Origin of the sequence: Sphingomonas sp. PAMC 26621 (assembly GCF_000251145.1) — a bacterium.
Taxonomy (GTDB): domain Bacteria; phylum Pseudomonadota; class Alphaproteobacteria; order Sphingomonadales; family Sphingomonadaceae; genus Sphingomonas.
The window spans coordinates 1-57,038 of the sequence record NZ_AIDW01000015.1; the positions used below are offsets into that span (position 1 = coordinate 1).

Here is a 57,038-nt window from a genome sequence, read left to right on the forward strand (position 1 = left end):
CCCCCCCCCCCCCCCGTTCGTTTCGAGCGCAGTCGAGAAACCTGCGCTGTGCCCGGTTTCTCGACTTCGCTCGAAACGAACGGACGGAGGACACCGGGCAAAAGGAAGCGGCTAAAGAGCACCCCCGAAACGGGAAATGCCCGCCACACTTGCGTGTGGCGGGCATCCTTTCCTCCCCAGGAAACTTTCTTGACCCGTCTCTAGAAGGACAATTGCGGTTCCGTATCGCCGGATCGTTCGCCAGCACGGTCACCTTGTCACGATCGTTGGTAAAGCGTACGTACGGTTGTAAAGTATTGACCGACGGAGGCGTAAGTGGCTGATCGCAAACTGTTTGCCGGGCATGCGGTCCGCCGGCTTCGGCGTGGCGCGGGGCTGACTCAGGCGGCGATGGCCGAAGTGCTGACGATCTCGCCGAGCTATCTCAATCTGGTCGAGAAGAACCAGCGACCCTTGTCGGCGACGTTGCTCGTCAAGCTCGCCGAGACGTTCGACTTCGATCCGCGTGCGCTGGCGGCGGGGGAGCCTGGCGGTGGCGAGGCGGCGCTGGGCGCAGGCTGGCGGATCCGATGTTCGCTGACCTCGAGATCGATCGCAACGAGATCGAGGAATGGCTCGCGGGCGCACCCGGCGGCGCGGAGGCGTTCGCACGCGCGTTCGACCGCATGGGCGCGGGCGGCACTGCCGAGGATGCCGCAGCGATCGATCCGATCAGCGAAGTCCGTCGCGAGATCGAACGCTGGCGCGGGCATTTCGCGGATCTCGACGCCGCCGCCGAGGCGCTCGCGGACGAACTGCGGATGGGCGCGGGCGACCTGTATGGCGCGATCTCCGAGCGGCTTCGCGTCAAGCACCAGCTGACGATCCGCGTCCTGCCGGTGGACGTGATGCCCGACCTGCTCCGCCGCACCGACCTCCACGCACGACAGGTACAATTGTCCGAGACGCTCGATCCCGCCAGCCGCACCTTCGCGGTCGCGGTCCAGCTCGCGCAGATCGAGGCGCGCGACGAGATCGAGGCGCTTGCCAAGGGGGCGGGGTTCGCCGACCGCGCCGCCGAGCGATTGTACCGGCGGCACCTCGCCAATTATTATGCCGCCGCGCTGATGATGCCCTACGCCCGCTTCCTGCGCGCGTGCGAGGCGACGGGCTATGACCTCGAATTGCTTCAGCGGCGGTTCGGCGCGGGGTTCGAGCAGGTCGCGCATCGGGTGACCGCGTTGCAGCGGGTCGGCGCGCGCGGGTTGCCGTTCTTTCTCGTCCGGGTCGATCGTGCCGGGCAGGCGTCGAAGCGGTTCTCGGGCGCGAGCGCTTCGCCGCTGGCCGAGGCGGAGGCGCGTTGCCCATTGTGGCGGCTGCATGCCGCGTTCGATCGCCCGGGCACATTGGCGGTGCAGCTGGTTGCGCTCGAGGACGGATCGCGCTGGTTCACGATCGCGCGGACGGTGACGCCGCAGGGGCGACGCTACGGCACGGTGCCCGCGGAGTTCGTCGTGGGGATCGGGGTGGCGGCGGCGCATGCCGGGGCGCTCGCGGCGGCACGCGGGATCGACCTGACCGGCGAAGCGATGCCGATCGGGCTCGGGTGTCGTGCGTGCGGCCGCGGGCAATGCCCGCAACGGTCGCTTCCGCCGTCGGGCCGCGCGCTGACGGTCAACGAGCGCGAGCGCGGCGTGAGCGGTTTCTCGTTCGGCGGCGATTGAGCGTCTGTAAACAAACTCACAACATTACATCGTTGAACGCGGAACGTTTACGGCCCGACGCGCAACTTTCACCATTTTAGCCCAGAAATCGTGTAAAGAACGCTATTCCGTGGATATCTCTACACAGTGAGGCCACGATGACCTACCAGTCCCATATCGCAAACGCCGACTCCCTGATCCGCGGCTACAACGGCACGTGGGACGGGATTTCCGCCGAGTCCGTAGCGCGGATGAAGCTCCAGAACCGCTTCCAGACCGGACTGGACATCGCGCGCTACACCGCGGCGATCATCCGCAAGGACATGGCGGCCTATGATGCCGATCCGGCCAACTACACCCAGTCGCTCGGCTGCTGGCACGGGTTCATCGGGCAACAGAAGATGATCAGCGTCAAGAAGCACTTCGGCTCGACCGAGCGGCGCTATCTGTACCTGTCGGGCTGGATGGTCGCGGCGCTTCGAAGCGAATTCGGCCCGCTGCCCGACCAGTCGATGCACGAGAAGACCAGCGTTCCCGCGCTGATCGAGGAACTCTATACCTTCCTCCGCCAGGCCGACGCCCGCGAGCTCGGGATGATGTTCCGTGACATCGATGCGGCGCGCGCCTCGGGCAATGCGATCGAGGAACAGCGCCTGCTCAACGCGGTGGAAAATTACCAGACGCACGTCGTTCCGATCATCGCCGATATCGACGCTGGCTTCGGCAATGCCGAGGCGACCTATCTGCTCGCCAAGAAGATGATCGAGGCAGGGGCCTGCGCGCTCCAGATCGAGAATCAGGTCAGCGACGAAAAGCAGTGCGGCCATCAGGACGGCAAGGTCACGGTGCCGCACGAGGACTTCCTCGCGAAGGTCCGCGCGTGTCGCTACGCCTTCCTCGAGCTGGGCGTGGACGATGGCATCATCGTCACGCGCACCGACTCGCTCGGGGCTGGCCTCACCAAGCAGATCGCGGTGTCGAAGGAGCCGGGCGACCTCGGCGACCAGTATAACAGCTTCCTGGATTGCGAGGAGATCGACCCGACCACCGCGCGCAACGGCGACGTCATCCTCAACCGCGACGGCAAGCTGATGCGCCCCAAACGGCTGCCCTCGAACCTGTTCCAGTTCCGCGCCGGGTCGGGCGAGGATCGCTGCGTGCTCGACTGCATCACCTCGCTCCAGCACGGCGCTGACCTGTTGTGGATCGAGACCGAGAAGCCGCACATCGAACAGATCGCGGGCATGGTCGACCGGATCCGCGAGGTGATCCCGAACGCCAAGCTGGTCTACAACAACTCGCCGTCGTTCAACTGGACGCTCAACTTCCGCCAGCAGGTGTTCGACGCGTGGAGCAAGGAAGGGCGCGACCTCTCGGCGTTCGACCGGGCGAAGCTGATGTCGGTCGATTACGACGGCACCGATCTGGCGGACGAGGCCGACGAGCGGATCCGGACTTTCCAGCGTGATGCCGCCGCGCGGGCGGGGATCTTCCACCACCTCATCACGCTGCCGACCTATCATACGGCGGCGCTGTCGACCGACAATCTCGCCAAGGAGTATTTCGGCGACGCGGGGATGCTGGGTTATGTGAAGGGCGTCCAGCGCAAGGAGATCCGCGAGGGCATCGCCTGCGTGAAGCACCAGAACATGTCGGGCAGCGACATCGGCGACGACCACAAGGAATATTTCGCCGGCGAGGCCGCGCTCAAGGCGGGCGGCGCGCACAATACGATGAACCAGTTCGCCGCCTGATCGCGGGAGGAAACGACCAGCAACGCCCGGGACGGTTGTCCCGGGCGTGTGCTTGCAGGCTGGTCGCAACGTCAGACCATTTCGGCGCATCGCTCCCGGCATGTGCTTGCCGCCAATCGAAAAGGCGCGCTGGCGAAACGCTTCTGCGTGCCAGCTGCGTGGTGAACCGATGCGCGTCCTGACTCTGGCTCTGATCCTCGCTGGACTATCGATTGGCCGGGAGGCCGGGCATGCGCAGGACCGGCTCACCGGAGGAGCGCCGCTGGCTGGAACCGGCGTCGGTGCTGGCCGGCCACACGTCGGACGCGAGATGGGGCGGCTGTTCATCAGTCCGATGGGGGAACCGTTCCGCTCCCCCGAGGGTGACAGGAACCCGATCGACGTCTGGTTCGAACAGGCCGACACCAACCATGACGGTGCGCTGACGGATGCGGAATTCGATGCCGATGCCGAACGGTTCTTCGCCATCCTCGACCACGGTCATGACGGGGAGATCGATCCCGACGACATCGAAGTATATGAGGACAGCATCGTTCCCGAAGTCCGCGTCGGCGGCGGTGGAGGCGGCGGGCGTTCCGCCGGATCGCACGGTCGGGGCGGTGGCGGGAGACGGCGCAGCGGCGGGGGCGGCTTTGGCGGCCGCGGGCATCGTGGTGGGGGCGGCAGTCGTGGCGGCGAGGGCGGCGATAGTGCATCGCCGAGTCAGCCCGCCTATGATTCCGTTCGCCAGGGCGCGGCCCGCTACGGCTTTTTCGAGTATCCGGAGCCGATCACCGTCGCCGATACCGATTTCAATCGCGGCGTGTCGCTCAAGGAATTCGAGGCGGCGGCGGACAGCCGGTTCGCGGTGCTCGACCGGAATGGCGACGGGCGAGTCACGCGGGCCGAACTTCCGCGGTTCGATCCACCCGCCGCCGCACTCGCTCCCCCAAGCCGGCGACCGATGGAACGACCGCATCGCGACGAGGATCGCGACCCGGACGGTTGATCCGGGTCAGGCGCCCGCGTCGGTAAGGCGGTCCAGTTGCTCGACGCTCAGCGTCAGGGCCATCGCGCCCAGCAGATCCTCGACCTGCGCGACACTCGTGGCGCTGGCGATGGGTGCGGTGACTGCTGGTTGTTCCTTGAGCCACGCCAGCGCAATCTGAGCAAGGCTCGCCCCGGTCTCCTCCGCAACCGAATCCATCGCCGCCAGCACGGCAGGTCCGGTCCCGTCGAGAAAGGCCTGCATCCGCCCGCCACGCACGCTTTTGCCGAAATCGTCCGCACTGCGATATTTACCGGTCAGGAACCCCGAGGCGAGGCCGTAATAAGGCACGGCACCGATGTTGTTCTCGACGCAATAGGATTGCAGCTCGCCCTCGAACTTGCTGCGACTGACGAGATTATATTCGGGCTGAAGCACATGGAAATGCGGCAGGCCATGCGCGCGCGCGGCGTCGTTGGCGGACTTCAGGCGCTTGGCGTGGAAGTTGGATGCGCCAAGCGCGCGAACCTTGCCCGCGTCGATCAGCTTGCCGAACGCCGCCAGCACGTCTTCCTGCGGGACCGACTCGTCGTCCTGATGCGCGAAATAGAGATCGATCGTCTCGATTCCCAGCCGCTTCAGCGAGGCGTCACAGGCCGCTGCGATCCGGGCGGGCGCAAGCTTCTCGCCACCCTCACCGGGGAGCATCCCGACCTTGGTCGCGATCTGCACCTGATCACGCTTGCCGCTCTGCTTGAGCCACGCGCCGATCACACTTTCGGATTCGCCGCCGTGATGCCCGGGCACCCACGCGGAATAAGCGTCGGCGGTATCGATCATCGTCCCGCCGCCCGCGACGAAGGCGTCGAGCACCGCGAAGCTCGTGTCCCGGTCGGCGGTCCAGCCGAACACGTTGCCGCCCAGCACGAGCGGTGCGATGCGGAGGTCGGTGGCGCCGAGGCGACGTAGGTCGGTCATTGGGTTTGTGCTCCGGAATCGTTTTCGTCGCCGCCCTCGTCATCGGGGACGATCTCGGCGGCGTTCATGTCTTCGCTGTTCGCATCTCGCGAGACAGCGGCGGCGTTGACAGCCTTATCTTCGCCGGGGGGCGTGCCGGGGGCGGACGATCCGCCGCCCGAGCACGCCGTTACCAGCAGCGCGGCCAAGACGATGGCCGCGCGCATCAGTTTTCGAGCTCGTTGCCGATGTCCTTGGCCGCGACTCCGGCGCGATGCGACGCTCGATCCGCCTTGTCGCCGACCCGGTCGGCGGCATTGTCCGCCTTTTCGCCGAACCGGTCGGCGGCGCGATCGGCCTTGTCGCTCAGGTTCGCGGTCTTGTTGCTCAGCGTATCGCCAAACTTGTCCATCCGCTCGGCGGCCGCGCCAAGTGCCGCATCCGTATCGTCCCGCGCCTTGCGCGCGGTCTGGTTGACGTCGCCCGAGATTGAATTGGCGGCTTCGGCGGTGTCGTTCTGCGCCTTTTCACTGCAGGCGGACATGCCGATTGCAGCGATCGCAAGCATCGGGACGCGGGCGAGTTTGTAGGTCATGAAAGGCTCCCGTGAGGTTTGAGGGGAAGGTATCCACCCGTATAAACCCGCGCAACCGCGCAAAGGTCCGTATCGCGGCCGCGGTCTCGCCGGGGTTAAGAAGACAAATCTCCGCCGACCTGCGGACGTCGTTGACCCCATATAAAGATATCTTTATATCAGGGTCCAACATGACGATGGCTCTCGATATCTTTCGCGCCCTGGCGGATGCGACACGGCTTCGGATCGTGGCGTTGCTGCGCTCGATGGAGTTGTCGGTCGGCGAGCTCGCGCAGGTGCTCGGGCAGAGCCAGCCGCGCGTGTCGCGCCACGTCAAGATCCTGTGCGACGCCGGATTGGCGGAGCGGCGCAAGGAGGGCAGTTGGGTCTTCGTCGCGCTTGGTGCGGATGCGACGGTCGGGCCAGTGCTCGCGGCGCTCGACCAGTGGGCCGCGCTGTCGCCTGACCATTGGGCGGTCGCTGATGCGGCGCGGCTCGCGGCGGTGCGGGCGGATCGCGCGGCGTCGGCAGCGAGCTGGTTCGAGGCGAATGCGGGGCAATGGGATGCGATCCGCTCGCTCCACATTGCCGAAAGCGAGGTCGAGGCGGCGATCGCGGCGGTGCTCGGCGATACGCAGATCGGCCAGTTGATCGACATCGGGACGGGGACCGGGCGGATGCTCGAGCTGTTCGCCGGGCGCGCGGAACAGGCGCTCGGGATCGATCGGTCGTCGGAGATGCTGCGGCTTGCGCGCGCCAAATTGTCCGAGCGCGGGCTGACCAATACCGAGCTGCGCCAGGCCGATCTCTACGCCTTGCCCCTCGCCGACGGTGCTGCAGATGTCGCGATCGTCCATCACGTGCTTCACTTCGCGCAGCAGCCGGGCGCGGCGATCGCCGAAGCGGCGCGGGTGATGACGACGGGCGGGCGGCTGCTGATCGCCGATTTTGCCGCGCATGACCGCGAGGAACTGCGCACGCAAGACGGGCATACCCGCCTCGGTTTCGCGGACGAGCAGATGGCGACGTGGTTCGCGGCGGCGGGGCTGATCCCCGAGCGGACCGAGACGCTGATGGGGGGCGAACTGACGGTCAAATTGTGGCTCGCGCGAAAGCGCGATGCGAAGCGTTCCGGAATACGAGAGGCGATGGCGGCATGACGATTTCGGTAAACCAGCTCGAAGAGGCCCGGCGCGCGCTCGAGGCGCCGCTGTTCGCGGATCTCGCGGGCGATGCGGCGGTATCGTTCGAGTTCTTCCCGCCCAAGACCGAGAAGATGGAAGAGGCGCTGTGGGAGACGGTGCGTACGCTCGAACCCTTCGCGCCCGAGTTCGTCTCGGTGACGTATGGCGCTGGCGGAACGACGCGCGACCGGACGCATGCGACCGTCGCGCGGATCGAGCGCGAGACGAGCATGCCGGCGGCGGCGCATCTGACCTGCGTCGAGGCGTCACGTGGCGAGATCGACGAGATCGCCGAGCACTATTGGGCGGCGGGCGTGCGGCATATCGTCGCACTTCGCGGCGATGCACCGGGGGCGGGGGGCTTTGTCCCGCATGCCGACGGCTATACCAATGCAGCGGACCTGGTGGCGGGGCTTAAGCGGCTCCATCCGTTCGAGATTTCGGTCGCAGCCTATCCCGAATGCCATCCCGACTCGCACGACGATGCGCATGATCTCGACAATCTCAAGCGCAAACTCGATGCGGGCGCCACGCGCGGGATCACGCAGTTCTTCTTCGAACCCGAGACGTTCTTCCGCTTCCGCGATCGCGCGGCGGCGGCGGGGATCGATGCGCCGATGGTGCCGGGCATCATGCCCGTCACCAATTTCCAGAGCATCGTGAAGATGTCGGCGATGTGCGGGACGGAAGTGCCCGCGTGGATGGGGCGGTTGTTCGAGGGGCTCGAGGATCATGCGGGTGCGCGCGGGCTGATCGCGGCGACGCTGGCGGCCGAGCTGTGTCGGAAACTGTACGCGGGTGACGTGCGGAACTTCCATTTCTACACGCTCAACCGCGCCGAGCTGAGCTTCGCGATCTGCCATCTCCTCGGGTTGCGGGCGAAGACCGTGGCGAAAGCGGAAGCGGCATAATTTTCTTAGCCCCTCCCCCCCGGGGGAGGGGTTGGGGTGGGGCCGAACAGCAGGGGCGCGCTCTCTGCGAGGCACTTCCCCACCCCCAACCCCTCCCCTGAAGGGGAGGGGCTTAGATAGTGGACCAGTAGTATGACGATCCGTGACACATTCCTTGCCGAGGCTGCCAAGCGCATCCTCATCACCGACGGCGCGTTCGGGACTGAGATCCAGAACTGGAAGCTGTCGGAAGCGGACTATGCCGGCGACCTCGGCCTCGCGAAGGACCAGAAGGGCAACAACGACATCCTGGCGCTGACCAAGCGCGAAGTGCCCGAAGCGATCCACCGCGCCTATTTCGAGGCAGGCGCGGACATCGCCGAGACCAACACTTTCTCGGCCAACCGCATCAGCCAGGCCGATTATGCCGCCGAACATCTGGTGCGCGAGATCAACATCGAAAGCGCGAAGCTCGCGCGGTCGATCGCGGACGAGTTCCAGGCGAAGGACGGCCGCCCGCGTTTCGTTGCGGGCGCGATCGGGCCGACCAACAAGACGCTGTCGCTTAGCCCCGACGTCAACGATCCCGGCTTCCGCGAGATCGACTTCGATTATCTGAAGGGCGTGTACCGCGAGCAGACCGATGCGCTGATCGAGGGCGGCGCGGATTTTATTCTGGTCGAGACGGTGTTCGACACTCTGAATGCCAAGGCCGCGATCATGGCGGCGCTCGAGGCGGGCGAGGCGCTCGGGCGCGACGTGCCGATCATGCTGTCGATGACGCTGACCGATCTGTCCGGGCGCAACCTGTCCGGGCATACGGTCGAGGCGTTCTGGCATGCGGTGCGGCATGCCAGGCCGGTGACGATCGGGCTCAACTGCTCGTTCGGCGCAGAGCAGTTGCGGCCGCATGTGCGGACGCTCTCCGATATCTGCGACACGCTGATCATGGTCTATCCCAATGCCGGACTGCCTAATGAACTCGGCGAATATGACGAAATGCCCGCGACGACTGCCGGCCTCGTCGGCGAATGGGCGCAGGCGGGGCAGGTCAACGTGCTTGGCGGCTGCTGCGGATCGACGCCAGCGCACATCAAGGCGATTGCGGATGGCGTGCGTGGGCTGACGCCACGTGCGCTGCCGGTGCCGCCGGTGGTGACGCGGCTCGCCGGGCTCGAGCCGATGACGATGGCGGCGTGAATTCTCCCTCCCCCCGCTCGCGGGGAGAGGGCAAGCGAAGCGGGGGAGAGGGGCAGTAACGCGGACGGTAGCGTTCGGGACTGCCCCTCTCTCCGACCCTCTCCCCGCAAGCGCGGAGAGGGAGAAGGAAAAGTAATGACGACCACCAATTCCTCGACCAATTTCGTCAACATCGGTGAGCGCACCAACGTCACCGGTTCGGCGCGTTTCAAGAAGCTCATCATGGCGGGGGATTATCCCGCTGCGGTCGAGGTCGCGCGGCAGCAGGTCGAGAGCGGCGCGCAGGTGCTCGACGTCAACATGGACGAGGGCCTGCTCGACGCCGAATATGCGATGGTCACTTTCCTCAAGCTGATCGCCGCCGAGCCCGACATCGCGCGCATCCCGTTCATGGTCGACAGCTCGAAATGGTCGGTGATCGAGGCGGGGCTCAAGTGCGTCAGCGGCAAGCCGATCGTCAATTCGATCAGCATGAAGGAGGGGGAAGAGCAGTTCCTCGCCCAGGCCAAGAAGGTCATGCAATATGGTGCGGCGGTCGTGGTCATGGCGTTCGACACGGTCGGGCAGGCTGACACGCGCGCCCGCAAGCTCGAAATTTGCGGGCGTGCCTATGACTTGCTGATGGGCATCGGCTTCCCGCCCGAGGACATCATCTTCGATCCCAACATCTTCGCGGTCGCGACGGGGATCGAGGAGCATAACAATTATGCGGTGGATTTCATCGAGGCGTGCCGCGAGATCAAGGCACGCTGCCCGCACGCACATATCTCGGGCGGCCTGTCGAACCTGTCGTTCAGCTTCCGCGGCAACGAGCCGGTGCGCCGCGCGATGCACTCGGTGTTCCTCTATTATGCGATCCCCGCCGGGCTGGACATGGCGATCGTCAATGCCGGGCAGCTCGACATCTATGATGCGATAGACCCCAAGCTGCGGCAGGCATGCGAGGACGTCATCCTCAACAGCGACGACGGCGCGACCGAGCGGCTGATTGCAATGGCCGAGAGCTTCAAGGGCACCGATGCGGTGGCCGAGAAAGCTGCGGCGGAATGGCGCGGGCTGCCGGTCAACAAGCGGCTCGAATATGCGCTCGTCAAGGGCATCGACATGCATGTCGTCGAGGACACCGAGGAAGCGCGCCAGGCGATCTTCGACAAGGGCGGACGCCCGATCGAAGTGATCGAGGGGCCGCTGATGGACGGGATGAACGTCGTCGGCGACCTGTTCGGGTCAGGCAAGATGTTCCTGCCGCAGGTGGTGAAATCGGCGCGCGTGATGAAGAAGGCGGTGGCGCATCTGCTCCCCTTCATCGAAGCGGCGAAGGAGCCCGGCGCGCGCGGCAAGGGCAAGATCATCATGGCGACCGTGAAGGGCGACGTGCATGACATCGGCAAGAACATCGTCGGCGTGGTGCTCCAGTGCAACGGCTTCGACGTGGTCGACATGGGGGTGATGGTCCCGTGGTCGGATATCCTGAAGGCCGCGAATGAGAATGACGCGGACATGATCGGTCTGTCGGGGCTGATCACGCCATCGCTCGACGAGATGGTGACGGTCGCCGAGGAGATGCAGCGGGCGGGGATGACGATGCCGCTGCTGATCGGAGGCGCGACGACGTCCAAGGTCCACACCGCGCTGCGCATTGCGCCGGCGTATAAGGGGCCGGTGGTGCATGTGCTCGACGCGAGCCGTGCGGTCGGGGTAGCGTCGACGCTGGTCAGCGACACGATCCGTGACGAGTTCGTGCAGAAGACGTCGGATGAATATGAAGCGGTGCGGGTGGCGCGGGCGAACAAGGGGCAGAGCGAGCTCGTCCCGATCGAGGTCGCGCGCGCAAATGGGTTCGTGGCGGACATGGGGTTGAAGCCTGAGACGCCTTTGCAGCCGGGCGTGCATGTGTTCGATGATTGGGATCTGGCGGATCTGCGCGAGTTGATCGACTGGACGCCGTTCTTCCGGGCGTGGGAACTTGCGGGGAATTACCCGGCGATCCTGGATGACGAGATCGTTGGGGAAAGTGCGCGCAATCTGTTCGAGGATGCGCAGAAGATGCTCGACCAGATCATTGCGGAGAAGTGGTTGACGGCGAAGGGTGTGGCTGGGTTGTGGCCGTGCCGGCGGGAAGGGGATGACGTCGTCATTTCTTCTAAGCCCCTCCCCTTCAGGGGAGGGGTTGGGGGTGGGGCCGTGCCTGTTTCCGACGGCCAGATTGCTGAACTGCCCCACCCCAACCCCTCCCCTGAAGGGGAGGGGCTACAAGACGTGAGGATGCCCTTCCTCCGCCAGCAGATCGCGAAGCGCGAGGGGCGCGCGAACATGTGCCTCACCGACTTCATCGACCCAGCAGGCGACTGGATCGGCGGGTTCGCGGTCACCACCGGGCACGGGATTGACGCGCATCTCAAGCGCTTCAAGGCGGACAACGACGACTATTCGGACATCCTGCTAAAAGCGCTGGCCGATCGTCTCGCCGAGGCGTTCGCCGAGCGGCTCCACCAGCACGTCCGCACGACGCTGTGGGGCTATGCCGAGGGCGAGCAGCTCACCAACGAGGCGCTGATCCGCGAGCAATATCGCGGCATTCGCCCCGCGCCAGGCTATCCCGCGTGCCCGGACCATAGCGAGAAGCCGATGTTGTTCGAGCTGCTCGATGCGACCGCCGCTACAGGGATCACGCTGACCGACAGTTTCGCGATGCTGCCGACCGCGGCAGTGTCGGGTTTCTATTTCGGGCACCCGCAGGCAGAGTATTTCGGCGTGGCGCGGGTCGGGCCCGACCAGTTGCACGACTATGCGACGCGGCGCGGGGTCGATCTGGCGACCGCCACGCGCTGGTTGCGGCCGAACCTGGACTAAGGCACCCGCGCCACCTTTTCCGTCATTCCCGCGCAGGCGGGAATCCATACTGGCTGACGGACGTTACTGTTGCCGGACGTTGCGACAATGGATTCCCGCCTGCGCGGGAATGACGGGGAGGGGTCAGGCGTCCACCCGCCCCGATGCGCGCCTCAGAGCCCGCAACCGGGGCGTCACCATTGGGATCGTCAGCATCGTCGAGCCGATCGCCATCAGCAGCAGCGCGGTGAACGCGTCGTTGGTGATGATCTTCTTGTCCAACAGGATGTTGACGAAGATGATCATGATCAGCGCCTTGGTCTGCAACAGCCAGCCGATCACACCCGCTTCACCCTTGCCCCATTTCAACAGCCGACCCGCGATCTGAACCCCGAGGAGCTTGCCGCCGACCGACGCCACCAGCAGCAGCGCCGCCGCCGCGAACACCGCGCCGCCGCCGACCTGGAACTGCGTGCGAAGCCCGGTCGACAGGAAGAACACCGGCATGATCGCGATCAGCACGAAGTGGCGGAACTGGTCCATCCGCGCGCGGTCGAACAATTTTCCATCGAGCACCGCCCCCGACAGGAACGCGCCGACCATGAAGTGCAGCCCCGCCCAGTCCGCCGCGAACCCGCACAGCGCGAGCCAGATCAGGCTGACATACCACCGGTCGGTTTCCGCGATTGCCGCCATCAGTCGGCGCACGGCCCAGGTCGCAACGGCAAAACCGACGAGAAATGCCGCCTGCCGCCCGACCCGCTCCCAGTCGAGCAGGATCAGCGCAAGGACGCCCCAGATCGCGATGTCGTCGAGACTCGCGTAGCGCAGCGTCCGCTGCCCAAGGGGCGCGCGCAGAATGTCGAGCTTCTCGAGGAACAGCACGAGGATCGGCAACGCCGTCACCGCGCACGCCATGCCGATCCCGAGCACGACCTGCCACCGTGCTCCCGAAGGACCGGCCCAACCAGGATAGCGCAGCATCAGCAGCGCGGCCGCGCTTCCCGCGATCAGCGGCGTGAACAGGGCGAAGCCCGCAGTGACGCTGGTCTCGCCGCGGCGGCGCCAGGCCTCGCCGAGGTCGAGTTCGATTCCGGCGATCCAGACGAACAGCATGACCGCCCACCACGCGATGCCGTTGAGCGACCCGATCGTCGCGGGGGTGAAGACCAGCGCATAATAGCCCGGGAACAGCGCGCCGAGCACGCCTGGCCCAAGCAGGATGCCGCCGATGATCTGAACGACGACGAGGGGTGCCCAGTAATCGGTCCGTGCAAACCGCCACAACAGGTAGGGCGCACTGAAGATCAACAGCATCGCGAGGAGAAAGACCTCGGTCGGCGACATGGCGTGCATCAAATCCCCCCGTGCAGACCGCGTTTCCCCCCGGTCTTGCGGCTCGTCTACTTGGGCAGGCGCGGTTGGGCAACAAGGGGTTGGAGTGTCCTGACACGGGACAGTAAGACGTTAACCGTCTTTGCGGCTTCCGCACGGGACCTACGCAGGGCAGGCCTGTCGGGAGGAGTCGATCGATGCACCGCCTTTTACCGCTTGTCGTTCTCGCGCTTGTCGCGCCCGCCGCGGCCGCGCCACCGCGCGCGCCGTTTACGATTGCCGAGACGGGGCAGGGGTTCGATACGATCGATGCCGCGGTCCAGTCGGTGCGGATGGGGACCGCGACGATCCTGATCGCAGCGGGTATCTATCATCAATGCACGGTGCAGGCGGGCGGGGTGATCACCTTCAAGGCGGTGACGCCGGGCAGTGTGACCTTCGAAGGCACCACTTGCGAGGGCAAGGCGGCGTTCGTGCTACGCGGGCAGGGTTCGACCGTCGACGGGATCGTCTTTCGCGGGATGCGCGTGGCGGACGGCAATGGTGCGGGGATCCGCACCGAGATCGGAGACCTGACCGTCCGCGATGCGATGTTCCTCGACAGCCAGGAGGGGATTCTCGGCGGGCATCCATCCGCACAGAAGATCGTGATCGACCATTCGACCTTTGCCGGGCTCGGCCAGTGCGAGCAGTCGACCGATTGCGCGCATGCGATCTATCTGGCGAACCAGGGCAGCGTGACGATCACCGCGTCGCGGTTCGAACGCGGGACCGGCGGGCATTACGTCAAATTGCGCGTGCCCAATGTGACGATCACCGACAACAGCTTCGACGACACGCGGGGCAGCAAGACCAACTACATGATCGACCTGCCCGAAGGCGCGACCGGACTGATCGCGCGCAACACCTTCGTCCAGGGGCGCGCGAAGGAGAATTGGACCGGCTTCATCGTGGTCGGTGCCGAGGCGAAGACCTATTCGTCGGCGGGGCTTCGGATCGCGGCGAACGACGCGCGGCTCGCACCGGGCGAGACTCGAAGCCCCGCGTTCGTCGCGGATTACAGTCGGGCGCCACTCGCAATCGGGACGAACCGGCTGGGCGCGGGGGTGCGCGGGTTCGAGACGCGCTGACGGGGGAGGAGCAGAACACGGCGATTGCCGACCTGATCCTGCCCGGGATGACGTCATCCTACGCCAAGGATTCCGTCACCCCGGCACCCGGGCTGGGGTGACGACCACCGTTACTTGCAGGGCACCCCGCCCCGGGACAGATCGAGGCACTTGCCATCCATCTTCGGCGCAGCGATCGGGAGCCCGAACTGGTGCGCGAGCGTCGGGGCGATGTCGACCGTTTCGATGCTGCCGGTATGCTCGAACCCGGTCATCCCCTTGCGCCAGAACAGGATCGGCACGCGGCGGTCGTAATCATACGGGCTTCCGTGCGTCGCGACATAGCCCTTGGTCGGATCGGGGATCGGCGTCACGCGCGGCTTGAGGAAGACGATCAGCTCGCCCGAACGCCCGGTCTTGTACGAGGCGCACGCGCGCTGGAGCATCGTCCATGTCTCGGGCGGGCCCTTCGGCGTCGGCGTGGCGAGGATCTGCGCCTGGGTGAACACTTCGGCGACCTGCGCATTCGCCTTGTAATAAGCGACCGCCGCTGCCTGCACCGCCTTGCGCTGCGCAGTCGTCAGGTCGCGCGCGAGATAGACGTCGCCATTGGGGATGTCGCCGAACAGCACCGGCGTGGCGATGCCGAGCTTCGCCGCAATCTCCTTCCCCGCGACCGCTGGCGCGAGCGCGACCTTGGCGCGCTGCGCGTCGGGAAGGCCGGCATCGACCTCGCGCTCGGGAATATCGTTGCCGCCATGATCCGCGGTCAGCACCAGCTCATAATCGACCCCGGTCGAATCGAGCACGGCGAAGAACGACCCGAGCGTCGCGTCGAGCTGCTGGAGCTGGATGCACATCTCGGCGCCTTCGGTCCCATAGGTGTGGCCGATGTAATCCGTCGCCGACGCACCGACGTCGATGATGTCGGTGGTGCTGCCCATGCCGAGCTTCATGTCCTGCACCAGCCCGGCGGCCAGCGCGACGATCGCGCCGTCGAACGCGGGCGAGGCGCGGAAGGCAGCCGTGCTGCCCGCATCGCGCGCGAAATGCCCCGCGCCGACGGTCTTGCCCGCCCCGATCGGGATCGCGCGGTCGTGCGGCTGACAGATCGCGGGAACCTCGAGCGCGGCCTGCGGCGCGGCGATCCGCTGCGCGATCGCGGCGTTGGCGCGCGCGACGACCGGGGGCGTGGCGCGACCGGCATAGCTGACCATCGCCTTGCCGTTCCACCACCAGAGCTCGTCGACGGTGTGGCCGCCCATCATCACCGCGGCGCGATCCTTGCCCGCGACCGAGACGACGCGCACCTTCGGGTTCGCCGCCTTCATCCGCTCGCCGAGCGTCGGGACGAGCAGATGCTTGTCGCTGACGGTATAATTGGCGGAGGTGCTGCCGGGGACAGTCTCGTCCTCCGCGCAATAGACCTGCTTGTCGGCGCGCGCGACGCCGAGGTCGGTCCAGTTGTTGGCGATGATGCCGGTGTGTTCGGGGCGGAATCCGGTCAGGATCGTCGAATGGCCTGGGCAGGTCTCGGTCGCGGCGTGGCTCTGATAGCCGCTCGGGAACACCGCGCCCTTCTGCAGTCGCGCAAAGCCGCCGGTGAACGACGCGCGATATTCGGCGAACAGGTCGGCGGAGAACTGGTCGACCGAAATGACGACGATCAGCTTCGGCGGCGCCGTCGGGGTGGTCGCTGCGGAGGCCGGGGCCTGTTGCGCGGCGACCGGCGTGGTGACCATCGCGGCGGGCAGGGACAGGGCGATCGCCATGGCGGACGCGTAACGTTTCACACGAATTCTCCGAATTGGACGGCAGCCCGTCTTCACCGCTATGGCCCGTGGGTTGGGGCTCGACAAGGACGTGCGATGCGCTGGTTTCATGACGTAGTGGTTACGGTTCTCGCGCTACTGTTGTTGGGCGGTGTCGCGCAAGCGCAAGGCACCAATCCTGCTGCCACCAAGGCGCACCTCGCGATTTCATTGGTTGCGGAAACCAGTGCCCCCGCTGCCGGAAGCAGCGTCACGGTCGCGCTGGCGAGCGTTCCGGCTCCCGGCTGGCACGGGTATTGGCAGAACCCGGGGGACGCGGGCTTCCCAGCGAAGCTCGACTGGACCCTGCCCAAGGGTGTCACCGCGAGCGTGCCCGCTTACCCCGTACCCGGACGGCTGATCGTCGCGGACCTGATGAACTACGTGTTCGAAAAGCCGTACGCACCGCTGGTTACGCTGAAGATTACGGCGGGGCTGGCGGTCGGGACCGCGTTGCCGGTGCGGCTCAAGACCAATTATCTCGTCTGCTCCGCCGAAGTGTGTGTTCCTGAATCCGCCGAGCTCGCGATCGACCTCGTGGTCGGCGATGGCGCGATCACGCCCGAGGCGCGCGCGCGGTTCGATGCGTGGCGGCGCGCGGTGCCCAAGCCGCTGGATGCGCGCGGATCGTTTCAAATCGCAGGCGGCAAGGTCAGGATCGCGGTACCCTATCCGGCGGGCGCGCCGCTTGGGCAGGCCTATTTCTATCCCGTCACGACCGGGCTGATTGACTACGCCGCGCCGCAATCGGTCACGCAGGATCGAGACCGCATCGTGATCGAGACCAAAGCTTCCCCCAACGGGGCATCGACCGGAGCGCTCGAGGGCGTTCTCCAGATCGGCGCGCAGCAGGGTCTGGTCGTGACCGCAGCACCCGGCCGGGTCGCCGCGTCCGCCACCGTAGCGCATCCGGTCAGCGGCGGTGTCCTCAGCGCGACGCTGATCGCCTTTGCCGGCGCTATGCTGGGTGGGCTGATTCTCAACATCATGCCGTGCGTCTTCCCGATCCTCAGCCTCAAGGCGCTGAGCCTCGCACGCGGGCATCTCGACGAACGCGCGGCGCGGCAGGAGGCGCTGGCCTATGCCGCCGGGGTGATCGCAGTGTGCGTTGCGCTGGGCGGGATCATCCTCGGGTTGCGCGCGGGCGGGACGGCGGTCGGCTGGGCGTTCCAGTTGCAGGATCCGCGCGCGATCGTCGTGCTGTTGCTGCTCACGGTCGCGCTTGCGCTCAACCTAAGCGGGCTATTCGAACTTCCGACACCGTCGTTCGTCAACCGCAGCGGTGGCGCGAGCGGCGCGTTCGCGACCGGCGCGCTCGCGGCGTTCATCGCGACGCCGTGCACCGGGCCGTTCATGGGAGCGGCGCTGGGGGCGGCGCTGGTGCTGCCGTGGCCTGCTGCCCTGGCGGTGTTCGCGGGGCTCGGGTTGGGGCTGGCGTTGCCGTTTCTCGCGCTCGGGTTCGTGCCTGCGTTGCGGCGGCGGCTGCCCAAGCCGGGGCTGTGGATGGAGACGTTCCGCCGGATCCTCGCGATCCCGATGTGGCTGACCGCGATCGCGCTTGCCTGGGTGCTCGGGCATGAGGCGGGGGTCAACGGCATGGCGATCGGTCTACTCGTCGCGTTCGTGCTCGCGGTGTTGTTGTGGGTCGGCGGCGTCCGGCAGGCGAAGGGGCTTGCGATCGGTCCGGTCGTCACGGTGTTGCTGCTGGCCACCGTCATCGCGAGCGCGCTGCTGATCGCCGGGCGGCGTCCCGACAGCGTCGCTGCGGTCGCAACGGTGCCGGGCGGGGCGGAGCCGTTCAGCGAGGCACGGCTCGCGACATTGCAGAAGGCGGGGCGGCCGGTGTTCGTCTATTTCACCGCGGACTGGTGCCTGACGTGCAAGGTCAACGAGAAGGCCGCGATCGAGACCGACGCGACGCGCAAGGCGTTCGCCGACCACAAGGTCGCGGTGCTGATCGGGGACTGGACCAATGGCGACCCGGTAATGGGGCGGTTCATCGAGGCGCATAACCGCGCGGGCGTGCCTTTGTACCTCTATTACGCGCCCGGCTCTGCCGAACCGCGCGTCTTGCCGCAGGTGCTGACCTCTGCGATGCTCGCCGGGCTATGAAACGCTGGGTTTCCTGTGCGCTCGCTGCGCTTGTGTTTGCCGCGCCGGTGATGGCGGAGAACCCGCCGGAATGGTCGCAACCGATCCGGCCGTTCAAGGTGGCAGGGCCGATATGGTACGTCGGAACGCGCGGGCTTGCGGCGTACGCGGTCGTCACGCACGACGGCACGATCCTCGTCAGCGGGCCGATGGAGGATGCGGCGGGACAAGTGAAGCGCAACCTCCGCGCGATCGGGGTGCAGCCGCATCAGGTGAAGTGGATCCTCAACTCGCACGCGCATTTCGATCATGCCGCGGCCTTCGCCGATCTGCGGCAATGGAGCGGGGCGAAGCTGGTCGCGTCGGCGGGGGACGCGAATGCACTGCGTCGGGGGCGGCACGCAGCCGACAACGACAACGGTTTCACGCGCTTCCCCGCCGTTCCGGTCGACCGCATCGTCGGCAATGGGGAACGGGTGCGGGTGGGTGCCGTCGCGATCACCGCGGTGCTGACCCCGGGGCATACCGCGGGCTGCACGACGTGGACGCTGCCGATCGTCGACGCCGGTCGATCGCTGCAGGTGGTGTTTCCGTGCAGCATTACCGTCGCCGGGAATCATCTCCTCGCCAACCGCGGCTATCCCGGGATCGCCGCCGATTACCGGCGCAGTTTCGCGCGGCTCGGCGCGATGCGGGCGGATATCGTGCTGCCAATGCACCCGGAACTCGCCGACGTGCTTGGGCGCGCGGCACGCCGCGATGGTGGCGCGACGCAGGCGTTCGTCGACCCGACGCTGCTACCGCGGATCGTCGCGGAAGCGCGTGTCGACTATGCCACTGCATTGAATACGCAACGCAAGCATTGAGTTTCGCGCGAAAGCCCCTTGTGCAGCGCAACAATCCACCGCAGCATGGAACCGACCCGTAGTTGGAGGCTTTATCGTTCGATGGGGATGGGGCACGCGTTCGACGAGATCATGGGACAGGGCGGAAGCACGATTCCGCGCGCCGAGCTGGCTGCGCTCGGTGACTGGATCGAGGAGACGCCCTCGCACGAACTCCGGCGGCGGCAGCAATCCGCCGAGGCCACCTTCCGCCAGCTCGGCATTACCTTCGCCGTGTACGGCGAGAGCGACGCGAGCGAGCGGATCATCCCGTTCGATATCGTGCCGCGCATCTTCCTGGCGGACGAGTGGTCGCGGTTGTCCGAAGGGCTCGTCCAGCGGGTCGAGGCGATCAACGCCTTCCTCCATGACATCTACGGCGAGCGCCGTATTCTTGCGGAAGGGATCCTTCCTGCCGACCTGATCCTGGGCAATCCACAGTTCCGGCCCGAAATCGCCGGGATTCGTCCGCCGCATGACATCTGGGCGCATATCTGCGGGATCGATCTGGTGCGCACCGGGCCGGACGATTTCTTCGTGCTCGAGGACAATGCGCGCACGCCCTCTGGGGTGAGCTACATGCTCGAGAACCGCGAGGCGATGCTGCGGCTGTGCCCCGAGCTGTTCCGGTCGTTCCGGGTCGCGGCGGTCGATTCCTATCCGGACAAGCTGCTCGAAACGATGAAGTCGGTTGCGCCGATCGGCGTGGCGGCACCGGTATGCGTCGTGCTGACCCCCGGCCATTACAACTCGGCCTATTACGAGCATAGTTTTCTCGCGGATTCGATGGGGGTGGAACTGGTCGAGGCGGCCGACCTCGTGGTCGATGACGACATCGTGTGGATGCGGACGATTGCGGGGCTGGTGAAGGTCGACGTAATCTATCGCCGAATCGACGACGATTATCTCGACCCGCTCGTCTTCCGCCCGGATTCGATGCTCGGCGTTCCGGGGCTGATCGCGGCCTATGCGGCGGGCAATGTCGCGCTGCTCAATGCGCCGGGGAACGGCATCGCGGATGACAAGGCGATTTATTCGTACATGCCCGAGATCGTCCGTTTCTATTCGGGCGGTGAACCCAAGCTGCCGAACGTCGAGACGTGGCGCTGCCGCGAACCGCAGGCGCTCAAATACGTGCTCGACAACCTCGAGCATGTCGTCGTCAAGCTGGTCGACGGCTCCGGTGGGTATGGCATGCTGGTCGGGCCGACTGCGACCAAGGCGGAGATCGAGACTTTCCGGGCTGCCCTGATCGCCGAGCCGCATCGCTACATCGCGCAACCGACGCTTGCGCTGTCGACCGTCCCGACGCTCGCCGAGGCTGGCCTCGCGCCGCGCCACGTCGATTTCCGCCCGTTCGTGCTGACCGGGTCGAAGGGCGTGCAGGTCGTCCCCGGCGGACTGACGCGGGTTGCGCTCAAGGAAGGATCGCTGGTCGTCAATTCGTCACAGGGCGGCGGGACGAAGGACAGTTTCGTGCTGATGGACAATGGCGCGCAGCCGGATGGCGCGGCGCTGCAGAGCCAGTCCCAGTCCCAGTCCTCGTTTCCGTCGCAGACGCAAGCGCAAGAGCAGGTGCGCTGATGCTCAGCCGGACCGCTTCCTCGCTCTATTGGCTCGGCCGTTACGTCGAGCGCGCCGACTTCATCGCGCGCCTGGTCGAGGCGACCGTACGGCTCGACGTTCTGTCGCCGCGCCCGGCGGGCGAGGCGGCATGGGCTTCGGCGCTCGCCGTCACCGAGACCGACGCCGCCTTCGCCAAGACCGGGCAGCCGATCACGCAAGCGAATGTGGCGCGCTTCCTGACGATCGATTCGTCGCATCCCGGGTCGATCGTCCGCGCGCTCGACATGGCGCGCAACAACGCCCGCGCGGTGCGCACTGCGCTGACGCGCGAGGCGTGGACCGGGATCAACCGCGCGTGGCTGATCTTCGACAACCGCGCGAGCCCGGGCGGCGCGATGGCGACGCTTAACCTGGTCGAGGCGGTCAAGGCGGAGACGCGTGGGTTCGAGGGCGCGATCCACCGGATGCTGCGTAACCAGACGACGTGGTTCATCCGGCTGGGCCAGGCGATCGAACGCGCGGACAACACCGCGCGGCTGCTCGACGTGAAGTATCATATCCTGCTGCCCGAGGGCGAACGTGTCGGCGGCGTGGTCGATCGCGACCAGTGGACGACGATCCTCCAGACCGTGTCCGCGGTGACCGCGTATCGCTGGCTTTATTCGGAGGGCTTGCGTCCGGCGAACGTGATCGACCTGCTAATCGCGCGGACCGAATTGCCGCGCAGCCTTGCCGCCTCGGTCGAGGAAGCGGTCGACATCCTCAACCTGCTGGCGAAACGCACCGGACTTCACGGCGAGGCCGACCGTATGGCGCGCGCGCGGCAGACGCGGGTCGCGCGGACCAAGTCGGGCGTGGTGATCGCGGGCGGGCTCCACCAGTATCTGCAAGGCTTCATCAGCGAAAACGCGCAACTGCACACCGCAGTCGGCCGCCAGTTCAAGTTCGGTTGATGCGGCTTTCGGTCGATCATCGCACGACGTATCGCTTCACGGCGCCGCAGGCGCGCCTGACCCAAATGCTTCGGCTCATCCCGGAGGACACGCACGACCAGTCGGTTACGGGATGGAACCTCCACGTCGATTGCGACGCGCGGATGCGGCACGGTCGCGACGGGTTCGGCAACCGCATCACGATGCTGTACGTCGCGGGGCCGATTTCGGAACTGGAGATCGCGGTTTCGGGCGAAGTGCTGACCAACCCGTCGAACGGGATCGTCCACGGCGCACACGAACCGTTGCCGCCGCTGCTGTTCCTCCGCACCACCCCGCTGACGACGCCCGACGCCGCCATCACCGCCTTCGCCGGGGATATCCGCGAAACCGATGCGGTGGCTCGGCTGCATGCGCTCAACATCGCCGTCAAACGCCGCTTTGCGCTCGATCACGGACGGCCGATCGCGGGGCGGACCGCGATCGAGGCGTTTGCCGAGGGTTCGGTCAGTTCACGCGACATGGCGCAGGTGTTCATCGCAGCAGCGCGCTCGCTCGGGATCGCGGCGCGCTATGTTTCCGGGTACAGTCCGGTATGCCAGGGCAAGGAAGACGGGCGGCCCGCACCGCATGGCTGGGCCGAGGCGCATGTCGACCGGCTTGGCTGGGTTGCGTTCGATCCGTCGACCGGGCTGAGCGCGGACACCGCTTACGTCCGGGTCGCGGTCGCGCTCGATTCGGCGGGAGCAGCGCCGGTGGCTGGCTCGCGGATGGGGGAGGGCGAGGAAATCCTCGACGTCGATCTGCATGTGGGCGGGAACGGGCAGTAGCCCGGACATCCACGCAGTTTGGAATAGCCTCGTCTCTTACCGCGTCCCGACGAGCTGCTCCGCCACCACCGAATACTTTTCCGCCGGCGGCGCGAAGGTGGCGTTCTCGTCGACCAGCAGGCTCCATCCCGTCGGCCCGAGCGCCTCGATCGGGCGGTAGCGGATCTTATACTGCATCCGCGGCGACCCCTTCACCCAATAGCCGAGATAGACATAGGGCAATCCGACGGCGCGCGCGCGCAGGATGTGATCCAGGATGATCAGGTTGCCGAGACCGGGCCGGGTCGCATGTTCGGTGTCGAAGAAGGAATAGATCATCGACAGCCCGTCCGCCTGCTGGTCGGTCAGGCACGCGCCGACCAGGCGGCCACGCTCGCCATGCAGCGACGGTTCGCGATATTCGACGATGAAGCTGTTGACCGGCGAATGCTCGACCATGTCGGCATAATCGCCTTCGTCCATCTCGGCCATCCCGCCGCCGGGATGGCGCGATCCGAGATAGCGGCTGAGCAACTGGAACTGTTCATCGGTTGCCCATGGGCGACACGCGGTCACCTCGAGATCGCGATTGCGGCGCAATTGCTTGCGCTGCGTGGCATTCGCGACGAAGTCCGCGGTCACGACTCGGACCGACACGCAGGCGGTGCATCCCGCACAACTCGGCCGATACGCCACCGATTGACTGCGGCGGAACCCGATCCGACCGAGCGCATCGTTGAGGTCGCCCGCCTGATCGCCGCGCAATTCGGTGAAAACCTTCCGCTCCTGCCGATCCGGGAGATACGGGCAGGGGGCCGGGCTGGTGACGAAGAACCGCGGGAAACGAAAGGGCGCAGTCACCGCATATTGTCCTTTGCCGCAGGTAGGCGTCGTGCGTGCGTTCGACCTGGCATAGCGTTATGAAAGGTCGTCGGCATGATGAAAAGCCAGTTTACCCATTTTCCCGATCAAGCACGACCGGACGGTAGCATGATCGTATAACCGTGACCGTTACCCGGATTTGGTTAACGAAACCGTTCCGATCTCAGGCGAGTTCCACCGTCGTCACGACATAGCCCGCAACCTGCAGCGCTGCGGTCAGCCGGTCGAGATGCGCGCGGTCGCGCGTTTCGCACTCGACGTCCAGGAACAGGCCCTTGGCGGGGAGCTTGGTGAAGATCCGCTGATGCGAGAGTTCGAGGATGTTGACGCGCTGCGCATCGAAGATCCGCGCCACGTTGAACAAGGCGCCGGGCTGGTCCTGCAACCGGATCCGCAACCGCGCGAGCCGCCCCGAGCGCGCGAGATCGCGCAGCAGCACGTTGGCAAGGAGTCGCGTATCGATGTTGCCGCCGCACAGCACCACGCCCACGGTACGCCCGGCGAAGCGTTCGGGGTGCTGCAGCAACGCCGCCAGCCCCGCCGCGCCCGCGCCCTCGACCACGGTCTTCTCGATCTGGAGCAAAAGGCTGACCGCCTGCTCTAGGCTGCGTTCGTTGACCAGCACGATATCGTCGACCAGCGCATGGACCATCTGCGCGGTGATCACTCCGGGTTCCTTGACCGCGATCCCCTCGGCGAGCGTATCGCCTGCGCACGGCATGTTGGTGCCGTTGACGCGGTTGTACATCGACGGGAACAGTTCCGCTTCGACGCCGACCACCTCGATCCGATGCCCGCCCGGCGCACGGCTGGCGGCTTCGGCAACGACCGCCATGCCGGAGATCAACCCGCCGCCGCCGATCGGGGTGAGGAACGTGTCGATCTGGGGCACGTCCTGCAGCATCTCTAGCGCGACTGTGCCCTGACCTGCGATGACGCGCGGGTCGTCGAAGGGGTGGACGAAGGTCAGCCCGCATTCGGACTCGAGTTCGCGCGCATGCGCATAGGCCGCGTCGAACGTGTCGCCGTGGAGCACGACGGTCGCGCCATGACCTTCGGTCTGGGTGATTTTCACGATCGGGGTGTTGGTCGGCATCACGATCGTCGCGGGGATGCCGAGCCGGTTGGCGTGATAGGCAAGCCCCTGCGCATGATTGCCTGCCGACGCCGCGATCACGCCGCGCGTTTCCGGGGGCAGTTGCAACAGCGTGTTGAGCGCGCCGCGCTCCTTGTAGGCGGCGGTGAACTGCAGATTCTCGAACTTCAGATACACGGTCGCGCCGGTGAGCTCGGACAGCGTGCGGCTGATGAAGAAGGGCGTGCGGACGATCTTGTCCGAAATGCGGGCGTGCGCGGCCTCGACGTCGGCGAGGGTGACAGGGAGGGTTTCGGACTTCGCTTGCGTCGCCATCATTCACTTCCGTTCGCCCCGAGCCTGGGAGGGCAGCCAATTGCTTTCCCACGCCGCAGGATCGGACGGTGCTTCGACAGGCTCGGCACAGACGGGAGCATCCGTCGCCTAGACTATCTGGCGCGATGAAGAAACACGCCTTATCGCAAGGCCCATGCTCATCCCATCCTGCGCCCGTTTGATCGCGCCGCTGCTCGTCGGCGCCGCACTCTCCGCTCTTGCATTACCGTCGCTCGCCAGCGCCGATGCGCTGATCGACAACGTCAACGGGATCACGCTGGACAAGGACGGCAAGGTCGTCCGCTTCACCGGCCTGGTGATGACGCCCGATGGCAAGGTGGTGAAGCTGCTGTCCGCGAGCGACAAGCGCCCGGTCAAGCTCGATTGGCGCGCGGACGAAAAGGGCAAGGTGCTGTTGCCCGGCTTCATCGACGCGCACGGGCATGTCATGGAACTCGGGTTCCGCGCGCTCGAGCTTGACCTGTCGACGACGACCTCGCTCGAGGATGCAAAGGCCCGGATCGCCGCCTATGCCGCCGCCAACCCGGATCGCAAATGGATCGTCGGGGGCGGGTGGAACCAGGAGGCGTGGAAGCTCGGGCGGTTCCCGACGGCGGCCGATCTCGACTCCGTGGTGAGCGACCGCCCGGTCTGGCTCCAGCGCGCCGACGGCCATGCCGGCTGGGCGAACAGCGCCGCGATGAAGGCGGCGGGGATCACGGCCAAGACGGCAGCGCCGGCGGGCGGCCGGATCGAGAAGACCGGCACCATGCCGAACGGTGTTTTCGTCGATTCCGCGCGCGAGCTGATCGCGAAGGCCGCGCCGCAGCCGCTCCCCAAGGAGCGCGACTTCGCGTTCCTGAAGGCACAGGAGATCCTGCTCAGCCACGGCATCACCGCGACCAGCGACATGGGCAGCTCGATGGACGACTGGCTGAGCTATCGTCGCGCGGGCGACGTCGGCGCGTTGCGGGTGCGGATCATGAGCTATGCGTTCGGGGTCGATACCGCGGTCAAGATCGGCGGCTCGGGCCCAACGCCGTGGCTGTATGCCGACAAGTTGCGGATGGGGGGCGTCAAGCTCTATGCCGATGGCGCGCTGGGGTCGCGCGGGGCGTGGCTCAAGGCCCCCTATAGCGATGCGCCGGGCCAGTCGGGCGCGGGGTTCATGTCCGACGACGTGCTGCGCAACCTGATGAGCCGCGCCGCGGTCGACCATTATCAGGTCGCGGTCCATGCGATCGGCGACCGCGCCAATGCCGAAGTGCTCGGCGCGATCGACGATATGGTCGGGACCTATACCGGTGACCGGCGGTGGCGGATCGAGCACGCGCAAATCGTCGATCCAGTTGACCTCCCGCGCTTCGGCAAGAACGGGATCATCGCGTCGATGCAGCCGACGCACGAGACGAGCGACCGGACGATGGCGGAAGCGCGGCTCGGGACGGCGCGGCTTGCGGGGGCCTATGCCTGGGCCTCGATGCTCCGCAACGGCGCGACGCTCGCCTTCGGGTCGGACTATCCGGTCGAATCGCCTGATGCGTTTGCCGGTTGGGCGGCTGGGTTCACCCGGCAGGGGGCGGACGGGCAGCCCTATGGCGGCTGGCGTCCCGAGGAACGCGTGACGCGCGAGCAGGCGTGGTGGGCGTTCACGGGGGCTGCGGCCTATGCCGGGTTCGCCGAGGAGAAGTTCGGGCGGCTCGGCGTCGGGCAACGCGCGGACTTCATCATCGTCGACCGTGATCCGCTGCTGGCGAGCCCGAGCGACCTGCGCGCGACCAGGGTGGAGCAGACGTGGGTCGGGGGGGAGAAGGTGTTCGTGCGACCGTAAGTCGAGGCGCGGCTCACGCGACCGCGCGCGTTGCAACAGATCCAACCCATCCGGATCGGTTATGCAACCCATCCGGATTGGTCTCCGCTTGAGACGATGAACCCAGCAGGTATCTTGACCCCGCCCAGGCAAAGCCCGCGGCGCGTGATGCGTCGATACCCAAGTTCAACAGACCAGCAAGCGGGAGAGCAACATGGCAACCATCAACATCATGATTCCGGTCGACGTCGAGACCGCGCAGGCGACGGCGCGCAACGGCGTCATCACGTCCGGCCTGTATATGATCGATACGACGGGATATCTCAACACCGCCGAGGCCGGGAACGAGCTGAACACGCCGTGCTCGCCGGGCGATGTTCTCGTCTGGACAATCTATCCGATCAATCCCGACGACAATATCTCGATCACCGGGTTCACCGGGCAGTGCGTCGATCAGCAGATCTTCCAGAACTTGCATTCAACGACGACGGCGGCTGGCGTCCAGTACTGGACCTGTGTCATCAATAACGGAGCGACGTCGCAATCCTATCAATACACGCTGACAATCAGCATGTCGAAAAAGCCCTACAGCTACGACCCGTTCGTCAACGTCCAGAGGCCCTGACGCGCCGCCCGCGCCGCGCCGCGCCTCGCATCGCCGCGGAGCACGGTGCGGGCTGTTTGGCGGATGTGAAAGAAAGATGGGGTCGGACAGGCGAGTTTCGCCGGTCCGACCCCATCGATTTCAATCCGCCTCGATGTCGCGATTGGCATCGTTTTTGATGAACCCGCTATCATCCGCGACGAACGTCGCCGCCGGGATCGGCCGCTGGTCGATCGCCGTCACGCGCCAGATCGGCGGGCCGCTTGCAGGGGCCATCAGCAGCGGCAGTTTCGCCTGCTCGTCCCAGCAGACGTGCGTGGTGCGCGGACCCTCGATCAGGTCGTACCAGCGACACGGCCGGCCGATCCGCGGCATCCCCGCGGGAGCCTTGGCGGCGACCAGGCGGTACGCGCCCTTGGGGTGGCGAAGACCGTGGCCGAGATCGTACCAGTCGGTGAAGGATCCGATCCGGTAAAGATTGGTGCGTTCGATCACCGTGCTGATCCGGCGCTTCAGGTCGAGCACCTTGAGCGTATAGCCGGCGTCCTTGCCCTTGCGCGTGGCGTAGGTGACGAGCGCGGCGTCGGTGACGCGTTTGATCGAGCGATCATGGTCGCGCCACAGTTCCATCCGGTGGACCGCGCCGTTCGAGGCGAACAGCACGTGGTAGTGAAGGAACGCAGGCTCTTCCGCCGCGCTGAACGTGCGGTCGAACGACAACGTGCGGGGGGGCTCCACTGCCAGCCCCGGCGCAGTGGCCAGGGCGAGCAGCGGCAACAGGACACGCAATCCGGTGGTCGGCAGGTTCGACATTACTGGCGGACCGCCTTGGCGTAATCGAAGTAGCGATAGGTCTTGCCGTCGATCGTCAGGTCCTTGACCTGCAGCGTGATCGAATAGGTCCCCTGCGTCAGCGCGGTATTCTTGCGGGCCCCGGTCGGATCGAGCGCGGTCTCGAAGGACAGGCCGGTCGCTGGCGCGGTCGGGGAGACTGCCGAGGCAGCCACGACCGGGGTCGAGCCGCTTGCCGGAGTCGCCAGTGCCTCGTTGATGATCCGCCCGTCCGCCTGCGGCATCGCAAGGCGGAGGAGGTACGCGACGGTCGGAGCGACGTCGACGTTGCCGGTCGGGGTGATGACGGTCGCGCCCTTGCGGAACGACGGACCCGCCGCGATCAGCGTGTTGTGGACGTCGATTGGGCTGAAGCTGCCGTGCATCCCGCGCTGGCCGCCGGTGCTCTCGAACTCGATCCCGGCCTTGCCCTGCACGACGGCTTGGTCGTCCCAATTGAACGAGACGACGACATCGGGCTGGCCGTTGCCGCTACGAGTCGCATTCTCGAGGTTGACCTGGCTCATCTGCAGCGTGCCCGGGATCGACCCGTAGCGGCTGTCGACGAACACCGCGCCATATTCCTCGCGCTGCTGGAGGAAGGTGACGAGGTTGCGGATCGTCGTCAGGTCGTGGCTCGGCACGTAGAAGTAATCCGATCCGCCGTTTGCTGCGACGACGATGCCGTTGGTCGGCAAGCTGCCGGGGGCGGGGACGCGGAAGCTTCCGGTCGCGCTGATCGACTGGTATTTCGCGTTTGCCGTGCCGCAGACCGAGCCGCTGGTATCGAGCCGGACCGGGACGGTCGGCGTGCCGGTCGCCGAGATGCCGTACATCGCGCTGACCGAGCAACCGCTGCCGTCAAAGGCCTTGAAGCCGCGATAGGTCAGCAGATCGGCCGAGCGGACGTCGCCCGAGAAGGAATAGCCCGACGGGTTGATTCCGCCGAAGCTCGCCGCGCTGGTGCCGCTAGTCGAGCCGTTGACGGTCGGGCCATTGGGCGTGGTCGCGGACGGGGTGATCGCGCGGAGCGGGTAGAGGTTGAGCGGTCCCGATACGCTCGAATGCGCATGGTCGGAGACGACGACGACGTTGGTGGTCGTGTCGAGCCCCTGCGCCTTGAGCGCCGCCATCAGTTCGCCCAGCCGTGCATCCTGCGACTTCAGTCCGGCGCGCGCGTTGCTCGAGCCCGGGCCATAGCCATGCTCGACATTGTCCGGCGTGCGGAACCAGATGACCGACAGCATCGGCTTCTTCTGCGGCAGGATGTACGAGGTGAAGACATTGAGCATGTATTTGTTGGCCGCGTCCTCGGGCGCGCCCTGGGTCGTGTCGCTCGAATCGCGTGCGGGGATCGTGATCGCGCCATTGGGATCGTAAGCGTTGGTATCGAAGGTCACATAGCCGGCGCGCGCGGTCGGCGTGCCGTTCGTCCCGGCGAGCGTCACCGCGTCGGTGCCCGAGTAATTGTTCACGACATTGGTCGGCAGCGCGATGTTGGCTGCCTGCAATTCGGTGACGAGACTGCGCGGCTGCACGGTGTTCTCGTCGAGGAAGATGCCACCCTTGCCGAGATCCTGAATATAGGCGGCCCCCGACTTGCCGATCGCGGCGGTGGTAAGCCCGGCGGCCTGCGCGGTCGCGAACAGGCTCTTCACCAGCAGAAGCTGGCCGCCGTAATAGTCATTGAGCGTGTTGAGGACCTGGTAATCCTCGGTGAAGACCGGGTCGGTGTAGCTTTGCGTTGCCCCGGCTGCGGTCTTGCCGGCCGGGATCGTGTTGCCGGTGCCCTGCGGCGGGGTCCAGAAAGTGTTGCCGTAGAAGCCCGACGTCTTCGGGAACGACCCGGTCGCGAAGGACGAGCCGTTCATCATCGTGAAGGTCGGGTAGGTCGAATGGTTGTCCTGGAAGTTCACGCCGCTCTGCTGAAGCGCATACAGGTTGGGGGTGTCGGTTGCGTTGACGTCATCGGGGCGCAGGCCGTCCCATACCATCACGATCGTCCGGGTGGCGGTTGCGACCGGGGTCGGGGTAGGCGTTGGCGACGGGGTCGGGGTGGGCGTGGGGGCCGCTGCGGAGCCACCGCCGCCACCGCTGCAGGCCGACAGGATGAGACTGGTCGCGCACAGTGCAGCGACGGCCGAATGCATCTTCATAAAGGAGCCCCACGAGTGACGGGTCGTGCCCTGGCAGCGACCGTATGACAGTGCAGTTAGATGGCAAAAATGACCAAGACGTGACGTATGGTAAACGAAGTGTAACGTAAATACTTGTTTTGGTGTCACTTAAAGCGCGGCGTCAGGGCTGGCGTCGGACGCACGACAAGGCCAGGCCCGCAGCAATTGCTGCGGCCTCGGCGTTATCCTGATCGTGAAACGGCGTCGCGGGTGTCAGGCGACTTCGGCGGATTCCAGCATTTCGTCGGGTTCGCGCAGCACATAGCCACGGCCCCATACGGTCTCGATGTAATTCTCGCCCTCACAGGCCATGCTGAGCTTCTTGCGAAGCTTGCAGATGAACACGTCGATGATCTTGAGTTCGGGCTCGTCCATCCCGCCGTACAGATGGTTGAGGAACATTTCCTTGGTCAGTGTCGTGCCCTTGCGCAAGCTGAGCAGCTCGAGCATCGCATATTCCTTGCCGGTCAGGTGGACGCGCGACCCATCGACTTCGACCGTCTTCGCGTCGAGGTTGACCGCGAGCTTGCCGGTGCGGATGACCGACTGGCTGTGCCCCTTCGAACGGCGGACGACCGCGTGGATGCGTGCGGTGAGTTCCTCGCGGTGGAACGGCTTGGTGACATAATCGTCAGCGCCGAACCCGAACGAGCGGACCTTCGAGTCCATTTCGTTGATGCCGGAGAGGATCAGCACCGGCGTCTGCACGCGCGCGACGCGAAGCCGCTTGAGCACGTCGTAGCCGTGCATGTCAGGCAAATTGAGGTCGAGCAGGATGATGTCGTAATCGTACAACTTGCCGAGATCGAGGCCTTCCTCGCCCAGGTCGGTCGTGTAGACGTTGAAGCCTTCGGCCGTCAGCATGAGCTCGATCGCCTTTGCGGTCGTCGGCTCGTCTTCGATCAGCAGCACACGCATCTTGCTGTTCCCCGTTTCAAGGCGTCGGTACCTCCTGTGGCCCGACCGACCTTCGCAGTAACTATTAACCTCAACACAAATGAAGGCAAAAGGTTAATTTGCGATTAATCCGGGATTAAGATGAGTCAATTTGAGTCGTACGCGGTTACGCTTGCACGCAAATCGACTTGAGTCGGTCGGTCAGGAAGGCGATCAGCCCCTCGACGCGCGCGGGACGCAGGGTTCCCGGGGGCGTCATCAGGTGGAGTGCGCCGGTGTGCGGCGCCCAGTCCGCCAGGATGATCTCGATTCGTCCGGCGCGCAGGTCTTCGGCGACGATGAACTCGGGAAGCATTGCAATCCCGAGGCCGCGACGCAGCGCGGGCAGCATCGCCTCGCCGCTGTTGGTGGCGAGCGGTCCGTTGAGCCGGACCGAAACCTCGGTCCCGTCCGGCCCGACGAAGCGCCACGGTGACGTCACGTTGGTATAGGCAAAGCAGCGATGCTCCCCCAGCTGCCCGGGATGCGTGGGGCGACCGCGCAACGCGAGATAGGCAGGGGCGGCAACGACATGCATCCGCATGTCCGCAAGCTTGCGCGAGCGCAGCGAGCTGTCGGGAAGCGTCGCGATTCGCAAGGCGATGTCGAACCCTTCGGCGACGATGTCGACTCGCGCATCGGACAGATGCAGGTCGATCTCGATTCCCGGGTTCAGCACGAGGAAGTCCGCGATGACCGGCGCGATCGCGAGCAGCCCGAGCGACATCGGTGCGGCGACCCGGACCAGCCCGGTCGGCGCGCTGGCCGCATCGAGCGCGGCTTCCTCCGCCGCGTTCGCCTCGGCGAGGATCCGCCCGGCATGTTCCGCCAGCGCCTTGCCGTTCTCGGTCAGCGTCAGGCGGCGCGACGTGCGGTGGAACAGCGATTGTCCGAGATGGGCCTCCAGCCGCGTGACCGCCTTGGAAACCGTCGCCTTGGAGACGCCGATTGCTTCCGCCGCGCCGCTGAACGAGCGATATTCGACCACGCTGGCAAAGATCGCCCAGGCTTCGAGGTCGGGGAGGCGCATGGCGAAAGCTCCGGTCGGTACGGTCGCGTAATCCTTAGCTTCGGAAACGATCGGTTTCCAGTGTTTCCATTTACGATCTGATCTGATCGCCTATCTTGGTGGCAACGGAACAGGGCGTTCCTTCAGGAGATCCACGATGATCGAGAAACGATCCTTTGAAAGCCTCGGCCACGCCAACCACGGCTGGCTCAACGCACGCCACCATTTTTCCTTCGCCAATTACTACGAGCCCGCCCGCATGGGCTGGGGCGCGATCCGCGTATGGAACGACGATGAGATCGCCGCCAACAGCGGTTTCCCGCCGCATCCGCACCGTGACATGGAGATCATCACCTATGTCCGAAAAGGCGCGATCACGCACAAGGACTCGCTCGGTAACGAGGGACGGACCGGCGCCGGCGACGTGCAGGTGATGAGCGCGGGCACCGGGGTCCGGCATGCCGAATACAACCTCGAGTCCGAGCAGACGACGATCTTCCAGATCTGGATCGAGCCGAGCCGCACCGGCGGATCGCCATCGTGGGGCGCCAAGCCGTTTCCCAAGGACGACCGTTCGGGCCAGTTCGTGACGCTCGCCAGCGGCTTTGCCGAGGACAAGGATGCCTTGCCGATCCGCGCCGAAGCCCGTGTCCTCGCGGCGATGGTGCGCGCAGGCGAGACGATCACGCATGAAGTCCTGCCCGGGCGGCATGCCTATCTCGTCCCAGCAACCGGGATGATCGAAATCGCGGGCGAGACGTTCAAGGCGCGTGACGGTGCGGCGATCGATGGCGGGCAGACCGTGACGATCACCGCGCTCGAGGACGCCGAACTGGTTCTCGTCGACTCGCAATAAGCCTTTTTTCCTCCCCGTATTCATCAAGAAGGAAGTTCCCATGGCCAAGGTTCTGGTGCTCTATTATTCGTCCTACGGTCACATCGAGCAGATGGCGGACGCGGTCGCCGAAGGTGCGCGTTCGGGTGGTGCCGAGGTCGACATCCGTCGCGTCGCCGAAACTGCGCCGCAGGACGTCGTCGAGGCTGCGCACTTCAAGACCGATACCAAGCATCCGTTGATCGAAGGTCCCGACGCGCTCGCCAATTACGACGCGATCATCGTCGGTGCACCGACCCGCTATGGCCGGATGCCTGCGCAGATGGCGTCGTTCTGGGATACCACCGGCGGCCTGTGGTTCGGCGGCAAGCTGATCGGCAAGGTCGGCGGCGCGTTCACCTCGACCGCTAGCCAGCATGGCGGGCAGGAGACGACGCTGTTCTCGATCATCACCAACCTGCTCCACCACGGCATGACGATCGTCGGCCTGGATTACGGCTTCAAGGCGCAGATGGGCGTCGACAAGGTCCTCGGCGGCACGCCGTACGGCGCGACGACGATTGCGGACGGCGACGGCAGCCGCCAGCCCGCGCAGGAGGAGCTCGACGGCGCACGCTATCAGGGCAAGCGCATCGCCGAGACGGCGGCGAAGCTGTTCGGCTAAGCTTTCGGGGGGACGGTTCGCCGTCCCCCCGAACGTATCGTACCGATACTCTAGCGACGACGCGCCCGCACCCCGGTTATGTCGGGCAGCTTTGCGCGAACCGTCTCGATTCTCCCCGCCGGCATCGCAACCGCCGCCGCATTCGCGTCCAGCACATCGCGCGCCGCGGGAAGCGCAGGATACATGTTCCGCGCGCGCGCGAACAACAGCCGCGCGACTGCCGCGCCGGGCTCCTCGACCCGTGTTCCAACCCAGCGCCAGTGCCACGGCTCCCACGTCACGCCCTGTCGGTTTGCCGCCGGGAACGACAGTTCGAAGCCGAATTCGGGGCCATGCGCCATCAGCCATTGCCCGGCGGGGGTGGAAGCAAAGCAATAATCCACGTCCGGACAACCGCGCGTCGGGCGGACGCCGAAGTCGATCGCATAGCCGGTTGCATGCTCGCTATACCCCGGCGGCGCGACCGAGCGCGCCCTGTCCGACGGATCGACGCAGGTGGTGCGGTGGCGCTCGCGGCAGAACACCGACTGCTGATGCGCGACACCGCGATAGCACGACACCGCGCGCAGGCTGGTGCCGACGCCCGGTGTATCCGCGGCCGCGACCAGCAAGCGGGCAAGGTCGGCAGCGGCATCCCGGTTGATGCGGCAGGTCGCGCCGATCGAGAAGCCGGGCGGGGCAGGGACGAGATCGAGCGCGGCAATGTCGCCATAGGGCAGATGCCCGAATAGCCGGCCATCGGCGCTCGGCATCGGGAGCGGCTGGAGTGGCGCTGCCCCCGCGACGCCCGGAAGCAGGACTATGATGGTGAGAATCGTCGACTTCAAACCCTGCAAACCACGTCTTCTCGCTGTCGTCGACGCGGCGCCTCTGGCATGCGCGGGCTTGCGGTGGCAAGAGGCGCCCATGCTGGCAAACCATGTTCTCTTCCTCGATGGCGAGGCGCTCGTCATCGACAAGCCCGCCGGGCTTCCGGTTGACCGTCCGCGCGACGGCTCGCTGAGCCTTGAAAACCACCTCGACGGGCTGACCTTCGGGTTCAAGCGGTGGCCGGTCCCGGTCCACCGCCTCGACCGCGATACCTCCGGCTGCCTGTTGCTGTCGCGCAACCCGAAGGCGCATGCCCGGCTGCAGCAGGCGTTCGAGCAGGGGCTGGTGCGCAAACGCTATCTCGCGGTGCTTGAGGGCGTTGTCGAGGGGGAGAGCGGCCTGATTGATCTCGCGCTCGCCAAGGTGAGCACGGTCGAGGACGGCTGGCGGATGATCGGCAGCCCCGAGGGCAAGGCGTCGCGGACGCACTGGCGCGTGCTCGCGGTCAAGGATGGTCGCAGTTTCGTCGAATTCATCCCCGAAACCGGGCGGACCCATCAGATCCGCGTCCATGCGCTCGAAGGGCTCGGGGCGGCGGTGGTGGGCGATCCGGTCTATGGCGCGGGCGGGGGCGAGACGCTGCTCCACGCCGCCGAACTGACGATCCCGCGGCCGGGCAAGGAGCCGATCGTGGCGAAGGCACCGCTACCTGCGCGGTTCATCGCGGCGGGGTTCAGCGAGAGCGAGGCGGTGGCGGCAGTCGCGCCCGAAACGCCGTCCGATGGCTAGGACCGACCTGCCCGAGGATGCAATCGAGGAGCGGTTTCTCGCCGCCTCGGGGCCGGGCGGGCAGAACGTCAACAAGGTCGCGACCGCGGTCCAGCTGCGAGTCGACGTGTTCAAGCTCGGGCTCGAACCCTGGGCGTATCAGCAGCTCAAGACCGTCGCCGGGAGCCGGATGACCGCGGGCGGGACGCTCGTCGTCACCGCACGGCGGTTTCGCACGCAGGAAGCGAACCGGGTCGATGCGCGCGAACGGATCGTCGAGCTGCTCGAACGCGCGCACGAACGGCAGGCGCGGCGGGTGAAGACCAAGCCCAGCAAGGCGGCGAAGGCACGCCGGGTCGATTCGAAGAAGGGCCGCGCGGTGGTGAAGGCGGGGCGGGGGCGAGTCAGCATGGACTGACGACCTACTGTAACGAACGCCACTCAACCCGAACGGTTGGGGGAAGGGGGGGGAGCCCTTGCTAGCGCCCCCCCCCCACAACCCTTCAGCGCGCGACTCGCTTCGCCATCGCCGCATTGCCCTGATCCGCCGCGACCGACGCCGCCGAGCGACCCGACTGGTCGGTGATCGCCCGGTCCGCGCCCGCCGCGATCAGCATCTCGACCTGCTTGGTGCGGTTGAACAGTGATGCCATCATCAACGCGGTCTGCCCTGCGCCGTTGCGCGCGTTGACGTTGCACCCCGCCTTGAGCAACCGCGCCGCGACCGCGTCGTCGCCCTTGAACGCGACACCCATCTGCGCGGTGTTGCCCTGGTCGCGATCGGCGCGGCACGGGTCCGCGCCCTGCGCTATCAGCGTTTCGACCGTCGCGAGCTGGCCATTGTACGCCGCGAGGATCAGCGGGGTGAAGCCGCGGTCGTCATAGGCATTGGCGTTCGCGCCCGCCTTGATCAGCGGCGCGATCAGGTCGGTCCGGCCGAGCCGCGCCGCCTCGAACAGCAATTGCTGTCGCCGCTCGGGGGAGGGCAGGGACGAGGCCGGGGCAGGCGTAGCCGCCGTAGCCGCCGCCTGTGGCGCGGCAGCGGCGAGAAGCATCGCAATCAGGGTCATGTCGGTCTTTTCGATTAAGGCGGGTGCGTACCGGCGACAGCCCGGTCAGGGGCTGTCGCCGGTCGGTCGCTCAGCGTGCGGGCTTCGCTGGATTGGCGGCGCGATAGTCGCTGACCGCGCGGCTTACGTCCGCCATCGGGACGTGGACCGCGGTCGCAAGCTGCGTGCCGAAATCCTTGTCCGCCTGGTAAAAGTAACTGACCATCACCGTCTTGGTCCGGGCCGAGGTGACCACGTTGAGATCGCCCGCCAAGTTGGCGATCAGGTCCGCCTTGTCCTGCGGCTTCAGCGCCCGGTAGAAATCGCCGGTCTGCGCGAAGTTGCTGGTCTTTGAGATGGCCTTGGCATCGACCATTGCATTGACCTGATACGGTGCGGCGCGGAACCGTGCATCGGTTGTCTTGGGCTCGGTCGCGGACGGATAGTAATTGACGTCCGAGGTGCGCTGCGACGCATTCAGCGTCCCGTCCTGATTGTTGTTCGCGACCGGCGCGAGCGGTCGATTGACCGGCAATTGCAGCGCGTTGGCCCCAAGGCGATAGCGCTGCGTGTCGGCATAAGAGAACAGGCGGCCCTGCAGCATCCGGTCCGGCGACGCCTCGATTCCCGGCACCATGTTCGACGGCGCGAACGCCGACTGCTCGGTGTACTCGAAGAAATTGTCCGGCACCTTGTTGAGAGTCATCTCGCCGATCTTGCGGAACGGCACGCCGAGCCACTCCTTGGTGTCGTCGAACGGGTTATAGTCGAGCTTGGCGAAGTCGGCGGGCTTCATCGTCTGAACCATCAGGTCCCAGACGGGGAAGTTGCCCTTGGCAATCTCGCCGTACAGGTCGTCGGTCAGATAGTTGAACCCGGCGGCGGCGGCCTGCGCACCGTTCAGGTTGCGGACGCCCTGGCGGCTGATCCAGCGGAACTTGGCGAAGATCACCTCACCCTTGGCGTTGACCAGCTTGAACGCGTGAACGCCGTTGCCGTCCATCGTGCGGTACGAGGCGGGCGTGCCGAGGTTGGAATAGACATGCGCGAGCATGTTGGTCGCCTCGGGCGTCACCGAGAAGAAGTCGAACAGGCGGTTGGGATCCTGCTTGTTGGTGACCGGCGAGGGCTTCAGCGAGTGGATCATGTCCGGAAACTGGATCGCGTCGCGGATGAAGAAGATTGGCAGGTTGTTGCCGACCAGATCCCAATTGCCCTGGTCGGTGTAGAACTTGGTCGCGAAGCCACGCGGATCGCGCAGACCCTCGGGGCTGCCCGAGGGATGGATCACGGTCGAGAAACGGACGAACACCGGAGTCTGCTTGCCTGCGGTGAACAGCGAGGCACTGGTGATCCCCGCCATGTCCGCGGTCGCGGTGAAGACGCCCTGCGCGCCGGTGCCGCGCGCGTGGACCACACGCTCGGGGATCCGTTCGCGGTCGAACCGCGCGAGCTTCTCGATCAGCGTGGTATCCTCGATCAGCACCGGGCCGAGGTCGCCCGCCGCCTTGCTGTGGCGGTTCTCACCGATCGGTGCGCCGTTGTCGCGCGTCATCTGGACGTGCGCGGTGGTGTGCGCGCCGCCCTTGGCATCGACCGTCCCATTCACGCCGGCCTGTGCGGCAGCGGGCTTGTCAGCGCCGGTCGGGGCGGCGGCGGTGGTCATGCGGGTCTCGACCTGCGTGTCGGCGGGCGACAGCGTCTGTGCCGCGAGCGGCGCGGCGATCGCGCCCGTCGAGGCGGCGGCAGCGAGAAGCGCGCCAAGGCGATGGCGTGGAGTAGCGTTCATCAAAATTGGATTCCTTGTTGGCAACATCGGTGCGTCGCATCGAAACTGGCGACGAACCGCGCGGCGCCGTCCCCTGCGGGACGCGGGGGTGAATCCGAAACGGAACTTCTCGATCACAGCGAGTGTCCGGGCCGATCACGGTCGCTGCGGGTGGCGCGATCGCGCAAGCGATACCAATTGGAGGCGTGCCGCTCTACAGGCCCCTCCATTCCCTGCGATGATCCCGGAGACCCCCATGTACGCCTTTTCGATCGATCAGAGTTCCAAGGCCGAACTCTATCGCGATCTCCACGCGGCGCTCGATGCGCTGACCGATGGCGAGCCGGACGCGATCGCCAACATGGCGAATGCGGCGGCGCTGATCTCGCAATATCTGCCCGACCTCAACTGGACGGGCTTCTACCGGATGGTTGGCGAAGCACTCGTCGTCGGGCCGTTCCTCGGCAAGCCGGCGTGCATCCGCATCGCGCTCGGCGATGGGGTTTGCGGCACGGCGGCAAAGACCCGGAAGACGCAGCTGGTCGACGACGTTCACGCCTTCCCGGGCCATATCGCGTGCGACGCTGAAAGCCGCTCGGAACTGGTTGTGCCGATTGTCCATGACGACCGCCTGATCGGCGTGCTCGATCTCGACAGCCCGAGCGCCGCGCGGTTCGATGCGCAGGATGCCGCCGGGTGCGAGGCGCTGATGGCGTTGCTCGCCCCGCGCATCGCGGGCTGAACGCGTCGGAGTTTACCGAACCTTCATCCCGATCCGGCAGGCAAGGCTTTGCTGGGAGTGATCTGATGCGACGTCTGGGTGTTTTGACGGTGGCGATTGCGGCGGTGTTCGGCGCGACCACGGGTGAGGCGCAACGGTCACCCGCGCCCCCACGGCAACAAGATACGGGGCCGGCGGTCTATGTCGACGCAAGTCAGATCGTGCGGGACGCGACCGACCGGGCCGAACGCAATGGCGGGTACGGCTGGGTCGACGAGCCGCCCGTGGTCACCCTGCCGCCGGTCGTGTCGCGCGGCGGGGTAACCAGTTATGCGACCAACGGGGCGTATCTCGACGGGGCAGCGCGACGGTATGATGCCGGGGGCAGCAGCGTCGTTACGGTGCAGAGCGGAGGGTCTTATGGCGATCGGGACCGCCTCGTATCCTCCCGGGTGCAGCGCGGCAGCCGTCATCGCATCCGTTCGCGGCGGCAGTAGCCCTGGCGCGTCGACCGCGCGAGGACGCCCGACCTGCTCATCCTATGCCCTTCCCCGGCGAAGGCCGGGGAAGCGGACCCTAGATCAGGCCGAATAGGCAATCCTCCACCTCAGCGCTTGCGCGGTTCCGGCCCGGCGAACGTTACCAGGCTTTCCGCCCCATCCGCACCGACCGCGCCGACGCCGACGAACGTGTCGTCGACGATCACGTCCTTGAGTATCGTCGTGACTGCCGGCGCGGGCACCTCGACCACTTTCTGCCAGTCCTGTGCATCGTTGCGGCGCAGGTGGACGCGGTAGCGGACCGCGCCGACGACCGGCTGCCAGGTCACCGTCGTATCGGTCGCAAGCGCGCCCGCGATCGTCACGTCCTCGGCGCCGCAGGGGCAGCGGCGAGGCGGCGGATCGTCGCCACGTTGATTGCGGTCACCTTCGCCAGATACGGGAAGTCCATCTTGTCGACCGTGTCGCCGTACGGAATGCCGTTTTCGGTGCGCAGGTCCTGATGTTGCTGCGTGTAATTCTCCGCGCCGACCGAGAAGCGCACCGCAGGATAACCGAGCTTGAGGAACGGCTCATGGTCGCCGCCACGCCCGAAGCGATCGGGGCGGCGATCGAGCATCACGTCGAGCCCGCCGGGTATCCCCTGCGCGACGCCGTCGATCGCCTTGGCGAGGCTTCGCGAGGGGCCGTCGTCCTCGCCGCCATTGCCGCGCCGCGCGATCTGCGCCGGGAGATCGTCGGACGCGCGAATGCCTTCGGAAAAGACCCGGACCCGGTCGGCGACGCGGTCGCCGTTCTGCCCGAGCGTATTGCCGACGATATCGTTGTTGAGCATCGCCGAGACCGTCCAGCCGCGCTGTTTGGCGGTGTCGGCGAGCAGCGAGGCGCCCATCAGCCCCTGTTCCTCGCCCGAGAACACCGCATAGACGATCGTCGCGCGGAACTTTTCCTTCGACAGCAGCCGCGCGGCCTCGAGCACCAGCGCGACGCCCGAGGCGTTGTCGTTCGCGCCGGGTGCGTCCTTGGTGATGTCCATCACGTCGGTGACGCGGCTGTCGATATGCGCGCCGACGATGATCACGCGCTTGGGGTCGAGCCCTTGCTGGAAGCCGAGCACGTCGACGATGTTGACGCCATTCGGGGCCCGCGCGTTGGTCATCGTCTGCGCGATGTTGGCGACGGTGATGCAGCCGTTGCACCCGTCCGCGATCCGCGTGAGCTCGCCCCCCGCCCATTTGCGCGCCGCACCGATCCCGCGCGTGGGATCGTCAGGCGAGGACAGCGTGTGACGGGTGCCGAAGCTGACGAGCTTTTCGACCGTCGCCTTCAGCCGCGCGGGGTCGGGTGCGGAACTCGCCTTGGTCTGGGCGAGAGCGGGGGAGGCGAGCATCGCAAGGGCGACGAGGGGAAGGGTGCGCATCCCCACATCGTGGCGGGGAAGCGGTCTGGCATCAAGGGCTTGTGTGCACGGGCGAGGCTGGAGACGGTGTGCCGTCATTAATCCGGATTGCGTCGGCCCCATCCCAGCCGCCCGGCGTTGTGAAGGTCGCAAGAGCAATTTCAAGGACATCCGATGGCACACACCGAAGCAGCCGACCTGACGTGCGACGTCGCCGTGATTGGCGCTGGGACCGCGGGGTTGGCGGCGGAACGTGTCGCGCGTTCGGAGGGTGCGCGCACGCTGTTGATCGACGATTGTTTCGCCGGGACGACGTGCGCAACGGTCGGGTGCATGCCGTCCAAGCTGCTCGTTACCGCCGGCATGGCAGCAAAGTCGGTCCGGCACGCGTCGGTATTCGGGATCCATGCTATTCCGGAAATTGATGGGGCGCGCGTGATGGAGCGGGTGCGTCGCGAGCGGGATCACTTCGTCGCGGCGACCAGGAAGAGCTTCGATGATCTGCCCGAAGGCGTCGCCGTGCAGGGGCGGGCGCGGTTCACGGGCATGTCGACACTCGTGCTGGGGGACGGACGAACCGTTTCGGCGCGTGCTGTGGTGATCGCGACGGGATCCAAGCCGATCGTCCCGGAGCCGTTTCGCGCGCTGGGGGATCTGATCGATACGAACGAAACGATTTTCGATCGTGAAACGCTTCCCGAATCGCTCGGAGTTGTCGGCGGCGGCGCGCTCGGGCTGGAGCTTGCGCAGGCGTTCGCGAGCCTTGGCGTCGCAGTGGCGGTGTTCGAAAGCGGCGACCGGATCGGCGGAGTCAAGGACACGGTGGTGCATCATGAGCTGTTACGGATCCTGCGAACCAGCATGACGGTCCATCTTGGGGTCGAGGTGACGCCTTCTGCCGGGCAAAGCGGCGTCGTGCTCAGTTGGGACGGCGGTAATGCTCGGTTCGATCGCCTGCTGGTCTCGACCGGGCGCGCGCCGACGCTGGACGGGCTGGGGCTGGACCAGACGGGAATTGCGCTGGACGACCACGGCGTTCCGCACTTCGACAAGACCACACTGCAATGTGGCGAATCGCCGATCTTCGTCGCAGGCGACGCGGACGCGGACCGACCGGTGCTGCACGAGGCGTCGAACGAGGGAACCATCGCGGGCCGGAACGCGGTGCGCTTCCCGCACGTCAAGCCGGTCAAGCGCGACTTGCCGTTCACGATCACCTTCACCGATCCGCCCGTCGCCATGCTCGGCGCGCCTGCAGACGATGACAGCGTGATCGGATGTGCGCCGTATGACGATCAGGGTCGCGCGCGCGTGATGGCGCGCGCCGAGGGAATGGTGCGGATTTATGCCAGCAAACCCGACGGGCTGTTGACGGGGGCGGCGATGATCGGGCCGGGCATGGACCACATCGCGCACCTGCTCGCGCTCGCCATCCTACGCGGCGAGACCGCCACGAGCCTGCTGGAGCTCCCCTTCTATCATCCCACGCTCGAGGAAGGGCTCAAGCCGGGGCTTAGGGCGATCTGCCATGAAGTCCACGCGCCGCTGCCCGAGCGCGATCAGGGCGTGCCCCCTGGCGCCTGACAAAACCTGTTTCCCCCAAAGGAGTTCTACCGATGCTGACGCTTCACCATCTCGCCTTTTCGCGGTCGCAACGCATTCTCTGGCTGATCGAGGAGCTTGGTCTCCCGGTCGACCTCGTGCGCTACGCGCGGACCGCGGAATTCCGCGCGCCGCCTGAATTGAAGACGGTCCATCCGCTCGGCAAGTCGCCGGTCATCACCGACGACGGCCTGATGCTTGCGGAATCGGCAACCATCCTGCGGTATCTCGACGGTCGCTATGGCGAGAACCGCTTTTCGCCGGAAGCCGGAACGCCCGAGCATGCGATTCACGAAGAGTGGCTCGACTTCGTCGAAAGCACTGCCGCCGGTCCAGTCGTGACCGTGCTGCTGTCCGAGCGCGCCGGGGAGCAGGCCGCTGCCGATCGCGCCAAGCCGATGGTAAACACCGCGCTCGGCTACATTGCGGACGGTCTTGGCGACAAGCCGTTCCTGATGGGAGAGCGCCCGATGCTCGCGGATATCCAGATGAGCTACTTCCTCGCGATGGCGCGGATGGCCAAGTTGCTCGAGGCGCATCCGGCGCTGGTCGATTATCTCGCGCGGATCGAGGCGGAGCCCGGGTTCCAGCGGGCACAGGCGCGCGGTGGACCGATGATGCCGGAAAGCTTCTGACCGCTCTAAAAAAAGGCGGAAGAGCGATCGACCGGTCAGCTCAACCGGTCGATCGCCTCGCGGTCCAGCGAGCCCGGCACGATCATCAACGGGATCGGTAAGCCACCCGCATCCTGCCCGGCGAAATGCGCGACCAGCGGCCCCGGCGCGCCCGAAGCCGCGGTCGCGAGGACCAGCGCGGCAATGTCGGGATTGGCCGAAATCATCTCGCGGATGACCTTCGGGCCTTCGCCCTGCCGGACCGTGATCGAGGGGCGCAGCCCCGATTCCTGGATCAGCGTTCCTGCCGCGCCCGTCACCAGCGCCTCGGCATGGTCGCGCGCTTCGTCCTCGATCGTCGCCTGAACGCCCCCGAAGGGCGTAAATTCGGTGGGGGGCACCAACGCCAGGATCTCGACCCCGCCACCGGTCTTGACCGCGCGGCGCGCCGCGAATCGCAGCGCGATACTGCTCTCGGGCGTTTCGTCGATCACGACCAGATAGATGCGCATGTGGCTGACTCTCCCCTACGGATAAGTGGGGCTAACTGCCGCAGGACGCAAGCGCCGGTCTTGACCGGGCGGTGATGGGGCGCGAAGGACGGCGGCAATAGGATTCGGTCAAAACAAGGACGTGTCGATGCCGGTCGAGATCAAAATGCCTGCGCTTTCCCCGACGATGGAGGAAGGTACGCTGGCCAAGTGGCTGGTCAAGGAAGGCGATGTCGTCAAATCGGGTGACCTGATGGCGGAAATCGAGACCGACAAGGCGACGATGGAATTCGAAGCGGTCGACGAAGGCACGATCGGCAAGATCCTCGTTGCCGAAGGAACCGACAATGTGAAGGTCGGTACCGTCATCGCGACTCTTCTCGCGGACGGTGAGAGCGCCGGCGAGACGACGCCCGAGCCCGCCGCGAAGGAAGCCGAGCCAAACCCGTCGCCCGCCGACCCCAACAAGACCGGCAGCGAAGCCAAGCCCGCCGAGCGCACGCTCGAACAGGCCGAGGATCACGGCAACCCCGAGGGCGGTGCCGCCCCGACGGCTGCTCCCGCTGCGACGCCCGCTCCCGCTGCGACGCCCGCACCCGCCGCGCGCCAGGATGGCGACCGCGTCAAGGCAAGCCCGCTCGCGCGCCGCATCGCTGCCGAGAAGAGCATCGACCTCGCGTCGCTGCAGGGCTCCGGCCCGAACGGCCGGATCGTTCGTGCCGATCTGGAAGGTGCCAAGGCCGGTCATGCTCCTGCCGCGCAGGCGAGTACACCCGTTGCCGCGCCGGCACCGACCGCCGCCGCCGCTGCTCCAGTCGCAGCATCCAAGCCCGCCGCGATCCCGGACATCCCGCACACGGCGGAGAAGCTCACGAACGTGCGCAAGACGATCGCACGGCGCCTGACCGAATCGAAGCAGACCGTTCCGCATATCTACCTGACGGTCGACATCCGGCTCGACGCGCTGCTCAAGCTGCGCAGCGACATGAACAAGGGGCTCGAGAGCCGCGGCGTGAAGCTGTCGGTTAACGATCTGCTGATCAAGGCGCTCGCCGCCAGCCTGATGCAGGTGCCAAAGTGCAACGTGATGTTCACGCCCGACCAACTGATCAGCTTCGAGCGTGCGGACATCTCGGTCGCGGTGTCGACCCCGTCGGGTCTGATCACGCCGATCGTCTCGCATGCCGATACGAAGGGCGTCGCTGCGATCTCGACCCAGATGAAGGACCTGGCCGCGCGCGCCCGCGACAACAAGCTGAAGCCCGAGGAATATCAAGGCGGTACGGCGTCGCTCAGCAACATGGGCATGTACGGGATCAAGCAGTTCGAAGCGGTCATCAACCCGCCGCAGGGCATGATCATGGCGATCGGCGCGGGCGAGAAGCGTCCGTACATCGTCGACGATACGCTCGGCGTCGCCACGGTGATGTCGGCGACCGGCAGCTTCGATCACCGCGCGATCGACGGCGCGGACGGTGCACAACTGATGCAGGCGTTCAAGGCACTCGTCGAGTCGCCGCTGGGCATGCTGGCCTGACATGCCGATGTGGCGCACCCTGATCGAGGTGTCGTGGATCGTCGCTGGGCTGATCGGCGCGGCGGTATTCGCCTGGCTTGCCACCTGGTCGGTCCCGGCGGCGCGCAGCTCGATCTGGGGTGTCGCTTACGTTTCGATGCTCGTCCTGGTGCTGATGGGAATCGGCCCGATCCGCCAGGCGTGGGCGCGGGATCGGGCGGCGCGGGGCGCGAGCCGGCATGGCTGAAGCTCCGCCCAGCGCCGCCCCCGCGATCCGCGCGACTGCGATGGCATGCGACGCCAACCCCTACGGCAAGATTTTCGTCGGCTGGTTGATGGGGCAAATGGCGCTCGCCGCCGGATCGGTGGCATCGCGCCATTGCGGCGGGCGCGCGCCGGTTGTTGCGGCGGACGCCTTCAGCTTCACCGCGCCGGTTGCGGTCGGAGACGAGGTCAGTTTCCACGCCGAGATCGTCGCGACCGGCCGCACGTCGATGACGGTCGCGGTGGCGGTCTGGCGCCGCGACCGGCACGGCGAGCATACCGAACGCGCCGCGAACGGGCGGTTCACCCTGGTTTCGATGGGCGAGGACGATCGTCCCCAGCCCCTGCACGATATTCCGCTACATGAAGGATCCTCCCTTGGCTGATACGTTCGATCTCGTCATCCTCGGCTCCGGCCCCGGCGGCTATGTCGCCGCGATCCGCGCGGCGCAGCTCGGCCTCAAGACCGCGATCATCGAGCGCGAGCGTTTGGGCGGCATCTGCCTCAACTGGGGCTGCATCCCGACCAAGGCGCTGCTGCGCACGTCCGAAATCTACCATTACATGCAGAACGCCGAGAGCTACGGCCTCAGCGCGGACAACGTGAGCTTCGACCTGAACAAAGTGGTCGAGCGCAGCCGCAAGGTCGCGGGCCAGCTCAATGCAGGCGTCAAAGGCCTGATGAAGAAGAACAAGATCCAGGTGTTCGAGGGCGTCGGCGCGCTGACGGGCAAGGGCAAGCTGACCGTCCGCCAGGGCGACAAGACGACCGAACTCGAAGCCAAGCACATCATCGTCGCGACCGGCGCGCGGGCGCGCGACCTGCCGTTCGCCAAGGCGGACGGCGAGCGGATCTGGACCTACCGCCACGCGATGGTCCCGCCCGAAATGCCGACCAAGCTGCTGGTGATCGGATCCGGCGCGATCGGCGTCGAATTCGCGAGCTTCTACAACGACATGGGCGCAGACGTCACGATCGTGGAGATGCTTCCGCGGATCCTGCCGGTCGAAGACGAGGAAGTCTCGGCGTTCATGGACAAGGCACTGACGAAGCAGGGAATCAAACTGCTCGTCGGAACCGGGCTCGAGGGCATCGAGACGTCGGCGAAGGGCGTCACCGCCAAGATCAAGGGCAAGGACGGCACCGTCACTTCCGAAGAGTTTAGCCATGTCATCGTCGCGATCGGAATCGTCCCCAATACCGAGAACATCGGGATCGACACGCTCGGGATCGAGACCGAGCGCGGGCACATCAAGGTCGATGGCTATGCGCGTACCAACGTCGAGGGGATCTACGCCATCGGCGACGTGACCGGCGCACCGTGGCTCGCGCACAAGGCGAGCCATGAGGGCATCGTCTGCGTCGAGGCGATCGCGGGTCTGAAGCCGCATCCGTTCGAGAAATGGAATATTCCGGGCTGCACCTATTCGCGTCCACAGGTCGCGAGCGTCGGCTTCACCGAGGCGAAGGCCAAGGAAGCGGGCTATGAACTGAAAGTCGGCAAATTCCCGTTCATCGGCAACGGCAAGGCGATCGCGCTCGGCGAGGCGGAAGGCTTCGTCAAGACCGTGTTCGACGCCAAGACCGGCGAGTTGCTCGGCGCGCACATGGTGGGCGCGGAAGTGACCGAGCTGATCCAGGGCTATGTCGTCGCGCGTCAGCTCGAGACGACAGAAGCCGAGCTGATGGAAACGGTCTTCGCGCATCCGACGCTGAGCGAGATGATGCACGAAAGCGTCCTCGGTGCGTACGGCCGGGCGATCCACTTCTGACATGACCAGCGACCGGCTCCGCCCCGCAATCCTCGCCGGGGCGGCGCTGGTCCTGTGCGTCACCGCGCTCGCGTTGTTCTGGCCGGGTGTCGCCTTGTACGACACGGTCGCGCAATATGGGCAGGTGCTCGCCGATGAATATGAGGACTGGCACCCGCCGGTCATGGCGCGGGTCTGGGCGATGCTCCGTTCCGGGGTCGGCGGTGGCGCTGCGCCGATGCTGGTCCTGCAAATGGTGCTCTACTGGGCCGGGCTTGGGCTGATCGCCGCGGCACTCGCGCGGATCGACAAGCCGCGCGCGGCAATCGCCACGCTCGTCATCGGGCTGACACCACTGTTCCTCGGCTGGCAGGGCACCGTGCTCAAGGATGCGCAGATGCTCGGCGCGATGCTCGCGGCGGTCGGGCTTGTCGGGTGGTGGCGGTTGCGCGGGGTCGCGGTCCCGATCCTGGGGTGGCTGCTGATCGCGGTGTTGCTCGGCTATGCGACGCTGGTCCGCGCCAATGCGGTATTCGCGACGGTTGCGTTGGTCGTCATGCTGGTCGGTCCAAGGGCATGGTGGGCGCGCGGCGTCGTTGCGTTGCTTGGGGTCGGCGCAGTGCTGGCGGTTTCGCCGGTCATTAACCACTGGGTCCTCCAGGCCGGCAGCAGCGGGGTGGAGCGTACCGAAGCGATCTATGACCTGGCGGGGATCGCGGTGCGCGCGCCGGGTGCCCCTACCGGCCTGTCGGCGGACGCGGTGCGGGCAATCGTCGCGCGGCACTGCGTCAAACCCTATTTCTGGGATCCGCTCGGCGAACCCGAGCGATGCAACGCGCAGGTCGAGCCGTTGCGCGCCTATCCGGCGGGGACCCTGTATCGCATGCTCGCGGTCGCGGTCGTCCACGCGCCGATCGCTTATGCCGGACACCGACTGGCGCACTGGAATTCGACCGAACGCTGGCTGGTCGGGGCAGGCGGGCCGGGTGCGTTGCCGCCTGTGGTCAGCCAGCCGAACGACCTCGGCCTGACCAGCCCCGGGGCTGCGGCGGGGTGGTGGCAGGCGCTTGAACGCCTTACGGTCGATACGCCGCTCGGCTGGCCGATTGCCTTTCTGTGCGTCGCGCTCGTCGGGCTCGGTGTCGGACTGCGGCGCGGCGGAAGCGCGGTGCGCGATCTGGCGATGGCGCTGCTGGTCTCGGCAATTCTGCTCGAGGCGAGTTTCCTCCTGCTGAGCATCGCGTCGGACTTGCGCTATCACCTGTGGTCGATGGTGGCGACGACGGTGGCGATCGTGTTGCTGGTCGCGGATCGGGCACCGTCGCGGCGCGAAGTGATCGCCGGTGTTACCGCTCTAGCGCTCGTGGTCGCAAGTGGGACGATCGCGCGGCTGGCCTTGCCGCGCGCGCCCGCGACCTATGCCGCGCAACTGTTGTAAGGTTCGAATTTTCGTTTCGTGCGTTGAAGATAGGGAACACCGGCAGCGAAGCCGGGATCGGCCGTTCGGAAGGCGGCACCAGCAGAAGGACTGAAGGCATGACCGACAATATGCGAGACGCGTTCACCGACAAGGTCGTCGACCCCGCGCGCAAGGCTGGCGAAGCGTTGCGCGATGCGGGCAGCAAGATGTCCGAAACCGGATCGACCGTGAGCCTCAAGATGCTCGATCAGGCTGAAACCAACACGCGCGAGGCGTTCAACGCGATGCGCGCGGCCGCCGCCGCCAAGGACCTGTCCGAGGTGATGAAGATCCAGGGCGATTTTATTCGCGAGCAGAGCAGCCGCAACATGAACCAGGCGCGCGAGATCGGCGAACTGATCATGAAGTTCGGTCGCGATACCGTCGGCGTCATGCGCGGCGACAAGGGCTGAAGTTGCCATCTCCCTCCCCGGAGACGGGGAGGGACGTGCTCTGTTATCCCGCCGAACCCGGACCGTCCCGTCCGATGTCCGCGCTCAGGATCGCAAGATCGTGCGGGTTGCCCTCGCGATCGCGGACGTGATCGCGCAGCAGTGCCTCCGCCCGGAAACCGAGGCTTTCGAACAGCATGACGGACCCGATCTGGTCTGGCGTCATGTTCGCCACCAATTTGCTGAGTCCGCGCTCGCGGGCGATGACATAAATCCCTTCGAGCAGGTCACGCCCCACGCCCGCGCCGCGCCGCGCCGGCGTAACCAGCAGGCGAACCTCGCCGACATGCGCGCTCCAACCGAGTGGATCGCAGACCAAGGCTGCGGTGCCGACCAGCGTGTCGTTTTCTTCGGCCACCAGACCGTCGATATGGCCCGCCGCCATCGCATCGACCCATGCCGCGATTACGCGAGGATGCCTGAGGTCTCTCCCCAGGAATAGCAGGTCGTGCTCCGGCAATTCTTCTGCGAAGGCAATCATCGCAGTCTGGTCGGCGTCGGTGAAACGGCGGATCCGGTGGCTCATGGCGAACGTGTTCCCGGCCGATACACCGGGATGGCCACTACCCCCCGGTCCCCGCGGCCCCGCCGGCATCCTTACAGCGTGGCCGCGCAAAGTCACCTGATCGTTGGCGAAGCACCGCTCGTCGAAAGTCCGGTAACAGGACGCGGGCCGTCCGCGGCCACGTCGAGCAACGAGTCTCCACCCAGCACGCGATACAGCGTCACCAGGTTTGCCGCGCCCGTCAGCCGTGTCGACACCAGCGTGCGTTGTGCCGAATAGAGCGAGCGCTGGGCATCGAGGCTTTGCAGGAACGTGTCGATCCCGCCGCGATAGCGCGCGTCGGACAGACGATAATTGTCCGTTGCCGCCGCCGACAGCGCGACCTGCGCCGCAAGCTGCCGGTCGATCGTTCCACGGCGCGCAAGTCCATCGGCGACTTCGCTGAACGCAGTCTGGATCGTCTTCTCGTAGGTGGCGAGGGCTGCATCGCGTTGCGCGCGGGTTTGTGCGACCCCGGCACGGGCGGCACCGGCGGAGAAAATCGAGTAGCTCGCATTGGGCGAGACCGAATAGTTGAACGCGCCACCCGAAAACAGGCCGGTCAGCGACGTGCTCGCGAGACCCGCGAGCGCGGTCAGCGAAATACGCGGGAACAGCGCGGCACGGGCGGCGCCGATCTCGGCGTTGGTCGCGCGCAATTCATGTTCCGCCTGGACGACGTCGGGACGGCGGAACAGCACGGCCGAGTTGAGCCCGGCCGGCAGTTCCGCAACCGTCGGCGCGGCTTCTTCGATCGACCTGGGCAGCAGGGCAGGGTCGACCGGAGCCCCGACCAGCAATTGCAGCGCATTGGCATCCTGCGCGACGAGCGTGGTCTGTGCGGCCAGATCGGATTGCGCGGTTTGCAGCACGATCTGCGCCTGCGCCAGATCGGTGCGCGGGGCGATCCCACCGTCGAGGCGCGACCTGGTGAGATTGACGCTGGTCTGCGCGATCGCGGCAGTCTCGCGCGCAATGCGCAGGAGGCTCACGTCGGACGCATAGGTCAGCCAGGCCGTTGCGATATCGCCGACCAGCGTCAGGCGGGTTGCGCGGGCGGTCGCCTCGGTGCCGAAATAGCGCGCCTGCGCCGCGGTGGTGAGCGAACGAATCCGTCCGAACAGATCGATCTCGAACGACGTGATTCCGACGTTTGCCGAAAAACTGCTGCGCGCGCCGGAGCTTGTCGTCGTCGCCACGGCGCCGCCGGTGTTGGTCCCGGTGCCGGTACCCACCCCGGTTCCAGTGTCCGTTCCGCCCGTCCCGGTTCCGGTGCCGGATCCGACGCCGCTGTTGGTGTTCGTAACGACGCCGCCGGTCCCATTGTCCCGGCGCTGGAAGTTGGCGCTCGCCGCGATTTCGGGGAGCAGTTCGGCGCGCTGGATGCGATATTGCGCACGCGCTGACTCGATATTCGCCGCGGCAATCCGCAGGTCGCGGTTGTTGACCAGCGCCTGCGCGATGATCGCCTGCAACCGCGGATCGCGGAAGATGTCGCGATAGGTGACGCTCGGCAGCGTCGCCTCGCTCTGGCGGAGATACGCGTCGCCGGTCGGCCAGCCCTGCGGAACGGGCAGTTCGGGGCGGACGTATTTGGGTGCCATCGAACAGGCCGACAGTGCGGCGAGCGAAACGCCGACGAGGATCTTGCGCATCATGCCGTTGCCTCCGGGCTGTCTGAAGCATTGGGTGCGGGCGGCCCGTACGGTTCCTCGTCCTTGCGATTGCCGGCGCGATCCTCGGCCTTGTTTCCGCGGATCTTTTTCATCAGATCCCGTGTCCCGCGCCGCACCAGCACGAAGAACAACGGGATGTAGAAGATCGCGAGGATCGTCGCAGTGATCATCCCGCCGATCACCGCGGTGCCGATCGCGATGCGGCTGTTCGCGCCGGCACCGGTCGAAATCGCGAGCGGAAGAACGCCGAAGATGAACGCGAAGCTCGTCATCAGGATCGGACGCAGTCGGATCCGCGCGGCCTCCAGCGCCGCCTCCATTACGCCCTTGCCTTCGCTCTCCGCCTGTTCGGCGAACTCGATCATCAGGATCGCGTTCTTCGCCGCGAGCCCCATCGTCGTGAGCAGCCCGATCTGCAGATACACGTCGTTCTGCAACCCGCGCAGCGTCACCGCGAACACCGCACCGATCAGCCCGAGCGGGATGATCAGCAGCACCGCGACCGGGATCGTCCAGCTTTCATACAAGGCCGCAAGACATAGGAACACGACGAGCAGCGAGATCGCATAGAGATACGGCGCCTGACCCGAGGACAGTCGCTCCTGATACGACAGGCCCGCCCAGGCGACGCTGGTGCCGGGATATTTCGCGGCAAGCTCGGTCATCTTGTCCATCGCCTGGCCCGAACTCTGCCCGGGGGCCGCCTGACCCGAAATTTCGTAGGACGAAATTCCGGAGAAGCGCGCAAGCGACGGCGGGGCCTTGCTCCACGAGATCGTCGAGAAGGCGGAGAAGGGGGCCATCGTGCCCGTGGACCCGCGGACGAACCATTTCGACAGGTCGTCGGGCGACGAGCGATACGGCGCATCGCCCTGGACATAGACGCGCTTGACGCGCCCGCGGTCGTTGAAGTCGTTGACGTACGAGCCGCCCCAGGCGGTCGACAGCGTCGAATTGACGTTCGCCTGGGTAAGCCCGAGCGTGCTCAGCTTCTGCGAGTCGAGCTGAACCTGCAGCGTAGGCTGGTCCTCGAGATCGGTCGGACGGATCGCGGCGAGGGTCGAGTCCGCGCGTGCCGCCGCCAGCAATCCGTCGCGTGCCGCCTTGAACTGCTCGCGGCTCAGTCCGCCGCTGTTCTGCAGTTCCATCGTAAAGCCGTTCGACTGGCCGAGTCCGCGCACCGCGGAGGGAACGGTCGCGTAGAACTCGACGTCGCGCAGGCCACCGAGCGCCTTCGTCGCGCGCTGGGTGATCGCGTCCGCGCCGTTCTCGACGCCCGACCGATCGGCCCAGTCCTTCAACGCGACGAACCCGCGCCCCGCGTTCGATCCGCCGCTACCGCCACCGCCGCCGGCGACTGTCAGATATCCGTCGACGTTCTTAGCCTCGGGGCCGGCGAAATACTTCTCGATCTCCAACTGCGCGACCCGCGTCTGGTTGAGCGTAGCGCCAGGCGCGAGGTTATACTGGATCTGCGCGATCCCCTGATCCTCGGTCGGCAGGAAGCCGGTCGGCAACCGGACGAACAGCAGCGCCAGAACCGCCATCGTACCGGCGTAAATGAGCAGGAACAGCCACTTGCGGTCGATCACCTTTTCGACGGCATGCCCGTACCGGTCGATCGTGCGGTCGAACCCGTTGTTGAACCAGTCCTTCGCACCCTGCGTCTTGCGCGCGAACCAGCCGTCCTGCTTCTCGTCGCTTTTCCGCTTGAGGAGGGAGGCGGTCAGCGCCGGGGTCAGAACGAGGGCAACGACGACCGACAGCACCATCGCGGAGACGATCGTGATCGAGAACTGGCGATAGATGACGCCGGTCGAACCACCGAAGAACGCCATCGGCAGGAACACCGCGGACAGCACCAGCGCGATCGCGACCAGCGCGACGGTGATTTCCTCCATCGACTTGATCGTCGCGTCGCGCGGCGACATTTCCGGATTTTCGTCGAGCAGCCGCTCGACGTTCTCGACCACGACGATCGCGTCATCGACCAGCAGGCCGATCGCCAGCACCAGACCGAACAAGGTCAGCGTGTTGATCGAGAAGCCGGCGAGCGCGAACACGCCGAACGTGCCCAGCAGGACGACCGGAACCGCAATCGTCGGGATCAGCGTCGCACGCCAGTTCTGCAGGAAGACGAACATGACGATGACGACGAGGATGATCGCCTCGAACAGCGTCTTTTCGACTTCCTCGACCGACAGCTTGATGAAGGCGGTCGAATCCTGGGGGAAGCTGTACGCGTAGCCATTGGGAAACGCCTTGGCCGAACGTTCGATCTCGGCCTTGACGAGTTCCGCGGTGCCGAGCGCGTCGGCCCCCGGCGCAAGGCTGACGGCGATACCTGCGCCCGGGTGCCCGTTGACTCGGCTGGTGACCGCATAGCTTTCGGCACCAAGCTCGATCCGTCCGACGTCGGACAGATGGACCGTCGAGCCATCGGTCTGCGTCTTGAGGACGATGTTGCGGAACTGTTCGGGCGTCGACAGGCGCGACTGCGACGTGACGGTCGCGTCGAGCACCTGATCCGGCGTGTTGGGAACGCCGCCGATTTCACCCGCCGCGACTTCGGCGTTCTGCGCCTGAATTGCCGCCGTAACGTCGGACGGCATCAGACTGAAACTGGCGAGCCGGTTGGGGTCGAGCCAGATCCGCATCGCATATTGCGCGCCGAACACGTTGATATCGCCGACGCCCTTGATCCGGCCGATCGTGTCCTGGAGGTTCGAAACGAGGTAATCCGACACGTCCTGATTGGTCGTCTTGTCGGTCGTGTCGTAGATCGCCGCGATCAGCAGGAAGTCCGGGTTCGACTTGGTGACCGTAAGGCCCTGTTGCTGGACCTGTTGCGGCAGCCGCGACAGCGCCTGCTGCACTTTGTTCTGGACCTGGACCTGCGCGATATCCGGGTCGGTCCCCTTGTTGAAGGTGGCCGCGATCGTCACCTGGCCACGCGATGACGAACTGGTCGTGAAATACAGCAGCCCGTCGATCCCGGTCAGCTGCTGCTCGATCACCTGGGCAACCGAATTCTCTAGAGTCTGCGCATTTGCGCCGGGGTAGGTGGCGCGGATGTTGACCTGGGGTGGCGCGATGTCGGGAAACTGCTCGACCGGGAGCGAGTAGATTGCGCCGACGCCCCCTAGCATGATGATGATCGCGATGACCCAGGCGAAGATCGGCCGGTCGATGAAGATGCGCGAAATCACGGGCGGTCAGTTCTTTTTCTGGTCGGAAGCAGCGTCTTTGCCTGGCGCGCGGATCTGCTGCGGCGTGTTTGCGGCCACGGGCTTGATCTGCTGGTTCGGCTTCACCTTGCCCACGCCTTGCGTGATGATCTTGTCGCCGGGCTTGAGCCCGTCCGTCACGACCCAGTTGGTGCCGACGGTGCGGCTCGTCGTGATGTTCCGCTGTACCGCCTTGTTGCCCGGACCGACGAGGAACACGGTCGCATTGCCCTTGGCATCGCGCGACACTGCCTGTTGCGGCACGAGGAAGGCGTTATTGTCGATCGACTGTGCGAAGCTCGCGCGGACGAACATGCCGGGGAGCAGCAGTCCTTGCGGATTGGGGAAGCGGGCGCGCAGCGTCACGGTGCCGGTGGTGGCATCGACCATCGCTTCCAAAAACTCGACATCGCCGACCATGCCATAGTCGCTACCGTCCTCGAGCTTGAGCCGGACGTCGGCACGCCCCGCGGCGGAGGATCCTCCCCCGGCGAGCGCACGGCGAAGGCGGAGCAAGTCTGCACTTGCCTGCTGGATATCGACGAAGATCGGGTCGAGCCGCTGGATCACGGTCAGCGGGTCGGTCTGGCTCGCCGTAACCAGCGCGCCCTCGGTGTAGAGCGACCGGCCGATCTTGCCGGTGATCGGCGCGGGAACCGTGGTGAATTTGAGATTGATTCGCGCGGTTTCCAGCGCCGCGCGATTCTGCTGGACCGACGCGGACGCCTGGCGTGCGAGCGCAGCGGCGTCGGTGTAATCCTGCGCCGCGACTGCCTGCATGTCGGCAAGCGGCTTGTAACGGTCTGCCTTGACCTTGGTCGCGGACGCGTTTGCCGCAGCGCTCGCGAGATTGGCCTCGGCCTGATTTGCGGACGCCCGATAGAGTCGCGGATCGATCTGATAAAGCGGCTGGCCCTTGCGGACGATCGACCCTTCGGTGAAATATCGCTTGGTGATCAGGCCAGTGACCTGGGGACGGACCTCAGAAGTCTGGTAAGCCGAAGTCCGCGCGGCTAGTTCCGTTACCGTCGGGACGCTCGATTTCTGAATTTCGATATAGCCGACTTCCGGCGGCCCTTTCGGACCGCCGCGACCACCCTTTGAATCCGTCTTTTGCGCGCATCCGCTGATCGCCACCGTCGCAAGACCAAGCGCGCCCAGCGCGCACACGGGAAGAGTCCGCAATTTCATCCGAGCCGCTGCTCCGCAGGGGTATGCGCCACAGGAGGATACCCTGCGCAATCGTCGCCCAACGCAAGCTCATACGGGTTGTTCCAGCGGTGGATCAACTGTCTCGGTACGGCCCTATTGCGGCGCAGCAACGTCAGCGCAATTTCGCGATCGTAAGCCCGTCCGCCTTGGCGCGATCCTTGGTCGATTCCTCACTGCGCTTGAGCGCCTTGGAAATCGCCTTGAGCGCCATGCCCTTCTTGGCAAGCGTGTGCAGCTTCTGGATTTCGTCCGTCGTCCAGGGCTGGCGATGGCGCTCGAATCGTTCTTCACTCATGGCGACAGGCGGTATCGCATCGCGCCGCGACATACCATTGCCCGATACCGGCGCGAGGTTTAGGCGTTGCGCAAAAGGAGACGGATATGATCGCCGAAATGGACTTCGCGCTGGGCGAGACCGCGGACATGATTCGCGACACCACGCAACGCTTCGCCACCGACCGAATCGCGCCCTTGGCGTCAAAGGTCGATGCCGAGGACTGGTTCCCGCGGGCACTTTGGCCGGAAATGGGCGCGCTCGGGTTGCACGGGATCACCGTGGCCGAGGAAGATGGCGGGCTCGGGCTCGGCTATCTCGACCATGTCATCGCGTGCGAGGAGGTGTCGCGCGCGTCGGCGTCAGTCGGCCTGAGCTACGGCGCGCACTCCAATTTGTGCGTCAACCAGATCGCGCGCTGGGCGAACCCGGAGCAGAAGGCGAAATATCTGCCCAAGCTCATTTCGGGAGAGCATGTCGGCAGCCTCGCCATGTCGGAAAGCGGCGCGGGATCGGACGTCGTCGGCATGAAGCTCAAGGCGGACAAGGTGCAGGGGGGCTATGTCCTCAACGGCACGAAATTCTGGATCACCAACGCGGCTTACGCCGATACCCTCGTCGTCTATGCGAAGACCGGTGAGGGCTCGCGCGGGATCACGACGTTCCTGATCGAGAAGGACATGCCCGGCTTCGCGATCGGCCAGAAGATCGACAAGATGGGGATGCGCGGGTCGCCGACCGCCGAACTCGTCTTCACCGATTGCGAGGTTCCCGAAGCGAATATCATGGGCCCGGTCAACGGCGGCGTCGGCGTGCTGATGTCGGGGCTCGATTACGAGCGGACTGTGCTGGCGGGAATCCAGCTCGGGATCATGCAGGCGTGCCTCGACGTGGTCGTGCCCTATGTTCGCGAGCGGCAGCAGTTCGGCAAGCCGATCGGTGCGTTCCAGCTGATGCAGGGGAAGATCGCGGACATGTACGTCGCGCTCAATTCGGCGCGGGCCTATGTCTATGCGGTCGCGCGGTCGTGCGATGCCGGGAAGACGACGCGCTTCGATGCGGCGGGCGCGATTTTGCTCGCGAGCGAGAATGCGGTCCGCGTCGCGAACGAGGCGGTGCAGGCGCTTGGCGGCGCTGGCTATACCAAGGACTGGCCGGTCGAGCGGTTCTACCGCGATGCCAAGTTGCTCGACATCGGGGCGGG

General features: G+C 66.0%; 49 protein-coding genes and 2 pseudogenes (1 of these 51 running past the window's edge). 30 read left to right on the top strand and 21 right to left on the bottom strand.

The annotated features are described in order from the left end of the window. Positions 1-315: 315 nt before the first annotated feature. The 3 genes and pseudogenes from RI03_RS07080 (at position 316) to RI03_RS07090 (ending at position 4,424) form a co-directional block, all read left to right on the top strand. Positions 316-1,703, top strand: a pseudogene (locus RI03_RS07080) (helix-turn-helix domain-containing protein). Between the two features lie 137 nt (positions 1,704-1,840). Beyond that, a complete protein-coding gene (locus RI03_RS07085; protein ID WP_010216191.1) occupies positions 1,841-3,436 on the top strand; it encodes an isocitrate lyase in 1,596 nt (531 codons plus the stop codon). 169 nt (positions 3,437-3,605) lie between these two features. Further along, a complete protein-coding gene (locus RI03_RS07090; protein WP_037514979.1) occupies positions 3,606-4,424 on the top strand; it encodes an EF-hand domain-containing protein in 819 nt (272 codons plus the stop codon). A gap of 6 nt (positions 4,425-4,430) precedes the next feature. Here RI03_RS07090 and RI03_RS07095 read toward each other — a convergent pair whose 3' ends face one another. Genes RI03_RS07095 through RI03_RS07105 form a run of 3 tightly spaced genes read right to left on the bottom strand, consistent with a single transcriptional unit; the run spans position 4,431 to position 5,955 of the window. Further along, on the bottom strand, positions 4,431-5,381 hold the full coding sequence (locus tag RI03_RS07095; protein ID WP_010163123.1) for an aldo/keto reductase: 951 nt from the start codon (positions 5,379-5,381) through the stop codon (positions 4,431-4,433). Next, positions 5,378-5,587 (bottom strand): hypothetical protein, encoded by a 210-nt coding sequence (locus tag RI03_RS07100; protein WP_010216193.1) that lies wholly within the window; start codon positions 5,585-5,587, stop codon positions 5,378-5,380. Before RI03_RS07100 ends, RI03_RS07095 begins: the two co-directional genes overlap by 4 nt. Beyond that, positions 5,587-5,955, bottom strand: coding sequence for a hypothetical protein (locus tag RI03_RS07105; RefSeq protein ID WP_010216195.1), 369 nt, complete (start codon positions 5,953-5,955; stop codon positions 5,587-5,589). The genes RI03_RS07100 and RI03_RS07105 overlap by 1 nt, the downstream gene beginning before the upstream one ends. Positions 5,956-6,125: 170 nt before the next feature. On the opposite strand from RI03_RS07105, the gene RI03_RS07110 reads away from it, so the two are divergent. From RI03_RS07110 to metH, 4 genes are all read left to right on the top strand, one after another. Beyond that, the gene (locus RI03_RS07110; protein WP_010163126.1) at positions 6,126-7,094 is read left to right on the top strand and encodes an ArsR/SmtB family transcription factor; all 969 of its coding nucleotides are present in this window, start codon (positions 6,126-6,128) and stop codon (positions 7,092-7,094) included. Further along, positions 7,091-8,029, top strand: coding sequence for a methylenetetrahydrofolate reductase [NAD(P)H] (gene metF / locus RI03_RS07115; protein ID WP_010216198.1), 939 nt, complete (start codon positions 7,091-7,093; stop codon positions 8,027-8,029). Before RI03_RS07110 ends, metF begins: the two co-directional genes overlap by 4 nt. 132 nt (positions 8,030-8,161) lie before the next feature. After that, the gene (locus RI03_RS07120) at positions 8,162-9,208 is read left to right on the top strand and encodes a homocysteine S-methyltransferase family protein (protein WP_010216201.1); all 1,047 of its coding nucleotides are present in this window, start codon (positions 8,162-8,164) and stop codon (positions 9,206-9,208) included. A gap of 135 nt (positions 9,209-9,343) precedes the next feature. Beyond that, positions 9,344-12,061 carry a methionine synthase gene (gene metH, locus RI03_RS07125; protein WP_010216202.1) on the top strand — a complete coding sequence of 906 codons (2,718 nt, stop codon included), beginning with the start codon at positions 9,344-9,346 and terminating at the stop codon, positions 12,059-12,061. A 123-nt stretch (positions 12,062-12,184) separates the two neighbouring features. On the opposite strand, the gene RI03_RS07130 is transcribed toward metH, so the two are convergent. Beyond that, positions 12,185-13,396: a cation:proton antiporter domain-containing protein gene (locus tag RI03_RS07130; protein ID WP_010216204.1), complete on the bottom strand. Its 1,212-nt coding sequence runs from the start codon at positions 13,394-13,396 to the stop codon at positions 12,185-12,187. A 176-nt stretch (positions 13,397-13,572) separates the two neighbouring features. On the opposite strand from RI03_RS07130, the gene RI03_RS07135 reads away from it, so the two are divergent. Beyond that, positions 13,573-14,505: a right-handed parallel beta-helix repeat-containing protein gene (locus tag RI03_RS07135; protein ID WP_010216205.1), complete on the top strand. Its 933-nt coding sequence runs from the start codon at positions 13,573-13,575 to the stop codon at positions 14,503-14,505. Between the two features lie 110 nt (positions 14,506-14,615). Here RI03_RS07135 and RI03_RS07140 read toward each other — a convergent pair whose 3' ends face one another. Continuing rightward, the gene (locus RI03_RS07140) at positions 14,616-16,256 is read right to left on the bottom strand and encodes an alkaline phosphatase family protein (protein ID WP_010216207.1); all 1,641 of its coding nucleotides are present in this window, start codon (positions 16,254-16,256) and stop codon (positions 14,616-14,618) included. Between the two features lie 96 nt (positions 16,257-16,352). Here RI03_RS07140 and RI03_RS07145 point away from each other — a divergent pair, with 96 nt between their 5' ends. The 5 genes from RI03_RS07145 to RI03_RS07165 all read left to right on the top strand — a co-directional run bounded on the left by RI03_RS07145 (position 16,353) and on the right by RI03_RS07165 (position 22,598). After that, a complete protein-coding gene (locus RI03_RS07145) occupies positions 16,353-18,407 on the top strand; it encodes a protein-disulfide reductase DsbD family protein (RefSeq protein WP_010216208.1) in 2,055 nt (684 codons plus the stop codon). Continuing rightward, entirely contained in the window at positions 18,404-19,252 is an 849-nt protein-coding gene (gene bla / locus RI03_RS07150; protein WP_010216210.1) for a subclass B3 metallo-beta-lactamase, read from the top strand. The genes RI03_RS07145 and bla overlap by 4 nt, the downstream gene beginning before the upstream one ends. An 81-nt stretch (positions 19,253-19,333) precedes the next feature. After that, positions 19,334-20,854 (top strand): circularly permuted type 2 ATP-grasp protein, encoded by a 1,521-nt coding sequence (locus RI03_RS07155; RefSeq protein ID WP_051007244.1) that lies wholly within the window; start codon positions 19,334-19,336, stop codon positions 20,852-20,854. Further along, on the top strand, positions 20,854-21,789 hold the full coding sequence (locus RI03_RS07160; RefSeq protein ID WP_010163138.1) for an alpha-E domain-containing protein: 936 nt from the start codon (positions 20,854-20,856) through the stop codon (positions 21,787-21,789). Before RI03_RS07155 ends, RI03_RS07160 begins: the two co-directional genes overlap by 1 nt. After that, on the top strand, positions 21,789-22,598 hold the full coding sequence (locus tag RI03_RS07165; RefSeq protein ID WP_010216214.1) for a transglutaminase family protein: 810 nt from the start codon (positions 21,789-21,791) through the stop codon (positions 22,596-22,598). The genes RI03_RS07160 and RI03_RS07165 overlap by 1 nt, the downstream gene beginning before the upstream one ends. Positions 22,599-22,634: 36 nt before the next feature. Here the strand turns inward: RI03_RS07165 and RI03_RS07170 are convergent, their stop codons facing one another. Both RI03_RS07170 and RI03_RS07175 read right to left on the bottom strand, forming a co-directional pair. After that, the gene (locus tag RI03_RS07170; protein ID WP_010163140.1) at positions 22,635-23,438 is read right to left on the bottom strand and encodes an arginyltransferase; all 804 of its coding nucleotides are present in this window, start codon (positions 23,436-23,438) and stop codon (positions 22,635-22,637) included. Between the two features lie 184 nt (positions 23,439-23,622). Beyond that, a complete protein-coding gene (locus tag RI03_RS07175) occupies positions 23,623-24,870 on the bottom strand; it encodes a threonine ammonia-lyase (protein ID WP_010163141.1) in 1,248 nt (415 codons plus the stop codon). Positions 24,871-25,024: 154 nt separating this feature from the next. Between RI03_RS07175 and RI03_RS07180 the strand changes: the two genes are divergently transcribed. Continuing rightward, positions 25,025-26,701, top strand: a complete 1,677-nt coding sequence (locus tag RI03_RS07180) for an amidohydrolase (RefSeq protein WP_010216215.1) — start codon at positions 25,025-25,027, stop codon at positions 26,699-26,701. Positions 26,702-26,894: 193 nt separating this feature from the next. Further along, complete coding sequence (locus RI03_RS22240; protein ID WP_010216216.1) at positions 26,895-27,305, top strand: hypothetical protein; 411 nt, start codon at positions 26,895-26,897, stop codon at positions 27,303-27,305. 120 nt (positions 27,306-27,425) lie between these two features. On the opposite strand, the gene RI03_RS07190 is transcribed toward RI03_RS22240, so the two are convergent. From RI03_RS07190 to RI03_RS07205, 4 genes are all read right to left on the bottom strand, one after another. Beyond that, the gene (locus tag RI03_RS07190; RefSeq protein WP_010216217.1) at positions 27,426-28,097 is read right to left on the bottom strand and encodes a hypothetical protein; all 672 of its coding nucleotides are present in this window, start codon (positions 28,095-28,097) and stop codon (positions 27,426-27,428) included. Continuing rightward, on the bottom strand, positions 28,097-30,271 hold the full coding sequence (locus RI03_RS07195) for an alkaline phosphatase family protein (protein ID WP_010216218.1): 2,175 nt from the start codon (positions 30,269-30,271) through the stop codon (positions 28,097-28,099). Before RI03_RS07195 ends, RI03_RS07190 begins: the two co-directional genes overlap by 1 nt. Positions 30,272-30,505: 234 nt before the next feature. Beyond that, positions 30,506-31,210, bottom strand: a complete 705-nt coding sequence (ctrA, locus tag RI03_RS07200; protein WP_010163146.1) for a response regulator transcription factor CtrA — start codon at positions 31,208-31,210, stop codon at positions 30,506-30,508. Positions 31,211-31,355: 145 nt separating this feature from the next. After that, entirely contained in the window at positions 31,356-32,258 is a 903-nt protein-coding gene (locus RI03_RS07205; protein WP_010216219.1) for a LysR family transcriptional regulator, read from the bottom strand. Between the two features lie 136 nt (positions 32,259-32,394). Here RI03_RS07205 and RI03_RS07210 point away from each other — a divergent pair, with 136 nt between their 5' ends. Continuing rightward, on the top strand, positions 32,395-33,093 hold the full coding sequence (locus RI03_RS07210) for a pirin family protein (protein WP_010163148.1): 699 nt from the start codon (positions 32,395-32,397) through the stop codon (positions 33,091-33,093). A gap of 40 nt (positions 33,094-33,133) precedes the next feature. Beyond that, positions 33,134-33,736 (top strand): NAD(P)H:quinone oxidoreductase, encoded by a 603-nt coding sequence (wrbA, locus tag RI03_RS07215; RefSeq protein ID WP_010216220.1) that lies wholly within the window; start codon positions 33,134-33,136, stop codon positions 33,734-33,736. A gap of 50 nt (positions 33,737-33,786) precedes the next feature. Here the strand turns inward: wrbA and RI03_RS07220 are convergent, their stop codons facing one another. Next, a complete protein-coding gene (locus tag RI03_RS07220; protein WP_238542304.1) occupies positions 33,787-34,572 on the bottom strand; it encodes a M15 family metallopeptidase in 786 nt (261 codons plus the stop codon). Between the two features lie 70 nt (positions 34,573-34,642). On the opposite strand from RI03_RS07220, the gene RI03_RS07225 reads away from it, so the two are divergent. Both RI03_RS07225 and arfB read left to right on the top strand, forming a co-directional pair. After that, entirely contained in the window at positions 34,643-35,335 is a 693-nt protein-coding gene (locus RI03_RS07225) for an RluA family pseudouridine synthase (RefSeq protein ID WP_010216223.1), read from the top strand. Further along, positions 35,328-35,732 (top strand): alternative ribosome rescue aminoacyl-tRNA hydrolase ArfB, encoded by a 405-nt coding sequence (gene arfB, locus RI03_RS07230; protein WP_010216224.1) that lies wholly within the window; start codon positions 35,328-35,330, stop codon positions 35,730-35,732. Before RI03_RS07225 ends, arfB begins: the two co-directional genes overlap by 8 nt. Positions 35,733-35,817: 85 nt before the next feature. Here arfB and RI03_RS07235 read toward each other — a convergent pair whose 3' ends face one another. Further along, positions 35,818-36,384, bottom strand: a complete 567-nt coding sequence (locus RI03_RS07235) for an ankyrin repeat domain-containing protein (protein ID WP_010216226.1) — start codon at positions 36,382-36,384, stop codon at positions 35,818-35,820. A 70-nt stretch (positions 36,385-36,454) separates the two neighbouring features. Further along, the gene (locus RI03_RS07240; RefSeq protein WP_010216227.1) at positions 36,455-38,152 is read right to left on the bottom strand and encodes a catalase; all 1,698 of its coding nucleotides are present in this window, start codon (positions 38,150-38,152) and stop codon (positions 36,455-36,457) included. 235 nt (positions 38,153-38,387) lie between these two features. On the opposite strand from RI03_RS07240, the gene RI03_RS07245 reads away from it, so the two are divergent. After that, positions 38,388-38,873 carry a GAF domain-containing protein gene (locus RI03_RS07245; protein WP_010216229.1) on the top strand — a complete coding sequence of 162 codons (486 nt, stop codon included), beginning with the start codon at positions 38,388-38,390 and terminating at the stop codon, positions 38,871-38,873. 65 nt (positions 38,874-38,938) lie between these two features. Further along, a complete protein-coding gene (locus RI03_RS07250) occupies positions 38,939-39,349 on the top strand; it encodes a hypothetical protein (protein ID WP_238542305.1) in 411 nt (136 codons plus the stop codon). 110 nt (positions 39,350-39,459) lie between these two features. Here the strand turns inward: RI03_RS07250 and RI03_RS07255 are convergent. Next, positions 39,460-40,772 (bottom strand): annotated as a pseudogene (locus tag RI03_RS07255) (M20/M25/M40 family metallo-hydrolase). A gap of 153 nt (positions 40,773-40,925) precedes the next feature. Here RI03_RS07255 and RI03_RS07260 point away from each other — a divergent pair. Further along, positions 40,926-42,335 (top strand): dihydrolipoyl dehydrogenase, encoded by a 1,410-nt coding sequence (locus RI03_RS07260; protein WP_010216231.1) that lies wholly within the window; start codon positions 40,926-40,928, stop codon positions 42,333-42,335. A gap of 32 nt (positions 42,336-42,367) precedes the next feature. Further along, entirely contained in the window at positions 42,368-42,988 is a 621-nt protein-coding gene (locus RI03_RS07265) for a glutathione S-transferase family protein (RefSeq protein WP_010216232.1), read from the top strand. A 35-nt stretch (positions 42,989-43,023) separates the two neighbouring features. On the opposite strand, the gene RI03_RS07270 is transcribed toward RI03_RS07265, so the two are convergent. Further along, positions 43,024-43,479, bottom strand: a complete 456-nt coding sequence (locus RI03_RS07270) for a universal stress protein (protein WP_010216233.1) — start codon at positions 43,477-43,479, stop codon at positions 43,024-43,026. Positions 43,480-43,606: 127 nt separating this feature from the next. Between RI03_RS07270 and RI03_RS07275 the strand changes: the two genes are divergently transcribed. From RI03_RS07275 to RI03_RS07300, 6 genes are all read left to right on the top strand, one after another. After that, positions 43,607-44,995, top strand: a complete 1,389-nt coding sequence (locus RI03_RS07275; protein WP_026046529.1) for a pyruvate dehydrogenase complex dihydrolipoamide acetyltransferase — start codon at positions 43,607-43,609, stop codon at positions 44,993-44,995. Between the two features lies 1 nt (position 44,996). Further along, entirely contained in the window at positions 44,997-45,221 is a 225-nt protein-coding gene (locus tag RI03_RS07280; protein WP_010216235.1) for a hypothetical protein, read from the top strand. Beyond that, the gene (locus tag RI03_RS07285; RefSeq protein ID WP_010216236.1) at positions 45,214-45,624 is read left to right on the top strand and encodes an acyl-CoA thioesterase; all 411 of its coding nucleotides are present in this window, start codon (positions 45,214-45,216) and stop codon (positions 45,622-45,624) included. Before RI03_RS07280 ends, RI03_RS07285 begins: the two co-directional genes overlap by 8 nt. Next, a complete protein-coding gene (gene lpdA / locus RI03_RS07290; protein ID WP_010216238.1) occupies positions 45,617-47,011 on the top strand; it encodes a dihydrolipoyl dehydrogenase in 1,395 nt (464 codons plus the stop codon). The genes RI03_RS07285 and lpdA overlap by 8 nt, the downstream gene beginning before the upstream one ends. A 1-nt stretch (position 47,012) precedes the next feature. After that, entirely contained in the window at positions 47,013-48,428 is a 1,416-nt protein-coding gene (locus tag RI03_RS07295; RefSeq protein WP_010216240.1) for a hypothetical protein, read from the top strand. 98 nt (positions 48,429-48,526) lie between these two features. Continuing rightward, positions 48,527-48,862, top strand: coding sequence for a phasin family protein (locus RI03_RS07300; protein WP_037514957.1), 336 nt, complete (start codon positions 48,527-48,529; stop codon positions 48,860-48,862). A gap of 43 nt (positions 48,863-48,905) precedes the next feature. On the opposite strand, the gene RI03_RS07305 is transcribed toward RI03_RS07300, so the two are convergent. The 5 genes from RI03_RS07305 to RI03_RS07325 all read right to left on the bottom strand — a co-directional run bounded on the left by RI03_RS07305 (position 48,906) and on the right by RI03_RS07325 (position 55,855). Beyond that, the gene (locus tag RI03_RS07305; RefSeq protein ID WP_010216243.1) at positions 48,906-49,427 is read right to left on the bottom strand and encodes a GNAT family N-acetyltransferase; all 522 of its coding nucleotides are present in this window, start codon (positions 49,425-49,427) and stop codon (positions 48,906-48,908) included. Between the two features lie 92 nt (positions 49,428-49,519). Next, on the bottom strand, positions 49,520-51,103 hold the full coding sequence (locus RI03_RS07310; protein WP_010216247.1) for an efflux transporter outer membrane subunit: 1,584 nt from the start codon (positions 51,101-51,103) through the stop codon (positions 49,520-49,522). Beyond that, positions 51,100-54,330: an efflux RND transporter permease subunit gene (locus RI03_RS07315; protein ID WP_010216250.1), complete on the bottom strand. Its 3,231-nt coding sequence runs from the start codon at positions 54,328-54,330 to the stop codon at positions 51,100-51,102. Before RI03_RS07315 ends, RI03_RS07310 begins: the two co-directional genes overlap by 4 nt. A 6-nt stretch (positions 54,331-54,336) precedes the next feature. Next, positions 54,337-55,539: an efflux RND transporter periplasmic adaptor subunit gene (locus tag RI03_RS07320; RefSeq protein ID WP_443208549.1), complete on the bottom strand. Its 1,203-nt coding sequence runs from the start codon at positions 55,537-55,539 to the stop codon at positions 54,337-54,339. A gap of 133 nt (positions 55,540-55,672) precedes the next feature. Next, positions 55,673-55,855, bottom strand: a complete 183-nt coding sequence (locus RI03_RS07325) for a hypothetical protein (RefSeq protein WP_026046530.1) — start codon at positions 55,853-55,855, stop codon at positions 55,673-55,675. Positions 55,856-55,941: 86 nt separating this feature from the next. On the opposite strand from RI03_RS07325, the gene RI03_RS07330 reads away from it, so the two are divergent. After that, positions 55,942-57,038, top strand: the 5' portion of a protein-coding gene (locus tag RI03_RS07330; RefSeq protein WP_010216258.1) for an isovaleryl-CoA dehydrogenase. The gene runs 70 nt beyond the window's last position; 1,097 of the gene's 1,167 nt are visible here — the first part of the coding sequence; the start codon lies at positions 55,942-55,944; its stop codon lies off the right edge, out of view.

What these genes read in the sequence shown, in the direction of transcription:
- RI03_RS07265 (WP_010216232.1), top strand. Translation starts at nt 42,368, where the DNA reads ATGCTGACGCTTCACCATCTCGCCTTTTCGCGGTCGCAACGCATTCTC.
- RI03_RS07095 (WP_010163123.1), bottom strand. Translation starts at nt 5,381, where the DNA reads ATGACCGACCTACGTCGCCTCGGCGCCACCGACCTCCGCATCGCACCG.
- ctrA (WP_010163146.1), bottom strand. Translation starts at nt 31,210, where the DNA reads ATGCGTGTGCTGCTGATCGAAGACGAGCCGACGACCGCAAAGGCGATC.
- RI03_RS07250 (WP_238542305.1), top strand. Translation starts at nt 38,939, where the DNA reads ATGCGACGTCTGGGTGTTTTGACGGTGGCGATTGCGGCGGTGTTCGGC.
- RI03_RS07270 (WP_010216233.1), bottom strand. Translation starts at nt 43,479, where the DNA reads ATGCGCATCTATCTGGTCGTGATCGACGAAACGCCCGAGAGCAGTATC.
- bla (WP_010216210.1), top strand. Translation starts at nt 18,404, where the DNA reads ATGAAACGCTGGGTTTCCTGTGCGCTCGCTGCGCTTGTGTTTGCCGCG.
- RI03_RS07320 (WP_443208549.1), bottom strand. Translation starts at nt 55,539, where the DNA reads ATGAAATTGCGGACTCTTCCCGTGTGCGCGCTGGGCGCGCTTGGTCTT.
- RI03_RS22240 (WP_010216216.1), top strand. Translation starts at nt 26,895, where the DNA reads ATGGCAACCATCAACATCATGATTCCGGTCGACGTCGAGACCGCGCAG.
- RI03_RS07325 (WP_026046530.1), bottom strand. Translation starts at nt 55,855, where the DNA reads ATGAGTGAAGAACGATTCGAGCGCCATCGCCAGCCCTGGACGACGGAC.
- RI03_RS07165 (WP_010216214.1), top strand. Translation starts at nt 21,789, where the DNA reads ATGCGGCTTTCGGTCGATCATCGCACGACGTATCGCTTCACGGCGCCG.
- RI03_RS07310 (WP_010216247.1), bottom strand. Translation starts at nt 51,103, where the DNA reads ATGATGCGCAAGATCCTCGTCGGCGTTTCGCTCGCCGCACTGTCGGCC.
- RI03_RS07275 (WP_026046529.1), top strand. Translation starts at nt 43,607, where the DNA reads ATGCCGGTCGAGATCAAAATGCCTGCGCTTTCCCCGACGATGGAGGAA.
- RI03_RS07160 (WP_010163138.1), top strand. Translation starts at nt 20,854, where the DNA reads ATGCTCAGCCGGACCGCTTCCTCGCTCTATTGGCTCGGCCGTTACGTC.
- RI03_RS07140 (WP_010216207.1), bottom strand. Translation starts at nt 16,256, where the DNA reads ATGGCGATCGCCCTGTCCCTGCCCGCCGCGATGGTCACCACGCCGGTC.
- RI03_RS07090 (WP_037514979.1), top strand. Translation starts at nt 3,606, where the DNA reads ATGCGCGTCCTGACTCTGGCTCTGATCCTCGCTGGACTATCGATTGGC.
- RI03_RS07285 (WP_010216236.1), top strand. Translation starts at nt 45,214, where the DNA reads ATGGCTGAAGCTCCGCCCAGCGCCGCCCCCGCGATCCGCGCGACTGCG.
- RI03_RS07240 (WP_010216227.1), bottom strand. Translation starts at nt 38,152, where the DNA reads ATGAACGCTACTCCACGCCATCGCCTTGGCGCGCTTCTCGCTGCCGCC.
- RI03_RS07110 (WP_010163126.1), top strand. Translation starts at nt 6,126, where the DNA reads ATGACGATGGCTCTCGATATCTTTCGCGCCCTGGCGGATGCGACACGG.
- RI03_RS07100 (WP_010216193.1), bottom strand. Translation starts at nt 5,587, where the DNA reads ATGCGCGCGGCCATCGTCTTGGCCGCGCTGCTGGTAACGGCGTGCTCG.
- RI03_RS07135 (WP_010216205.1), top strand. Translation starts at nt 13,573, where the DNA reads ATGCACCGCCTTTTACCGCTTGTCGTTCTCGCGCTTGTCGCGCCCGCC.
- RI03_RS07180 (WP_010216215.1), top strand. Translation starts at nt 25,025, where the DNA reads ATGCTCATCCCATCCTGCGCCCGTTTGATCGCGCCGCTGCTCGTCGGC.
- RI03_RS07280 (WP_010216235.1), top strand. Translation starts at nt 44,997, where the DNA reads ATGCCGATGTGGCGCACCCTGATCGAGGTGTCGTGGATCGTCGCTGGG.
- RI03_RS07225 (WP_010216223.1), top strand. Translation starts at nt 34,643, where the DNA reads ATGCTGGCAAACCATGTTCTCTTCCTCGATGGCGAGGCGCTCGTCATC.
- RI03_RS07245 (WP_010216229.1), top strand. Translation starts at nt 38,388, where the DNA reads ATGTACGCCTTTTCGATCGATCAGAGTTCCAAGGCCGAACTCTATCGC.
- RI03_RS07195 (WP_010216218.1), bottom strand. Translation starts at nt 30,271, where the DNA reads ATGAAGATGCATTCGGCCGTCGCTGCACTGTGCGCGACCAGTCTCATC.
- RI03_RS07205 (WP_010216219.1), bottom strand. Translation starts at nt 32,258, where the DNA reads ATGCGCCTCCCCGACCTCGAAGCCTGGGCGATCTTTGCCAGCGTGGTC.
- metH (WP_010216202.1), top strand. Translation starts at nt 9,344, where the DNA reads ATGACGACCACCAATTCCTCGACCAATTTCGTCAACATCGGTGAGCGC.
- RI03_RS07260 (WP_010216231.1), top strand. Translation starts at nt 40,926, where the DNA reads ATGGCACACACCGAAGCAGCCGACCTGACGTGCGACGTCGCCGTGATT.
- RI03_RS07155 (WP_051007244.1), top strand. Translation starts at nt 19,334, where the DNA reads ATGGGGATGGGGCACGCGTTCGACGAGATCATGGGACAGGGCGGAAGC.
- RI03_RS07105 (WP_010216195.1), bottom strand. Translation starts at nt 5,955, where the DNA reads ATGACCTACAAACTCGCCCGCGTCCCGATGCTTGCGATCGCTGCAATC.
- RI03_RS07300 (WP_037514957.1), top strand. Translation starts at nt 48,527, where the DNA reads ATGACCGACAATATGCGAGACGCGTTCACCGACAAGGTCGTCGACCCC.
- RI03_RS07305 (WP_010216243.1), bottom strand. Translation starts at nt 49,427, where the DNA reads ATGAGCCACCGGATCCGCCGTTTCACCGACGCCGACCAGACTGCGATG.
- RI03_RS07295 (WP_010216240.1), top strand. Translation starts at nt 47,013, where the DNA reads ATGACCAGCGACCGGCTCCGCCCCGCAATCCTCGCCGGGGCGGCGCTG.
- RI03_RS07085 (WP_010216191.1), top strand. Translation starts at nt 1,841, where the DNA reads ATGACCTACCAGTCCCATATCGCAAACGCCGACTCCCTGATCCGCGGC.
- RI03_RS07145 (WP_010216208.1), top strand. Translation starts at nt 16,353, where the DNA reads ATGCGCTGGTTTCATGACGTAGTGGTTACGGTTCTCGCGCTACTGTTG.
- RI03_RS07130 (WP_010216204.1), bottom strand. Translation starts at nt 13,396, where the DNA reads ATGCACGCCATGTCGCCGACCGAGGTCTTTCTCCTCGCGATGCTGTTG.
- RI03_RS07210 (WP_010163148.1), top strand. Translation starts at nt 32,395, where the DNA reads ATGATCGAGAAACGATCCTTTGAAAGCCTCGGCCACGCCAACCACGGC.
- RI03_RS07120 (WP_010216201.1), top strand. Translation starts at nt 8,162, where the DNA reads ATGACGATCCGTGACACATTCCTTGCCGAGGCTGCCAAGCGCATCCTC.
- RI03_RS07175 (WP_010163141.1), bottom strand. Translation starts at nt 24,870, where the DNA reads ATGGCGACGCAAGCGAAGTCCGAAACCCTCCCTGTCACCCTCGCCGAC.
- wrbA (WP_010216220.1), top strand. Translation starts at nt 33,134, where the DNA reads ATGGCCAAGGTTCTGGTGCTCTATTATTCGTCCTACGGTCACATCGAG.
- RI03_RS07190 (WP_010216217.1), bottom strand. Translation starts at nt 28,097, where the DNA reads ATGTCGAACCTGCCGACCACCGGATTGCGTGTCCTGTTGCCGCTGCTC.
- arfB (WP_010216224.1), top strand. Translation starts at nt 35,328, where the DNA reads ATGGCTAGGACCGACCTGCCCGAGGATGCAATCGAGGAGCGGTTTCTC.
- metF (WP_010216198.1), top strand. Translation starts at nt 7,091, where the DNA reads ATGACGATTTCGGTAAACCAGCTCGAAGAGGCCCGGCGCGCGCTCGAG.
- RI03_RS07235 (WP_010216226.1), bottom strand. Translation starts at nt 36,384, where the DNA reads ATGACCCTGATTGCGATGCTTCTCGCCGCTGCCGCGCCACAGGCGGCG.